The 56,849-nt window shown below is 59.9% G+C and carries 52 protein-coding genes (1 of these 52 running past the window's edge); 34 read left to right on the top strand and 18 right to left on the bottom strand.

What is annotated here, in order from left to right; genetic code table 11:
* Nucleotides 1-860 carry the 3' end of a cation-translocating P-type ATPase gene (locus IG616_RS20455; RefSeq protein WP_192150368.1) on the top strand. It extends 1,357 nt beyond the left edge of the window, so 860 of the gene's 2,217 nt are visible here — the last part of the coding sequence; its start codon lies off the left edge, out of view; the stop codon is at nt 858-860.
* Nucleotides 861-871: 11 nt separating this feature from the next.
* On the top strand, nt 872-1,048 hold the full coding sequence (ccoS, locus tag IG616_RS20450) for a cbb3-type cytochrome oxidase assembly protein CcoS (protein ID WP_192150366.1): 177 nt from the start codon (nt 872-874) through the stop codon (nt 1,046-1,048).
* Nucleotides 1,049-1,098: 50 nt separating this feature from the next.
* Here the strand turns inward: ccoS and IG616_RS20445 are convergent, their stop codons facing one another.
* Nucleotides 1,099-1,269 (bottom strand): hypothetical protein, encoded by a 171-nt coding sequence (locus IG616_RS20445; protein ID WP_192150364.1) that lies wholly within the window; start codon nt 1,267-1,269, stop codon nt 1,099-1,101.
* 433 nt (nt 1,270-1,702) lie between these two features.
* Nucleotides 1,703-2,989 carry a 5-aminolevulinate synthase gene (gene hemA, locus IG616_RS20440; RefSeq protein ID WP_192150362.1) on the bottom strand — a complete coding sequence of 429 codons (1,287 nt, stop codon included), beginning with the start codon at nt 2,987-2,989 and terminating at the stop codon, nt 1,703-1,705.
* A 416-nt stretch (nt 2,990-3,405) separates the two neighbouring features.
* Between hemA and IG616_RS20435 the strand changes: the two genes are divergently transcribed.
* Complete coding sequence (locus IG616_RS20435) at nt 3,406-3,942, top strand: response regulator (RefSeq protein ID WP_192150360.1); 537 nt, start codon at nt 3,406-3,408, stop codon at nt 3,940-3,942.
* Nucleotides 3,943-4,105: 163 nt separating this feature from the next.
* Here the strand turns inward: IG616_RS20435 and IG616_RS20430 are convergent, their stop codons facing one another.
* The 3 genes from IG616_RS20430 to IG616_RS20420 form a co-directional block, all read right to left on the bottom strand.
* Nucleotides 4,106-4,291 (bottom strand): hypothetical protein, encoded by a 186-nt coding sequence (locus tag IG616_RS20430; RefSeq protein WP_192150359.1) that lies wholly within the window; start codon nt 4,289-4,291, stop codon nt 4,106-4,108.
* A 93-nt stretch (nt 4,292-4,384) separates the two neighbouring features.
* Complete coding sequence (locus tag IG616_RS20425) at nt 4,385-5,074, bottom strand: GntR family transcriptional regulator (protein ID WP_192150357.1); 690 nt, start codon at nt 5,072-5,074, stop codon at nt 4,385-4,387.
* A gap of 74 nt (nt 5,075-5,148) precedes the next feature.
* Nucleotides 5,149-5,331, bottom strand: coding sequence for a hypothetical protein (locus tag IG616_RS20420; RefSeq protein WP_192150355.1), 183 nt, complete (start codon nt 5,329-5,331; stop codon nt 5,149-5,151).
* A gap of 25 nt (nt 5,332-5,356) precedes the next feature.
* Between IG616_RS20420 and aroQ the strand changes: the two genes are divergently transcribed.
* The 5 genes from aroQ to IG616_RS20395 all read left to right on the top strand — a co-directional run bounded on the left by aroQ (nt 5,357) and on the right by IG616_RS20395 (nt 9,576).
* Entirely contained in the window at nt 5,357-5,806 is a 450-nt protein-coding gene (aroQ, locus tag IG616_RS20415; protein ID WP_192150426.1) for a type II 3-dehydroquinate dehydratase, read from the top strand.
* Nucleotides 5,807-5,975: 169 nt separating this feature from the next.
* Nucleotides 5,976-6,896, top strand: coding sequence for a metal ABC transporter substrate-binding protein (locus tag IG616_RS20410; protein WP_192150424.1), 921 nt, complete (start codon nt 5,976-5,978; stop codon nt 6,894-6,896).
* Between the two features lie 72 nt (nt 6,897-6,968).
* The gene (locus IG616_RS20405) at nt 6,969-7,874 is read left to right on the top strand and encodes a manganese/iron ABC transporter ATP-binding protein (protein WP_425504202.1); all 906 of its coding nucleotides are present in this window, start codon (nt 6,969-6,971) and stop codon (nt 7,872-7,874) included.
* Nucleotides 7,871-8,731, top strand: a complete 861-nt coding sequence (locus tag IG616_RS20400; protein WP_192150353.1) for a metal ABC transporter permease — start codon at nt 7,871-7,873, stop codon at nt 8,729-8,731. Before IG616_RS20405 ends, IG616_RS20400 begins: the two co-directional genes overlap by 4 nt.
* A complete protein-coding gene (locus tag IG616_RS20395) occupies nt 8,731-9,576 on the top strand; it encodes a metal ABC transporter permease (protein ID WP_192150351.1) in 846 nt (281 codons plus the stop codon). The genes IG616_RS20400 and IG616_RS20395 overlap by 1 nt, the downstream gene beginning before the upstream one ends.
* Before the next feature lie 200 nt (nt 9,577-9,776).
* On the opposite strand, the gene IG616_RS20390 is transcribed toward IG616_RS20395, so the two are convergent.
* Nucleotides 9,777-10,661 carry a DeoR/GlpR family DNA-binding transcription regulator gene (locus IG616_RS20390; protein WP_246476344.1) on the bottom strand — a complete coding sequence of 295 codons (885 nt, stop codon included), beginning with the start codon at nt 10,659-10,661 and terminating at the stop codon, nt 9,777-9,779.
* A gap of 175 nt (nt 10,662-10,836) precedes the next feature.
* Between IG616_RS20390 and IG616_RS20385 the strand changes: the two genes are divergently transcribed.
* From IG616_RS20385 to IG616_RS20365, 5 genes are all read left to right on the top strand, one after another.
* Nucleotides 10,837-12,327, top strand: coding sequence for an alkaline phosphatase (locus IG616_RS20385; RefSeq protein ID WP_192150349.1), 1,491 nt, complete (start codon nt 10,837-10,839; stop codon nt 12,325-12,327).
* A gap of 327 nt (nt 12,328-12,654) precedes the next feature.
* Entirely contained in the window at nt 12,655-13,092 is a 438-nt protein-coding gene (locus IG616_RS20380) for a hypothetical protein (protein WP_192150346.1), read from the top strand.
* Between the two features lie 3 nt (nt 13,093-13,095).
* Nucleotides 13,096-13,776 carry an ABC transporter ATP-binding protein gene (locus IG616_RS20375; RefSeq protein ID WP_192150344.1) on the top strand — a complete coding sequence of 227 codons (681 nt, stop codon included), beginning with the start codon at nt 13,096-13,098 and terminating at the stop codon, nt 13,774-13,776.
* On the top strand, nt 13,769-15,091 hold the full coding sequence (locus IG616_RS20370; protein ID WP_192150342.1) for an FtsX-like permease family protein: 1,323 nt from the start codon (nt 13,769-13,771) through the stop codon (nt 15,089-15,091). Before IG616_RS20375 ends, IG616_RS20370 begins: the two co-directional genes overlap by 8 nt.
* A 14-nt stretch (nt 15,092-15,105) precedes the next feature.
* Nucleotides 15,106-15,609, top strand: coding sequence for a copper chaperone PCu(A)C (locus IG616_RS20365; protein ID WP_192150340.1), 504 nt, complete (start codon nt 15,106-15,108; stop codon nt 15,607-15,609).
* Nucleotides 15,610-15,619: 10 nt separating this feature from the next.
* On the opposite strand, the gene IG616_RS20360 is transcribed toward IG616_RS20365, so the two are convergent.
* A complete protein-coding gene (locus tag IG616_RS20360) occupies nt 15,620-16,153 on the bottom strand; it encodes a TlpA family protein disulfide reductase (protein ID WP_192150338.1) in 534 nt (177 codons plus the stop codon).
* Between IG616_RS20360 and IG616_RS20355 the strand changes: the two genes are divergently transcribed.
* Nucleotides 16,152-16,589, top strand: coding sequence for a TfoX/Sxy family protein (locus tag IG616_RS20355; RefSeq protein ID WP_246476343.1), 438 nt, complete (start codon nt 16,152-16,154; stop codon nt 16,587-16,589). The genes IG616_RS20360 and IG616_RS20355 overlap by 2 nt on opposite strands.
* A gap of 33 nt (nt 16,590-16,622) precedes the next feature.
* Here the strand turns inward: IG616_RS20355 and kdgR are convergent, their stop codons facing one another.
* Nucleotides 16,623-17,417, bottom strand: coding sequence for a DNA-binding transcriptional regulator KdgR (gene kdgR, locus IG616_RS20350; RefSeq protein WP_192150336.1), 795 nt, complete (start codon nt 17,415-17,417; stop codon nt 16,623-16,625).
* A gap of 215 nt (nt 17,418-17,632) precedes the next feature.
* On the opposite strand from kdgR, the gene bglB reads away from it, so the two are divergent.
* From bglB to IG616_RS20310, 8 genes are all read left to right on the top strand, one after another.
* The gene (gene bglB / locus IG616_RS20345; RefSeq protein ID WP_192150334.1) at nt 17,633-18,754 is read left to right on the top strand and encodes a beta-galactosidase BglB; all 1,122 of its coding nucleotides are present in this window, start codon (nt 17,633-17,635) and stop codon (nt 18,752-18,754) included.
* Between the two features lie 83 nt (nt 18,755-18,837).
* Nucleotides 18,838-20,121: an ABC transporter substrate-binding protein gene (locus IG616_RS20340; protein ID WP_192150332.1), complete on the top strand. Its 1,284-nt coding sequence runs from the start codon at nt 18,838-18,840 to the stop codon at nt 20,119-20,121.
* 84 nt (nt 20,122-20,205) lie between these two features.
* Entirely contained in the window at nt 20,206-21,099 is an 894-nt protein-coding gene (locus IG616_RS20335) for a carbohydrate ABC transporter permease (protein ID WP_192150330.1), read from the top strand.
* 13 nt (nt 21,100-21,112) lie between these two features.
* On the top strand, nt 21,113-21,997 hold the full coding sequence (locus tag IG616_RS20330; protein WP_425504203.1) for a carbohydrate ABC transporter permease: 885 nt from the start codon (nt 21,113-21,115) through the stop codon (nt 21,995-21,997).
* A gap of 13 nt (nt 21,998-22,010) precedes the next feature.
* Nucleotides 22,011-23,081, top strand: a complete 1,071-nt coding sequence (locus tag IG616_RS20325; protein WP_192150326.1) for an ABC transporter ATP-binding protein — start codon at nt 22,011-22,013, stop codon at nt 23,079-23,081.
* A gap of 20 nt (nt 23,082-23,101) precedes the next feature.
* On the top strand, nt 23,102-24,397 hold the full coding sequence (locus tag IG616_RS20320) for a Gfo/Idh/MocA family oxidoreductase (protein ID WP_192150324.1): 1,296 nt from the start codon (nt 23,102-23,104) through the stop codon (nt 24,395-24,397).
* A 41-nt stretch (nt 24,398-24,438) separates the two neighbouring features.
* Complete coding sequence (locus tag IG616_RS20315; protein ID WP_192150322.1) at nt 24,439-25,461, top strand: Gfo/Idh/MocA family protein; 1,023 nt, start codon at nt 24,439-24,441, stop codon at nt 25,459-25,461.
* Complete coding sequence (locus IG616_RS20310) at nt 25,458-26,531, top strand: Gfo/Idh/MocA family protein (RefSeq protein ID WP_192150320.1); 1,074 nt, start codon at nt 25,458-25,460, stop codon at nt 26,529-26,531. Before IG616_RS20315 ends, IG616_RS20310 begins: the two co-directional genes overlap by 4 nt.
* Before the next feature lie 38 nt (nt 26,532-26,569).
* On the opposite strand, the gene IG616_RS20305 is transcribed toward IG616_RS20310, so the two are convergent.
* Nucleotides 26,570-27,181: a TetR/AcrR family transcriptional regulator gene (locus tag IG616_RS20305; RefSeq protein WP_192150318.1), complete on the bottom strand. Its 612-nt coding sequence runs from the start codon at nt 27,179-27,181 to the stop codon at nt 26,570-26,572.
* A 199-nt stretch (nt 27,182-27,380) separates the two neighbouring features.
* Between IG616_RS20305 and IG616_RS20300 the strand changes: the two genes are divergently transcribed.
* Genes IG616_RS20300 through IG616_RS20290 form a run of 3 tightly spaced genes read left to right on the top strand, consistent with a single transcriptional unit; the run spans nt 27,381 to nt 32,619 of the window.
* Nucleotides 27,381-28,460, top strand: coding sequence for an efflux RND transporter periplasmic adaptor subunit (locus tag IG616_RS20300; RefSeq protein ID WP_192150316.1), 1,080 nt, complete (start codon nt 27,381-27,383; stop codon nt 28,458-28,460).
* Entirely contained in the window at nt 28,460-29,533 is a 1,074-nt protein-coding gene (locus IG616_RS20295; RefSeq protein WP_192150314.1) for an efflux RND transporter periplasmic adaptor subunit, read from the top strand. The genes IG616_RS20300 and IG616_RS20295 overlap by 1 nt, the downstream gene beginning before the upstream one ends.
* Entirely contained in the window at nt 29,530-32,619 is a 3,090-nt protein-coding gene (locus IG616_RS20290) for an efflux RND transporter permease subunit (protein ID WP_192150312.1), read from the top strand. The genes IG616_RS20295 and IG616_RS20290 overlap by 4 nt, the downstream gene beginning before the upstream one ends.
* Nucleotides 32,620-32,746: 127 nt before the next feature.
* On the opposite strand, the gene IG616_RS20285 is transcribed toward IG616_RS20290, so the two are convergent.
* The 4 genes from IG616_RS20285 to IG616_RS20270 all read right to left on the bottom strand — a co-directional run bounded on the left by IG616_RS20285 (nt 32,747) and on the right by IG616_RS20270 (nt 38,132).
* Nucleotides 32,747-33,859 carry an ABC transporter substrate-binding protein gene (locus IG616_RS20285; protein ID WP_192150310.1) on the bottom strand — a complete coding sequence of 371 codons (1,113 nt, stop codon included), beginning with the start codon at nt 33,857-33,859 and terminating at the stop codon, nt 32,747-32,749.
* Nucleotides 33,860-33,904: 45 nt separating this feature from the next.
* Nucleotides 33,905-34,213: a DUF2218 domain-containing protein gene (locus tag IG616_RS20280; protein ID WP_192150308.1), complete on the bottom strand. Its 309-nt coding sequence runs from the start codon at nt 34,211-34,213 to the stop codon at nt 33,905-33,907.
* A 44-nt stretch (nt 34,214-34,257) separates the two neighbouring features.
* Nucleotides 34,258-35,817, bottom strand: a complete 1,560-nt coding sequence (locus IG616_RS20275) for an alpha/beta hydrolase-fold protein (protein WP_192150306.1) — start codon at nt 35,815-35,817, stop codon at nt 34,258-34,260.
* 176 nt (nt 35,818-35,993) lie between these two features.
* On the bottom strand, nt 35,994-38,132 hold the full coding sequence (locus IG616_RS20270; RefSeq protein WP_192150304.1) for a TonB-dependent siderophore receptor: 2,139 nt from the start codon (nt 38,130-38,132) through the stop codon (nt 35,994-35,996).
* Nucleotides 38,133-38,329: 197 nt separating this feature from the next.
* Between IG616_RS20270 and IG616_RS20265 the strand changes: the two genes are divergently transcribed.
* Complete coding sequence (locus tag IG616_RS20265) at nt 38,330-39,226, top strand: helix-turn-helix domain-containing protein (RefSeq protein WP_192150303.1); 897 nt, start codon at nt 38,330-38,332, stop codon at nt 39,224-39,226.
* A gap of 20 nt (nt 39,227-39,246) precedes the next feature.
* Here IG616_RS20265 and IG616_RS20260 read toward each other — a convergent pair whose 3' ends face one another.
* Both IG616_RS20260 and IG616_RS20255 read right to left on the bottom strand, forming a co-directional pair.
* Entirely contained in the window at nt 39,247-40,188 is a 942-nt protein-coding gene (locus IG616_RS20260) for a response regulator transcription factor (RefSeq protein ID WP_192150417.1), read from the bottom strand.
* Complete coding sequence (locus IG616_RS20255; RefSeq protein ID WP_192150301.1) at nt 40,172-43,573, bottom strand: hybrid sensor histidine kinase/response regulator; 3,402 nt, start codon at nt 43,571-43,573, stop codon at nt 40,172-40,174. Before IG616_RS20255 ends, IG616_RS20260 begins: the two co-directional genes overlap by 17 nt.
* A 434-nt stretch (nt 43,574-44,007) precedes the next feature.
* On the opposite strand from IG616_RS20255, the gene urtA reads away from it, so the two are divergent.
* From urtA to IG616_RS20220, 7 genes are all read left to right on the top strand, one after another.
* Nucleotides 44,008-45,267 (top strand): urea ABC transporter substrate-binding protein, encoded by a 1,260-nt coding sequence (gene urtA, locus IG616_RS20250; RefSeq protein ID WP_192150299.1) that lies wholly within the window; start codon nt 44,008-44,010, stop codon nt 45,265-45,267.
* A 137-nt stretch (nt 45,268-45,404) separates the two neighbouring features.
* Nucleotides 45,405-46,331, top strand: coding sequence for an urea ABC transporter permease subunit UrtB (urtB, locus tag IG616_RS20245; protein WP_192150298.1), 927 nt, complete (start codon nt 45,405-45,407; stop codon nt 46,329-46,331).
* 11 nt (nt 46,332-46,342) lie between these two features.
* On the top strand, nt 46,343-47,476 hold the full coding sequence (urtC, locus tag IG616_RS20240) for an urea ABC transporter permease subunit UrtC (protein ID WP_192150297.1): 1,134 nt from the start codon (nt 46,343-46,345) through the stop codon (nt 47,474-47,476).
* A gap of 23 nt (nt 47,477-47,499) precedes the next feature.
* Nucleotides 47,500-48,255 (top strand): urea ABC transporter ATP-binding protein UrtD, encoded by a 756-nt coding sequence (gene urtD / locus IG616_RS20235; RefSeq protein ID WP_192150296.1) that lies wholly within the window; start codon nt 47,500-47,502, stop codon nt 48,253-48,255.
* Nucleotides 48,256-48,264: 9 nt separating this feature from the next.
* Nucleotides 48,265-48,954, top strand: coding sequence for an urea ABC transporter ATP-binding subunit UrtE (gene urtE, locus IG616_RS20230; protein ID WP_192150295.1), 690 nt, complete (start codon nt 48,265-48,267; stop codon nt 48,952-48,954).
* Nucleotides 48,955-49,006: 52 nt separating this feature from the next.
* Entirely contained in the window at nt 49,007-50,236 is a 1,230-nt protein-coding gene (gene fmdA, locus IG616_RS20225) for a formamidase (protein ID WP_192150294.1), read from the top strand.
* A gap of 10 nt (nt 50,237-50,246) precedes the next feature.
* Nucleotides 50,247-50,618 (top strand): zinc ribbon domain-containing protein, encoded by a 372-nt coding sequence (locus IG616_RS20220; protein WP_073009469.1) that lies wholly within the window; start codon nt 50,247-50,249, stop codon nt 50,616-50,618.
* A gap of 240 nt (nt 50,619-50,858) precedes the next feature.
* Here the strand turns inward: IG616_RS20220 and IG616_RS20215 are convergent, their stop codons facing one another.
* From IG616_RS20215 to IG616_RS20205, 3 genes are all read right to left on the bottom strand, one after another.
* Nucleotides 50,859-51,497, bottom strand: a complete 639-nt coding sequence (locus IG616_RS20215) for an outer-membrane lipoprotein carrier protein LolA (protein ID WP_192150293.1) — start codon at nt 51,495-51,497, stop codon at nt 50,859-50,861.
* Between the two features lie 100 nt (nt 51,498-51,597).
* Complete coding sequence (locus IG616_RS20210) at nt 51,598-54,336, bottom strand: FtsK/SpoIIIE family DNA translocase (RefSeq protein ID WP_192150292.1); 2,739 nt, start codon at nt 54,334-54,336, stop codon at nt 51,598-51,600.
* Complete coding sequence (locus tag IG616_RS20205; protein ID WP_192150290.1) at nt 54,333-55,568, bottom strand: aminotransferase class I/II-fold pyridoxal phosphate-dependent enzyme; 1,236 nt, start codon at nt 55,566-55,568, stop codon at nt 54,333-54,335. The genes IG616_RS20210 and IG616_RS20205 overlap by 4 nt, the downstream gene beginning before the upstream one ends.
* Before the next feature lie 177 nt (nt 55,569-55,745).
* On the opposite strand from IG616_RS20205, the gene IG616_RS20200 reads away from it, so the two are divergent.
* The gene (locus IG616_RS20200) at nt 55,746-56,402 is read left to right on the top strand and encodes a GDSL-type esterase/lipase family protein (protein ID WP_192150288.1); all 657 of its coding nucleotides are present in this window, start codon (nt 55,746-55,748) and stop codon (nt 56,400-56,402) included.
* Nucleotides 56,403-56,849 lie beyond the last annotated feature (447 nt).

The following is a 56,849-nucleotide window of genomic DNA, read 5'->3' as shown; positions in this document are numbered from 1 at the left end:
CCGATCTGATCGAAAGCGAAGGTGTTTCTGCCGAGCTGCTTGCGATGGCATGCCGGCTGGCGTTGTCGAGCCGCCACCCGTTGTCGCGCGCTCTTGCGGAAAGGGCTGGCAGCGCGATTCCCTTCGCTGATGTCCGGGAAGTCACCGGAGCTGGTGTTGAAACCGTGGCGCAGGGAAAGACCCTGCGTCTGGGCAGTCCGGTGTTCTGCGGCGTCAATGAGCCGGAACTGGCAGCAATGTCTGCCCGGCATGCGGGGGCTTCTCTGATCGCTGTCCGCTATGGCGAGGCGCCTGCAGCTCTTCTGCCGCTTGGCCAGAGCCTGAAGTCCGATGCAATCCAGGTGATCCGGCAGCTTCAGGACAGAGGCTACGAGATCGAGATTCTGTCCGGCGACAGAGAAGGGGCGGTTCGCATGGCCGCAGAGGACCTTGGTATTGCCAATTGGCAGGCGGGCCTGAAACCCGCCGACAAGATTGCCCGGTTGGAAGAGCTGAAGGAAAGCGGCCGCAAGGTCTTGATGGTCGGGGATGGACTAAACGACGCTCCGGCTCTGGCCGGTGCCTATGTCTCCATGTCGCCGGTCTCGGCCGTTCATCTTTCCCAGGCGGCTGCGGATGCGGTTTTCCTGAGTGACAAGCTGCAGCCGGTCGCCGATGCCTTGGTTCTGTCCCGCAAGGCGCGGCAGGCGATCGAGCAAAATCTCTGGATCTCCGCTGTCTACAATGTCATAGCCGTACCGGTCGCCGTTGCAGGTTTCGTGACACCGCTGCTCGCAGCAGTCGCCATGTCGCTGTCTTCTCTGGCGGTGACGGCGAACGCCCTGCGGCTTCGCTGGGCCAACGTCAGCGAGAGCCGCTAGGAGCCCGTGCCGTGTCTGTTCTGATCTACTTGATCCCTGTTGCGCTCTTCCTGGGAGGTCTGGGGCTTGCCGCCTTCCTCTGGAGCCTGAAGTCAGGGCAATATGATGATCTGGAAGGCGCAAAGTGGCGCATTCTGAATGATGATGATCTGCCAGATGATCAGCGTCAGGACGGTTCCAGACGCTGAGCGCGATACGGCGGCCAAGGACAGCGGGTTCCCCGGTTCCGCCGGATCTGTCAGCCGGAAATGATTGTGCTCAGGACCATGGTTGCGGCGACCGCAAGCAGGCCGAGTCCGGAGAGAAGCAACAGGTTTTCGCGCAAACGAGGCGTCGTTTTGCCAGCCCTCGGGCTGGCGGCGACGAACGGCTCCGGAGCGGTCTTCTGTTGTAAGATCGTACGGGTCACCGTCACTCACCCTTCTAAATAGCCCAAATGCTCCGCACGATCGTTTCGGCGGATTGCGAGCATCCTGTGCTCAAGCCCTGAAGAGGAGGTTAAAATCCCTTGTCAGAAGTTGTTAATGGCTCGCAACTTTACCAAGGCGTGAAATCTGGAGGGCATTTTTCCTAAAAGTTTCATTTTTACCACTCGCCAGAAATGCCATGTTTCATTTAAGTTTCTGACTTATATGGAGAATTATCGCTTTCATGTGTGTGGCCCGATTGCGGTGCCGATCGGAAGCCAGGTTTCCCTGAACGAAACAGCCTGCCCGCGGTTTCCATCGCTTGTGGGAAAACGGCATGCAGCTTTTGTGGATCCATAACAAAACGGGCCGACAGTCGCCTGCCGGCCCGCAAATGTTAACAATTTTCAAGCGCCGCCGCTTGCGTTCGATCTGTCAGCCGCCAGCAGCCGGATAGATCGCCTGGGCGACATTGCCATTGGCGTCAACGATGTTGCAATTGTCATCGACGGTGCCTTTCGGCAGGCCCAGAACTTCCCACACATCCACCAAGGCATCGCGCAGGTGCTCGACCAGAGCATCGTCGTGAAGCGGCGTTGGCGTGATGCGCAGGCGTTCCGTGCCGCGCGGCACGGTGGGATAATTGATCGGCTGGATATAGATGCCGTGCTTGTCGAGCAGCATGTCGCTGGCCTTCTTGCACAGATCCGGGTTGCCCACCAGAACCGGAACGATATGGGTATCTGACTGCATCACCGGCAGGCCGGCCTCCCGCAGCACTTCCTTTGTACGCTGTGCCTGGCGCTGCTGGCCTTCTCGCTCGCTCTTTGATGCCTTCAGATGGCGAATCGAGGTGCAGGCGGCAGCAGCAAGTGCAGGCGGAATGGCCGTGGTGAAGATGAAGCCCGGTGCGTAGGAGCGCACTGCGTCAACCAGAGCCTGGCTGGAGGCGATGTATCCGCCCATCACGCCGAAGGCCTTGGCCAGTGTGCCCTCGATAACGTCGATCCGGTCCATGACGCCATCGCGCTCGCAAATGCCTGCTCCACGCTCGCCATACATGCCGACTGCATGGACCTCATCAATGTAGGTCATGGCGTTGTACTTGTCGGCGAGATCGGCAATGCGCTCGATCGGCGCGACGTCCCCGTCCATGGAATAAACGGATTCGAACACGATCAGTTTTGCCCGGTCCTTGCCGGCAGCCTTCAGCAGATCTTCCAGATGCTCAAGGTCATTGTGCCGCCAGACCTGTTTGCTGGCTCCTGAACCGCGGACACCCGCGATCATTGAGGCATGGTTCAGCTGATCGGAAAGGATGAGGCAGTCCGGCAGAAGCTTGGCAATGGTCGAAATGCCAGCCTCGTTGGAAACGAAGCCCGAGGTGAAGACCAGGGCAGCTTCCTTGCCATGAAGGTCTGCAAGCTCAACTTCGAGCTGGACCAGGGGATGGGTTGTCCCGGAAATGTTCCGCGTGCCGCCTGCGCCCGCACCCATTTTCTGCGCGGTCGCGGTCATGGCTTCGATTACGTCGGGATGTTGTCCCATGCCGAGATAGTCGTTGGAGCACCAGACCGTAATTTTGCGCTCCAGACCATTTTCAGCACGCCAAATCGCCTTGGGAAACTCCCCCGCGATTCGTTCGAGATCTGCAAAAAACCGGTAACGCTTTTCCTGCCGCAAGGCATCGATGGCGCGTTCAAAGGTTTCCTCATAGTTCATTGTATGAACCTTGTATTTTCTGGCGTTGTCGGCGGACCGTATATCTCCGGCCCGTTGAAGTCTAACGGCAGATTGACGCGCCAGGCATTCCGTCCCGCCTTACCGCGCTTTTGCCCCTGCCTATGAAGCGCACCTTATAGGCTATACCGGTTCCGGAAATTGATTGATCTCAAACTCATCAATTTACCGGGCACCCGTATGACACACTTAGCGTTTTTTGAATGCTTTTGCCAGATTGCCAAACCGATACTTAGGGTCAGGGTTCACAAAGATGGCCGGTGCGGGCCGCTCCCGAGGCTTTTCCGGCCGTATCCGGCCGGGTGAATGCGGCTGGGATCCTGTTGGCTGGTCCATACCCTAATAACCGGTTCTTCAGACTTTCATGTCATGGCTGGATCTGGACACGGAGGTATCTGGTGAGTCTCGATCTAGCCTCGCTGACATTCCTGCTGGTGGAAGACAGCGCCTATATGCGGACAATTCTGCGCACAATGCTGCAGGGGTTCGGTGCGCGGCGCATCGTTGAAGCCGAAGACGGGGCGTCCGGGCTGGAAGCCATGGACCGAGCAAATCCGGATATTCTGATCCTGGATTGGGTGATGCCGATTCTGGATGGCGCCGACATGGTGCGTATGATCCGGACCCCGAACAATCCCTTCGCTTACATCCCGATCATCATGGTGACTGCGCATACCGAGCGCAGCCGGATCGTTGAAGCGCGCCGCCTGGGTGTTCACGAACTTTTGTCCAAGCCGATTTCGGCAAAGGCGCTGTACCAGCGCGTGTCCAGTGTGATCCTGCATCCGCGGGACTTCATCAAGACCTCAACCTATTTCGGTCCCGCTCCACGCGAAATCCGCAACCGCCAGAAGATCTGGCAGGGGCCGGGACAGAACCCCGACGGCGATGGGGGACAGGGGAATGAGGGAAGTGCTGCAGCCACGATTGGCTGAATAGCTTCTGCTCGTCTCAGGCGTCTTGCGCGCGCCAGCCTCAGCAATCAGCAAACAACCTTCCGGAAGATCTGGCCTCCCGCGTGCGGGAGACAGGAGAACGCGTTTCAGCAGGAGCTGTTGAGAGGCAGGGGCATGTATGACGCTCCTGCCGGAGGTAATGTCAGGCTGCGATCCTGTGCGGCTCGTCCGTGGCGGAAAGCCCGTCCAGATAGTCAACGAGAAGATCGAGATCGACCGTGTAGTGATCGATCAGGTACTGCACGAGAACGTTCGCCGGAACGTGCTGATAGCCATCAATTGCGGTGTGTATGGATTCCATGCTTTCCAGTCTGGGCCGATAGGTCATCTGTACTTTGTCTCCTCTCGGTCGGCTGTTTCACCGATACCTTAAGGTTAACAATCAAGGTTAATATTCCATTGCCTTGAACAGATTATCGGTTCATCGGGCTGTTTGCGTTCCACCTGGCGGGGTGAGATGGGCGGCGCTGCCGTGGATGTGCCGGTTCAGAACCTCCAGAGCCCACTCCGTGTCGCGGGCCTTCGCGGCTTCAAGGAGGTGCCTGTGCTCTTCCACTGCAGTTTCTCCCCGGATGCTTTGAACCTGAAGCTGGTAGCGCAGGAATTTACCAAAAATAACCGCGTGCATGGAGAGGAGGTTCCGGGACGGGCACGCTTGGATCAGGGCACGGTGAAATTCCCAGTCGAAGCGCTTCCAGTTTTCTTTAAGGTCCGCCGGGATTTCGTCTCTTTGGGCCAGCACCTTGGCTTCAACAGATGCAAGCTTGTAATGCGCAGCGACGACACTGGCCTCCCAGTTCAGGTCCCCATGGTTGAGGGAGTCTTGGAGTGCCTTGGTTTCAAGCAGGCTTCTCAACTCTGCGATCTCTTTAAGGTCACTGCAGGAGGCAGGGGCGACCGAAAAGCCCTTCTGTCCCTCTGCCGTCACCAGGCCGACCGCAGTCAACCGGTTTAGGATCTCGCGCAGCGTGGCGACGCTGATCCCATATGCCTGGCGCATGGGTTCCAGGCGCAGTTTTTGGCCGGGTAAAAGTCGGCCGAAAATAATGTCGTTCCGGATCTGCCGGTGAATATTGTCACCGACCGATCCGTCTGGGTCTTTGTCGAGCATGGAGCGTTCCCAATTCAGAATTTAGATCCTACTGAAACTTGACATGGAACTCAAATCATCTGATAAAATTGATTTCATAGGATAAAAGCAAAAATAGCATGTGCCCCATCGCTTCCGGAGGACTTCAGCGGCAAAGCGGGATAAGCCACAAAAGCATTAGCCCCGCTGAAGTTTCCGGTTCTTTTTTGCTCTCCGATTTCCGTCGCGCCTTTCTTCCTTTCCTGCATCTGATATTGATCGCGAGGCTTGGCAGTCATCTGCCGGGCGTTCCAGCCTTTGGAAATGTGGGAGAGCAGGGTGAAGACCGTCTATGTCCTGAATGGGCCGAACTTGAACCTTCTGGGAAAGCGCCAGCCGGAAATTTATGGCCGGGAAACCTTGGTGGATGTCGAGGCGGCCTGCCGCAAGCTGACGGATGCAGCAGGGATGGAGCTGCGGTTTCATCAGTCCAATGCCGAATCTCAGCTGATCGACTGGATTCATGAGGCCCGTGAAACGGCTTGCGGCATCGTCATCAACCCGGCTGCCTTCACCCATACGTCCGTTGCCATTCTGGATGCGCTGAATGCTTTCGATGGGCTGGTGTTCGAGGTGCATATCTCCAATGTGCACAAGCGTGAGAGCTTCCGGCATCACTCTTATGTCTCGCTGCGTGCCGATGGCGTGATCGCCGGCTTCGGTGTTCAGGGTTATGAACTGGCGCTTCAGCGGCTCATCCGCCTCTCCGCGTGATCTTTCAACGGGCGGGTTGCCTGAACAGTGGGGCGACCCGCTGCAAAACGGGTGCGGCATTGCTTGCATTTAGTTTTTGCAAATCATTCTCATTTGCATTGACATGGATGGTTCAGCTCCCATATCGTCCAGACGACAGACATTGCGGAGAGTGAGAATGGCAGCGCGAATGCAACGGAAGCCGGGCGTGAAGGGCAGGGGACTTTCCATCGGTCTGGCTCTGGCGGTTTCGCTATGGGCATCGGCGGCGCAGCCGGCCTTCGCAAAGCTGAAGGTTGTGACCACTTTCACTGTTTTGGCCGATATGGCCCGCAACGTCGCCGGAGATGCGGCCGATGTAGAGTCCATCACCCGCCCGGGTGCGGAAATTCACGGCTACCAGCCGACCCCACGGGACTTGATCCGGGCGCAGGGCGCTGGTCTTATTCTCTGGAACGGCATGAACCTGGAACTCTGGTTCGAGCAGTTTCTCGCCAACATGCGCGGTGTTCCCTCGGCAGTCCTTTCGGAAGGTGTTACGCCGATGCCGATCCGGGAAGGACATTATGAGGGCAAGCCCAATCCGCATGCCTGGATGTCGGCGGAAAACGCGATGATCTACATCGACAACATCCGGGATGCCCTGAGCAAGCAGGACCCTGACAATGCAGCGGTTTATGCCGCCAATGCCGAGGCTTACAAAGCGAAGGTGGAAGCGGTGATGGCGCCGGTAAAAGCGGAGCTTGCCGCTGTTCCTGAGGATCAGCGCTGGCTAGCCTCCTGCGAAGGCGCATTCTCCTATCTCGCCCGCGATCTCAAACTGAACGAGGTCTATCTCTGGCCTATCAACGCGGATCAGACAGGAACACCCCAGCAGGTCCGCCACATGATCGATACGGTGCGGAAGAATAAGATCCCCGCCGTGTTTTGCGAAAGCACGGTGAACAACGATCCGGCCAAACAAGTCGCCCGGGAAACCGGAGCGAGGTTCGGCGGGATGCTCTACGTGGACAGCCTCTCGGAGGCGGGTGGGCCGGTGCCGACCTATCTGGATCTCCTGAAAGTCACCAGCGGCACCATCGCCAAAGGCCTGACCGACGGCTCCCGGTAAGGGGCGCGGAGCAGGCAGTTTTCTTTTGGAGGGAGCTGCTGCTCCTTCGTCTCCTGAAACGGGAAATGAACCGTGAGTTTGGAAGAGACGCGAAATCTAGAATCCGCCGGTTTGTGGGGAAGGCAGGTCAGCGTGACCTACCGTAACGGCGTTGCCGCCCTGCGCAATGCCACCTTTGCCGTTCCCGAAGGCTCCATCGCCGCTCTTGTCGGGGTCAATGGCGCGGGCAAATCCACCCTGTTCAAGGCCATCATGGGTTTTCTGCCGCTAAGTGCAGGAGAAATCGGCATTCTGGGCCGTCCGGTGCGCAAGGCGCTGGCCGAGGGGCTGGTGGCTTATGTGCCCCAGGCCGAGGAGGTCGACTGGTCCTTCCCGGTTCTCGTCGAGGACGTGGTGATGATGGGCCGCTATGGCCGGATGGGGTTTCTCCGCATTCCTTCTGCCGAAGACAAGAGGGCCGTCGCGACGGCGCTGGAGCGTGTCGGTATGTCGGATTTCCGCAAGCGGCAGATCGGCGAATTGTCCGGCGGCCAGCGCAAGCGCGTGTTTCTGGCTCGGGCCCTGGCACAGGACGGAAGGGTCATCCTGCTGGATGAGCCTTTCACCGGTGTCGATGTGCAGACGGAAGAGGCAATCATCACGCTTCTGCGCGAATTGAAGGACGAGGGCAGGGTGATGCTGGTCTCCACCCACAATCTTGGTTCGGTACCGGAGTTCTGCGATCAGACCGTGCTGGTCAAGGGAACGGTGCTGCACTATGGCCCGACCGCAACGACCTTCACCCGCGAAAACCTGATGGAAGCCTTTGGCGGTGTTTTGCGTCACTTTGTGCTGGGCGGCTCCGATCTTCACGATGACGATGATGCCCGTGCCGTCACCATCCTGACCGACGACGAGCGGCCTTTCGTTCTCTATGCGGATGAGACCCGGACCTTGAAGGGCGGCACTGAAGATGCTCAAGCCGGAGGAGACAAATGATCTCCTATCTGCTGGAGCCCTTCAGCTACGGCTACATGACCAATGCCATGTGGGTCAGCGCGCTCGTCGGCGGAGTTTGTGCCTTTCTCTCCGCATACCTGATGCTGAAAGGCTGGTCTCTGATCGGCGATGCGCTCAGCCATTCCATCGTTCCGGGCGTCGCCGGGGCTTATATGCTGGGGCTGCCCTTCGCGCTCGGCGCCTTTCTGTCGGGCGGGTTGGCGGCGGGCGCCATGTTGTTTCTCAATCAGCGCACTGGCCTCAAGGAAGACACGGTCATCGGCCTGATTTTCACGAGCTTTCTGGGGCTGGGCCTTTTTATGGTGTCGGTCTCGCCGGTGCCGGTGGATGTGAACACCATCATCATGGGCAACATTCTGGCCATCACGCCGGAAGACACGCTGCAGCTTGCCATCATCGGCTTCGTTTCTCTGGCGGTGCTTCTGATGAAGTGGAAGGACCTGATGGTGTCCTTCTTCGATGAAAACCACGCCAGGTCCATCGGTCTCAAGCCCGGCCGCATGCGGTTCATCTTCTTCGTCCTACTGTCGGCCTCCTGTGTCGCTGCACTTCAGACCGTGGGTGCGTTTCTGGTCATCGCCATGGTGGTCACACCGGGGGCAACGGCCTATCTGCTGTGCGACCGGTTCCCCCGGCTTTTGACGCTGAGCGTTGCCATCGGTGCGCTGACGAGCTTCACCGGCGCCTATCTGTCCTATTTCGTCGACGGGGCCACAGGCGGGCTGATCATCACCTTGCAGACGCTGATCTTCCTTGTGGTCTTCGTTCTGGCGCCGAAACACGGCTTGCTGGCGGCACGCCGCCGGGCCGCAGAGGCCTTGAGGGAGCAGGCGTGATGGACATGCTTTTGATGCCGTTCCAGTTCCCGTTCATGCAGAATGCTTTCTGGGTGGCGCTGCTGCTGGCCCCGCCAACGGCAATTCTGTCTTGCTTTCTCGTGCTGAAGGGCTGGTCGCTGATGGGGGACGCCATCAGCCACGCAGTGCTGCCGGGCGTGGTGATCGCCTATATCATCAACATCCCGCTGGTGATCGGTGCCTTTTGCGCCGGAATGGTCTGCGCGCTGGCAACTGGTTACCTGAAGGACAACAGCCGGGTGAAGCAGGACACGGTGATGGGTGTCGTCTTCTCCGGCATGTTCGGCTTTGGCATGGTGCTCTACACCAAGGTCGACACCAATGTGCACCTCGACCACATTCTCTTCGGCAACATGCTGGGCATAGGGCCGGAAGATCTGTGGACTGCCGGGACGGTCGGCATTCTCGTGACCTTGCTGCTGCTTTTGAAATGGAAGGATCTGCTGCTGCACGCCTTTGATCCGGCTCAGGCCCAGGCGATTGGTCTACCGGTGCGGTTGCTGCACTACGGTCTTCTAGCGGTTCTTTCCGTCACCATCGTCGCCACCCTGACCTCTGTGGGCCTGATCCTGGCGGTCGGACTGCTGATCTCGCCGGGCGCTATTGCGTTTCTGATCACGCGCCGTTTTTCCGCGATGATGGCCGCTGCGGTTGTCGTGACGATGGTGGCCATGACAGGCGGCGTTTACGCCAGCTTCTGGCTCGACAGCGCTCCGGCTCCGACGATCATTCTGGTGCTGACCGGCCTGTTTTTGCTCGCCTTCTCCTGGCGCCAGATCCGGAACCGGCAGATTGCCAGGCGTCCGGAACCGGTGAAGGCCTGATTTCTATGGTCGGAGAGGGGTGACAAGCCCGAGACTTCTCCGCGCCGTCCCGGCCTTGAGCCGGGACCTGCTTCAGAAACATGTTACTTCAACATAATAAACCGATCGGAGATCCCGGATCTCCGCTTCGCTTCGTCCGGGAAGGCTCCGCGGAGAGGCTTGTCGCCAACCTTGAGCCTGACCGCTCAAGCCCCTGCCTCTCAGCCTTCTCCAACGATGGTTTGCACCTTGGTGCCTGACAGCAGCCTCTGGATATGGGCAGGCAGCGCCCGGTCGGTCACAATGTGGCTGACATCGCCCAGGTGTCCCCCGCGTACATGGGCCGGGCGGGTGAACTTGCTGTGGTCCAGCACAAGGAAAGACTGGCGGCAGTTGGCGAGGATCGCCTGGCGGGAGGCTACTTCTTCCTCATGGAAGTCGAGAAGAGTGCCATCATCATCCACGCCGGCGACGCCAAAGATGCCGATATCCACCTTGTACTGGGAGAAGAACTCCTGTGCGCTCTGGCCGACAACATCCCGGTCGCCGCTGCGCAGCCGTCCGCCGGCAATCGTCACCTCGAAGCTGAGATTGGCAGCCGCGGTGAAGGCGACGTTCAGGTTGTTGGTGAAGATCTTGAGCTTCTCATGCCCTGACAGGGCCTGCATGACGATTTCAGGTGTGGTGCCAATGGAAAAGGCCAGCGATTGCCCGTTCTCGACAAGTCCCGCCACTGTTGTCGCGATGACCCTTTTGGGAGCCAGGTTGAGGATCTGCCGGGTGCTGTAGTGAATGTTTCCTGCGGAAACAGGCGGCTCAACGCCTCCGTGGGTCCGGCGCAGGATGCCCATTTCGCAAAGACCATTGACGTCGCGGCGGATCGTCTGGGTGGTCACCTCGAACCGTTCGGCCAGTGCCTCAACGGACATGAAGCCCGAAGACTGGACAAGGTCGGCGATCTCGGCCTGGCGGCTGCTAAGAATGGCTTGCACGGGCGCTGTCACCCCTGATATCTCCTGGCTGGATCCGATGGTGCCAGCGCTCTTCTTTGACGTGTCTGCGGCAAGCGTTGTTTCCTCCCGCATGTCAAAGTCTAGATCGCTCATATGAATGTTCGTAGACGTTCATATGAAAATAATATGACGCCTTTCGAGCTGCTGTCATCTTGTAATTGGCGTTTGTCAGTTCCCGTTCGATAACATCCGGGACCGTCAACCAGCTGTCACATAACGTCCCTAATGAGGCCTTGTTTTTCCTCTCCGCCTACATTGGGAGACTTTCATGAAGACCGCACTCGCCGCTGTGATGGCTCTGGCCATCAGCAGCAACGCCGTTATGGCACAGTCGGCCCTGCCGCAGCAGAACAGCAAATGGTTCTCTGACGCAGAAGCCAAGATCCAGGAAATGGTCGCCCGTCAGCCGATCACCAAGCGCGCCAAGAACGTGATCCTGTTCACCGCAGACGGCAATGGCGTTGGCACCAACTACGCGATCCGCCTGTTCTCCGGTCAGCAGGCAGGCATGCTCGGTTCCGAGTATGTTCAGCCGCAGGAAGCTTTCCCGAACTCTGCTCTGGTGAAGACCTACACCACCAACGGCCAGACCCCGGACAGCGCGCCGACCGCTTCTGCCATGAACACCGGCGTGAAGTCCAAGAACGGCATGATCAACGTCGACGAAACCGTTGCTGAAGGCGATTGCGCCGCCGGTCTCGATCACACGATGAAGACCTTCGCCGAGATCGTTTCGGAAGCTGGCAAGTCCGTCGGCGTTGTCTCCACCGCGCGCATCACCCATGCGACCCCGGCAGCCGTCTACTCCAAGACCGCAAGCCGCGATTGGGAAAACAACTCCGAGCTGCCGGAAGGCTGCCAGCAGAAAGACATCGCTGACCAGCTCATCGAACAGATGAAGGCCGGCGTGATCGATATCGCCATGGGCGGTGGCCGTGGCCAGTTCCTGCCCAAGGACGTGAAGGATGAGGAAGGCAAGGGCGGTAAGCGCATCGATGGCCGCAACCTCATTGAGGAAGCCAAGGCACTCGGCGCCCAGTACGCCTGGGACGAAGATACCTTCAAGGCGCTCAGCGATGCGGGCAACGCCCCGGTTCTGGGTCTCTTTGAATCTTCTCACATGAAGTACGAAGCCGACCGCACCGGCGAGCCGTCCCTGGCTGAAATGACCGCTGCGACCATCAAGGGCCTGTCGAAGAACGAAAACGGCTTCTACCTGATGGTGGAAGGTGGCCGTGTCGACCACGCCAACCACGACGGCAACCTGTTCCGCACCCTGACCGACGGCAAGGCATTCGCCGACGCTGTTGCCATGGCTGATGAACTGACCAACGATGAAGATACGCTCATCATCGTGACCGCCGACCACGAGCATGCAATTGCCTTCAACGGCTACTGCGGCCGCGGCTCGCCGATCACCGGCCTGTGCTACGATGTGGATCCGGCTGGCGTGAAGCATCTGGACAAGCCGCTTCTGGGCGATGACGGCAAGCCGTTCACCGTCGCAGGTTACCTGAACGGTGCAGGGTCCATCCTCAAGAAGGATGACAACTGGGCCGGTTCCCGCCCGGACCTGACCAACGAGCAGGCCATGGACCCGGATTACCTGCAGCAGGCACTGATCCCGATGTCTTCCGAAACCCACTCGGGTGAAGACGTTGCCGTGTTCGCCAAGGGCCCGTGGGCACATCTGTTCGATGGCATCGTGGAACAGAACTACATCTTCCACGTCATGAACTACGCCGTGAACGCGAAGTAATTTGCGGATGTAACAAAGAGGCAAAGGCCCGCGCCTGCGGGCCTTTCCCGGACATTGATGACAAAGCAATCAGGTTGGCCGGTCATCCCGGTTTGGTGTCCTGCACCAAGACCGGGATCCAGTATCCCGCAGGGTGGGGGCTTAAAAAAGACAGTTACCTCAGGTCGTTACTGGATCCTAGCCTTCGCAGGGATGACATCCAACTCTGCGCAATCTGATGCCTTCAAGGGTGACTGGGTGTTTGTCAGCTATCTGAGGGAAGGGGCCGCTCCTGCGGGCCTTTCCCGAACTGTTTCGGGTTGGGGGAATTGAAGAAGGAACATGCAGATGAACCGTAGGCAATTCATCATCGGCGCCTTGGGGTGTCCGGCAGTCTCCGTTGCGGTCCCGTCTCTTCCAGTCCTCGCTGACGACACAGTGAAGCTGCGCGATCTCTACAACAAGGATCTCAGCTTTTCCGATTATGCAAAGGAGCGGGAAGGCCAACGCGTTTCGATCAGCGGTTTCATGGCGCCGCCCCTGAAAGCCGAAACCAACTTCTTCGTTCTCACAAACCGCCCGCTTGCGACCTGCCCCTTTTGCGAGACAGAGGCGCAGTGGCCCGATGACATTCTGGCGATCTATGCCAAGAGGGTGATCGAGGTGATTTCCTTCAACACGCGCATTGTCACGCGCGGCCGTCTGGAACTCGGCACTTTCACCGACCCCGAAACCAAATTCGTCAGCCGCGTGCGTCTGGTCGACGCCGTTTACGACAGGGCGTGAACCATGGCCGGTCTGTCCCTTGATGTGTCCGGCCTGAGCGTGACCGGTTCCGGCGGGCGGGTGCTGCTGCAGCCCGCCAGCTTTCAGGTGAGGGCAGGCGAGGCCGTCGGCATTCTCGGGCCATCCGGGGCCGGGAAATCCACGCTTCTCTATGCCCTGGCCGGGTTGCAGCCGAAGGTGACCGGCGTGATCAATTGGGGCGGACAGGACATCGCCTGCCTCAGCGATGCAGAGCGGGCCCGGTTCCGGCGCAATCATGTCGGCATGGTGTTTCAGGACTTCCTGCTGTTCGAAGAGCTGACAGCCCTTGGTAACGCAGCGCTGACAACGGCCTTTTCGCCCCGCAAGGACCTCGCCCCCATCCGCAGCCGAGCTGCGGCTTTGCTGGAGCGGCTCGGTCTTCCCCATTCAAAGCGGAACGTCGACAGCTTCTCCGGTGGCGAGCGCCAGCGGGTGGCGATTGCCCGCGCGCTTGCCAACGACCCCGATATCATTCTGGCCGATGAGCCGACGGCCAGCCTGGATCGTGCGGCTGCCGACAGGCTGATCGGGGATCTGATCACCTTGGCCCGCAGTGAAGGCAAGACGCTGATCGCGGTCAGCCACGACCGGCATCTTTTGGACCGGATGGACCGGAGCCTTCAGGTCGCCGATGGCCAGCTCGTGGAGCCGTCCCATGCCTGATATCTTTCTCGATCTCTGGCAGGATCTCGCTCCCGGCACACAGGATGCCCTGATTCTGGTGCTGCTCTTGCTTCCGGCTATTCTGATTGGCCTTTTCGTGACCGCGGGCTACAGGCCGCTTGCACTGGTCCGCTCGCTTCTTTGGCGGTACCGCTGGACGAACCTGATGTTCGTGGCGCTGATTGCCGTATCCGTCGGATTGGGGGTTGGTCTGACCGCGCAGGAGCGGGGACTTCGCCAAGGCACAGCGCGGGCGGCTGAAAAGTTCGACCTGATCGTCTCTGCGTCCGGCAGCGAAATCACCATGCTCTTTGCTGCCGTCTATCTTCAGCCCAGCGATGTGCCGCTGCTGGATGGCGCGGCCTACGACAGGATCGCCAAGGCGGACAATGTGCAGCTCGCAGCTCCCATTGCGTTCGGTGACAGCTATGAGGGGGCCCCTGTCGTTGGAACGACCCCTCAGTTTGTCGAGCATCTTTCAGGTGCTCTGACGGAAGGTCGGATGTTTGCCCGCAGCGGTGAGGCTGTGGCCGGGGCAAGCGTGGACCTGCCGGTGGGGGCCGAATTCGTACCAGCTCACGGAAGCGGTGAGGGGGCAGACCACGAGGCTCACGCGGGCGCGAAGACCAGGATCACCGGCAAGATGGCCGCCACGGGAAGCCCTTGGGACAAGGCCATTCTGGTTCCCGTCGAAGCTGTCTGGGAAGTGCATGGGCTGTCAAACGGCCATGCGCCGGAACGGGCAGAGCAGATCGGCCCGCCCTTTGATCCGGAGTATTTCCCCGGAACGCCTGCCGTTCTGGTCCGGGCCGAGGCGCTTTGGGCCAATTATGCCCTGAAGTCCGAATTCACCACGGACAAGACCATGGCGTTCTTTCCTGGTGCCGTTCTCGCCCGCCTGCACAGCCTGATGGGGGATATCCGTCAGGTCATGTCCCTGATGGCCGTGGTCACTCAGGTTCTGGTCACCGCAGGCGTTCTGACCGGACTGGTGGTTCTGGTGCGGCTCTTTTCCCGCCGTCTGGCGCTGCTCAGGGCCCTGGGGGCTCCGCGCCGCTTTGTCTTTGCCGTGGTCTGGTCTTATGCAGCCGTGCTGATTGCTGCCGGGGCGCTGCTCGGTCTTGCTGCCGGATTTGCAGCAAGCGGCATCATCTCGGCCGAAATCAGCCGCCGGACCGACATTCTCGTTCAGGCGAGCCTGTCCTGGCCGGAGTTCCACCTGATTGCCGGGTTTGTCAGCCTCACGGTGTTTCTGGCCCTGCTTCCGGCGCTCCTGTCTCTCAACCGCCCGGTTATTCCGGATCTCAGAAGCTGAAGGTGTTTTGTTCGATGCTCGTTAAATTCGCAGCCTCCTTTGCCCTGCTTGCAAGCCTTTCTGTCCCTGCGCTGAGTGAAGACGCAGCTGGCCACCATCATCACGAAGCCGAACATGTCAGCGAATTGGGCGGTGTGCGGATCGTTCACGCCTGGACCCGGGCGACGGACGGGAAGGACGCCCTTGTGTTCTTCGAGCTGGAAAACGGGTCGGACAAGACCGTGACCCTGCTGGGCGGGGAAAGCGAAGCAGCGGGTGCGGTGGCCCTGGTCGGGATCGACTTCAAGGGCGGGGAGGCCAAGCTGGTGCCACTGCCGCAGATCCCGGTCAAGCCCGGGTCGGAACTTCACCTCGATCCCGAGAGCGTCGGCCTGCAACTGTCCGGTCTGACGGCTCCACTCCATCAGGGTGATGTGATCGAAGTGGAAGTTGAACTCGATCTTGGCCACCTTGATGTTGACGTGGAAGTGGAAGCCGCTGGCGCTAAGGGCCATTCCCACGCTGGCCATTCGCACTAAGCTTTAGCACTCACTCAGTCAGATGCCGGATGACGTCTGACTGGAATGCGCTATCGCCCCAGGGTGCCGAACCGTCGATCCGGCGGACGATCTTGCCGTCTGCATTCAGGAACACGGTCGAGGGGTAGCCCTTGATCCTGAAGGTCCGGCCAGCCTCGGCAGGAGCAGTCTGCAGTGTGTCTAGTCCGGGAAGATCCAGATCCTCGCTCAGGAAGGATTGGACGGCAGTCAGCGGCTTGGTGTCGACCGAAACGACCAGAAAACGTTTCTGCAGGTCCTCGGGCAGAGCCGCTTTGAAGGCGGCAAGTTCCGGCAGTTCTTCGCGGCAGGGCGCGCACCAGCTTGCCCAAAGATGAACGAGCACGGGCTTGTCCTTGGTCAGTTCCTTCAAGGACAGTGTCTGGCCGGTTTCATTGGTGAGACGCAAGCCCCTCTCTTCCGCCCGCGCCACACTGGAGACCCCAAGCAGAATTGCCGCAAGGGCGCAAAGAAGCTGCCGTTTGGAGAGGTCCTGTCTTCGGCTGGTGAAAGCGGGAGCGGGCATGGGGACCTTTCTGCAATGGATGCGCGACGGTTTTGTCCTGACATGGCAAAATGACTGTGCCGTGACACCTATTGCGAGGACGAGAGCCCTGATGGCGGTGGATGAGGAACTGGACCAGATTTTCCGGGAAGCGCTGGGCGGGCTGCCGGGCGTCAGCGAAAAACGGATGATGGGCGCGACCTGCTTTCTGGTCAACGGCCACATGGTGGGTGGTGCCATGCGGGAAAAGAACGGGCTGCGCCGGTTTCTCTTCCGGGTCGGCAAGGCGAACCGGGCCGAGGCGGAAGCCATCGGCCATGGTCAGATCATGGAAATGGGGGGGCGGAAGATGTCCGGTCTCTATTTCGTCGACGCCGATGATTGCCCGCCCGAGGTCTTTACCGCCTGGAAGTCCCTTGCCCTTTTCAACGCTTTCTCCCTGCCACCGAAGGAGTAAGGAGAAGGCAGAGTTCTCCCGGCGGCTGGCGGCTCATTGGCCGGATGGCCGGTAGCCCAGCGCCACGGATGCTTCTCTGGCTGCCGACGTCAAAAGGTTAGCGTACTCACTCTTGCGGGCTTCATCGAAGCGGAAGAGCGGAAAGGCGACCGAAATCGCGGCAATCGTGTTTCCTAGATGATTGAAGACCGGGGCAGCCATGCAGCGCACTCCGGCTTCGCTCTCTTCCACCTCTTCCGAATAGCCACGCTGGCGGGTCAATCGAAGCTGATCGAGAAGCTCATCCGTGTTGGTGATGGTGCGGGGGGCCAGCTTGACCAAGGACATCTGCCGGACACGGTCCCGGACCTCCTCATCGCTTCGGAAGGCCAGCAAAGCCTTGCCGAGCGAGGTGCTGTGCAGCGGATTGCGCAAGCCGAGGGTCGATTTCATGGACAGATTGTAGAAGGAATCGTATTTGTGGATGTAGACGACCTTGCCGTCGCGCTCGTCCAGAATGCCGAGATTGATGGATTCGCCAGTTGCCCGGGACAGCTTGGCCATGGCCTTGTCCGCCACCCGCAGAAGATCCGACTGTTCGGTCAGGGACCTTGCGCCAAGGCTGAACAGCTTCAGCGTCAGTCCATATTTTTCCGTCTCCGGGTCCTGTTCTACATAGCCCAGTTCCACCATCGTTTGCAGCAAACGGTGGGCGGTGGTCTTTGAGGTCATCGCCTTCTGTGCCAGATCGGCAAGGCTGGCGCGCTTCTCCTCTACGAGGGTTTCAAGCACGGCAAAGACCTTGAGAACGGCGGCGACGTTTTCGGCTTTGGGCTGTGGATTTGCCATTTTCTTATTCTGTATTTTTTGGAACCTCATTCTGAATTTTGATTTTCCGCCTGTCAAGCTGTCCCGTTAAATCCGGAAACATTCACGTATCTGCATTGTGCGGCGCGGAATTAATGCGCCAAAAACAACGTTGAAATTTGCCGCTGAGTATGGTTGCCTAATTTTCGAAATAGCGTTCCGAAAATTATTTCATAGACTTGGGAGGGTCTGTCATCATGCATCCGCTGCTCCGGCAGAAAGACCATTTTATCTCGCGTAGCGGCGTGTGTGAGCTGATTGACCGCCTGACCAGCAATCTCATCAACATCGAGGACAAGACGGGTGAATTCCTGCTGCGGCTGGAAGATGGCCGTGTCATCGACACCAAGGGCTGGGCCGGATGGGAATGGACCCACGGCATCGGTCTCTACGGGCTGTTCAAATATTGGCAGCAGACCGGTAATGCGAGGGCCATGGCCATCATCAAGGACTGGTTCGAGGCGCGGCTGGCCGAGGGGACGCCGACCAAGAACATCAACACGGTCGCACCCTTCCTCACCCTTGCCCATCTTCACGAGCTGGAAAGCGATCCACGGTTTGTCCCCTATCTGGAGACCTGGGCCGAGTGGGTCATGCATGAGATGCCAAGAACCCGGGAAGGCGGCCTCCAGCACATCGTCTACAACAGCGTCAACGACCAGCAGATGTGGGACGACACGCTGATGATGAGCGTGCTGCCGCTGGCCAAGATTGGTCTGGTGCTGAACCGTCCGGACTATGTGGAGGAGGCCAAGTACCAGTTCCTCGTCCACGCCCAGTATCTCTGCGACACGCACTCCGGCCTCTGGTTCCATGGCTGGACGTTTGACGGCAACCACAACTTCGCAAAGGCGCTCTGGGCTCGTGGCAACAGCTGGATCACCATCGCGATCCCCGAGTTCATCGAGCTTCTCGATCTGAAGGAAGGGGATGCCCTGCGACGGCATCTTGTGTCCCTGCTGAACCGTCAGGCGGCAACGCTGAAGGTGCATCAGGACCTGAAGACGGGTCTTTGGCACACCTTGATCGATGATCCGGAAAGCTATCTGGAAGCATCGGCAACAGCGGGCTTTGCCTATGGCCTGATGAAGGCTGTCCGCAAGCGCTATCTCGGCCGGGAGTATCTGGAAACCGCGGAGCGGGCCATGAAGGGTGTCGTCGATCACATCAGTGCGGACGGGGAACTGCAGCAGGTCTCTTTCGGGACTGCGATGGGCAGCGACCTCGATTTTTACCGGCAGATCAAGCTGACCTCGATGCCCTATGGGCAGGCGATGGCGATTCTGTGCCTGACGGAGCTTTTGCGCAGCCATATCTGAGGCGGCTGCGCGGGAAAAGCGGGATGACCCGTGAGAACAAGTCCGGGCCGGGGAGGGCTGCGGGCAAAGTGGAGGAAAAAACGATGACCAAACTGACGAGACGTACCCTTCTGGGCACCATGGGTGTGGCGGCTGCCGCAACCGCTCTGCCGCGCTTGCCTGCCATGGCGGCGGACCGTTCCATCCGGCATTTCTGGTGGGGCAACCCGAACCGTGACAAGCGCACCTTTGAGGTCGTTGCCGCTTTCCAGAAGAAGCATCCGGAGATTGAAGTGTCCGGCGAAACCATCGGCTGGGGGGACTACTGGACCAAGATGGCGACCCAGACCGCGGGCCGGAACATGGCCGATCTGGTGCAGATGGACTACCGCTATCTGTTTGAATATGTCCGCCGTGGTGCTCTGAAGCCGCTGGATGAATACATCGGCAAGGCGCTGATGATCGAGGATTTCGATCAGGGCCCGATCTCCGGCGGCAAGGTCGATGGTCAGCTCTATGCGCTCAATATCGGTTCGAACAGCCAGGTTGTTTCTTACAACATGCGTCTATTTCAGGAAGCCGGCATCGAGTTTGATCCGATTAACTGGACCCACGAGGATTTCGTCAAGGCTTGTCATGCCATCACCAAGATGAGTGGCGGAAACATCAAAGGCTGTGATGATTTCTCTGTTTACATTGAGGATCTGGAGGCCTGGATCCGGCAGCGCGGCAGCGAGTTCTATGATGCCGACGGCAATGTGGCTGCAACTGTCGATGATCTGTCGTCCTACTGGCAGCATTGGGCGGATTTGCGTGCCGCAGACGTCGTTCTTGGCAAGGAGCGGACGCTCACTCTGGACGAGGCTCTTGCAGAGCGTGGCGTGATCAAGGGGGACACGGCCATGTCTGCAATCTGGTCCAACCAAGTGGTTGGAGTGCAGGCGCTGATGAAAGATGAAGTGGGCGCCGCGATGTTGCCTCACCTGCCTGGCGGCAAGCCCGGCCAGTTCATCAAGCCGTCCATGTTCATGTCCCTGTCACGCGATGCCAAGGATGTGGATGCGGCCATCGCCTACATGAACGACTGGGTGAATGATCCCGAGATCACCGAAATTCTCGGACTGGAGCGCGGCATTCCGTGTTCCGCCAAGGTCCGTGAAACGCTCTCTCCGAACCTCAGTCCAGTCGAGCAGCGTATTATGACATTCTTCGATGCCATTCAGGACAAGGTTGGCCCGCTTCCGCTTCCTGCGCCCAAAGGGGCGGGTGAGGTTCGCGATAGCTTCCGCCGCACCGCCTCCGAGATCATTCTGGGCAACATGTCGGTCGCTGATGCTTCGGCGATATTTGTCGAGGATGCCCAGTCCATCGTGGAACGCGCCCGCTAGAGGTATGCCTTACAAACCCTCTCCCTGCGATGCGGGGGGAGGGTCGTGCGCCCCATCGCACTTGAGAATAACAAGGTACTGCCAATGAAACGCTTCCTCGCGCGAAACGCGCCCGGCTACCTCTTCCTGTCGCCCTGGCTGCTCGGCTTTTTCCTGCTGGCGCTGGGGCCTATTCTCGCGTCCCTGTATCTGTCCTTCACCCGCTATGACATGGTCAGCGATCCGCGCTGGATCGGGTTGGGCAACTACGAGTACATGTTCACCCGGGACAGGCGTTTCTGGAAGGCGCTGGAGGTAACCTTCACCTATGTCGCTTTCGCCGTGCCGCTGCGCCTTGCTTTTGCTCTGGCTGTTGCCATGCTCTTGGACAAGGGGCTTAGAACCATCGGCCTGTATCGTGCGATCTTCTATCTTCCTTCTCTGCTGGGGGCGTCCATCGCGATTGCAATTCTCTGGCGCGAACTCTTCTCGGCGACAGGTGTCGTCAATCAGATGCTGGCCTTGATCGGTATCGAGGGTACGGACTGGATCACCAACCCCAAGACATCACTCTACACGCTGGTGATGCTGGCCGTCTGGCAGTTCGGCTCGCCGATGCTGATTTTCCTCGCCGGCCTTCGCGGCATTCCGAAAGACCTCTACGAGGCGGCGGAAATTGACGGCACGCCGCGCTGGCGCAGGTTTACCCGCATCACGCTGCCGCTGCTGGCGCCTGTGATCTTCTTCAATCTGGTCCTGCAGACGATCGAGTCATTCAAGACCTTCTCCAGCGCCTTCATCATTTCCAATGGCACGGGCGCCCCGGCGGACAGCCTGCTGTTCTTCACGGTCTATCTCTTCAACGAGGCCTTCAAGTTCTTCCGCATGGGCTACGCCTCGGCGCTGGCCTGGGTGCTTCTGATCATCATCGGTGTCTTCACCGCGCTGGCCTTCCTGTCTTCCAAATACTGGGTGCATTATGACAACGACCGCGACTGATCTCGAAAAGGCCATGGCCTTTGACGAGGCCGCCCGGGTTGCCCATGAGCTTCGGGTAAAACAGGACCAGCGGAACCGCAGGGCGCGCTATCTCAAGCACCTGTTCCTGATCCTGGTTTCCGTGGTGATGCTCTATCCGCTGTTCTGGCTGCTGGCGTCTTCCTTGAAGGCGGAAACCCAGATCTTCGGCAGCTTGTCCCTGTGGCCGGAGGAGTTCCACTTCGACAATTACACGAAGGGCTGGAACGCGCTGCCGATCTCCTTTTCCGTGTTCTACATGAACTCGGCCATCGTCACGCTGCTATCGGTGGCGGGCAACCTTATCTCCTGCTCCTTTGCAGCCTATGCCTTCGCGCGGTTGCAATTTACCGGCCGGACGATCTGGTTCGCGCTGATGATGATGACGCTGATGATCCCCTATCACGTCGTGCTCATCCCGCAGTATGTGCAGTTCCTGAAGCTTGGCTGGGTCGATACCTATCTGCCGCTCGTCGTGCCGAAGTTCCTGGCCTCCGATGCCTTCTTCATCTTCCTGATGGTGCAGTTTTTCCGCCAGCTGCCGCGGGAGCTGGACGAGGCGGCGATGATCGACGGCTGCTCCCCCTTCAAGATCTATTGGGCGATCATTCTGCCCCTGTCGCTGCCTGCCATGGGCACGGCGGCCATCTTCTCCCTGATCTGGGTGTGGGAGGACTTCCTGGCGCCGCTGATCTACCTGAATGACATCAAGAGCTACACCGTGCCGCTGGCACTCCGCCTGTTTCTCGATCAGGACGGCGAGTCCGCCTATGGCCAGATGTTCGCCATGTCCGTGCTGTCGCTTGTGCCGGTGGTGATCTTCTTCGTGGCTTTCCAGAAACTCATCGTGCGCGGCATTGCCACCTCGGGAATGAAATAAGGACTTGGAACGAATGGCTGGTTTGGAGCTCCGCAACGTCGGTAAGAGCTATGGCTCACTTTCCATCATCAAGGGTTTGAACCTGGATGTGGTGGACGGTGAATTCCTCGTCCTGGTCGGTCCCTCAGGCTGCGGGAAGTCGACCCTTCTGCGCATGATCGCGGGTCTGGAGGACATCAGCGACGGCACAATTTCCATTGGCGGCAAGATCGTCAATGATCTGCCCGCGTCCAAGCGCGAGCTGTCGATGGTGTTCCAGAGCTATGCGCTCTACCCGCATATGACTGTCGCCAAGAACCTTGCCTTTGGTCTGCAGAATTTCAATGTGCCGAAGGCGGAAGTTCAGCGCCGGGTGGAGGAAGCTGCACGCATCCTGCAGGTCGGCCAGTTGATGGACCGCAAGCCGCGCCAGCTCTCCGGCGGGCAGAAGCAGCGCGTTGCCATCGGTCGGGCCATCGTGCGTGAACCGCAGCTGTTTCTCTTCGACGAACCTCTGTCGAACCTGGACGCCGAGCTGCGGGTGCAGATGCGTGCCGAGCTTGCCTCACTCTATAATCGTCTCGGCACCACGATGATCTACGTGACCCACGACCAGGTGGAGGCCATGACCATGGCCAGCCGGATCGTGGTTCTGCGCGGCGGCAAGATTGAGCAGGTCGGCACGCCGCAGGAGCTCTACACAAGGCCGCAGAATCTCTTCGTTGCCGGTTTCATCGGCTCTCCCAAGATCAACATGCTGGCCGCAAAGGTCTCCCGCAGTGGAAGCGCTGTAGCCATCGCAATAGATGGTATGCCGGAGTTCCAGTTGCAGGAGCTGCCGACCGGCGACGAGGCGCTAACCCTGTGCGTACGTCCGGGCAGCATGCATCTGGGCGGCGGGGATGTTCAGACAAAGGGCAAGATCATCCTGGTGGAATATCTGGGCAATGAGACCCTGCTGCATGTCTCATTGTCTTCCGGTCAGACACTGCTGGTCAGCGGCAGCGGCCGGTCCCAATATCGCAGTGACGAGGAGGTGACCATAGGGTTCGACCTTGCCGACCTCCATATCTTCGACAGCGCCGGTCAGCGCGTCGAGAGCTAACATAACGAGAGCTAAGTCAAGTGAAGATCGCCATCGTTGGATGCGGGTCGCGGCACAAGATGTTTCGTGATTCCGTGGTTGAGGACTACCCGGACAAGCATGAAATCGTCGCCCTGTGCGACAGCAACGCCCACCGGCTGAATGAGGCGGCAAAGGCCGTTTCCCAGCCGGGCACGAACGGGGTTGCGACCTATCTGGCGGCAGACTTTGACCGCCTGATTGCCGAACAGAAGCCCGATACGGTTGTGGTCGCCACGCCCGACTTCCTGCATTCCGACTATATCATCCGAGCCTTCGAGGCGGGCTGTGATGTCATTTGCGAAAAGCCGCTGACTATCGATCTGTCCCGTCTGAAACAGATCGTGGACACCCAGCGCCGCACGGGCCGCAAGATCAAGGTCACGTTCAACTACCGCTATTCGCCTGCCCGCACCCAGATCAAGGAGCTGATCGCGTCGGGCACCATCGGCGAGGTGACGGCGGTTGATTTCCGCTGGCATCTGGACCGGGTGCATGGGGCGGACTATTTCCGCCGCTGGCACCGCCAAAAGGAAAACTCGGGCGGTCTTCTCGTTCACAAGTCCACACACCATTTCGATCTGCTCAACTGGTGGCTCGGCACGGCGCCGGTTGAGGTTCTGGCCTCTGGCCGCCGGGCCTTCTACCGGCCGGAAATGGCCAAGGAGCTGGGCCTGCAGGGCCGGGGAACGCGCTGCACTGGTTGCCCGGTCGCCCATAAATGCGACTTTGACCTGAAGATGGCAGAAGATGCAGCACTCAAGAGCCTTTATCTCGACGCGGAAGCCGACGACGGCTATTTTCGAGATCTCTGCGTCTTCGACGAGGAGATCGGCATCGAGGATACGATGCAGGCTCATATCCGTTATGCGTCCGGTGTCACGGCCAACTACACCCTGACTGCCTATTCCCCCTGGGAGGGGCTGGAGATCAAGTTCCAGGGCACCAAGGGCGAGATCACCCACAAGCATGTGGAAGTGCATGGAGTGTTCGGCGGCGAGCGGGCTCATGCGGATGAAGATGCCGTGACCACGGAACTGAACCTTGCGGGTCAGAAGCCAGTGATGCTGGAGGTACCCAAGGCGAAGGGCCATCACGGCGGCGCCGATCCGGTCATGCTCGGCTATATCTTCGATCCGGAAGGAATGGAGCCTGACCGCTATGGCCGCGCCTCCGATCATGTGGCCGGGGCCTGGTCGATCCTGACCGGAATTGCCGCAAACGCGTCCATTGAGACCGGTTCTCTCGTCAATATTCCATCCATGCTGCGGTCCCGCGGCATTCATATCGGGGCCTGAGCCCCACTCAACCAAACGTCTTTCAGACAGGCAGTCTTGTCATGGCAGGTTCTCTGCGAATGGGTGTGATCGGTATCGATCACGGGCATATCTACGGCATGGTGGACCACATGCGGGCGGCGGGAGTGGAGCTTGCCGCCTGGTGCACGGGCAGTGGCACACCGCAGGCCGACCGGAGGATGGCGGCTGAGAAATGGCCGGGTGTTCCCGAGCGGGAGCAGGCGGCGATCCTCGAAGACGAGAGTATCAGTCTTATCCTCAGTGCCTCGGTCTCCAGCGAGCGGGCAAATGCCGCAATTGCTGCTATGGAGCACGGCAAGGATGTGCTGGTCGACAAGCCGGGCTGCACCAGCCTTGAGCAGCTCGAGGCGCTAAAGGCCACAGCCGTCCGGACCGGGCGCCGCTGGATCGTTTCCTTTTCAGAGCGCGTCGGCGTGGAGAGCACGGCGCTGGCCGACCGGTTGATCGGGGAAGGGCGGATCGGCAAAGTGGTCCAGACGGTCGGTTTCGGCCCGCACCGGTTAAATGCCCATTTGCGTCCCGACTGGTTCTGGAGCCGGGAGCAGACCGGCGGCATCCTCACGGACATCTGCGCTCACCAGTTCGACCAGTTCCTGCATTTCACCGGCTCCACGGAGGCCCGCGTGGTCTCTGCTCATGTGGGAAATACCGCCAATCCGGACCGTCCGGAATTTCAGGACTTCGGCGAAGCCCTCCTGGAAGGCAATGGCGGACGGGGCTATGCGCGGGTTGACTGGCTCACCCCTCATGGCCTGCCGGTCTGGGGGGATGGCCGGATGATGATTCTCGGCACCGAAGGCACCATCGAGATGCGCAAATATATCGACATCGCCGGCCGTCCCGGCGGCAATCACGTATTCCTGGCGGACAGCACCGGCGTGGAGCATTTCGACGCCACCGGTTCCGGCAGGCCTTTTTATTCTGCCCTGGCACGGGATGTCGCGGAGCGGACGGAAACGGCGATGACCCAGGCCCATGCCTTTCTGGCAACCGGACTGGCGCTTCAGGCTCAGAGGATAGCCGAACTGGAGTGCGGCCGATGAGCAGCAAGGTCCGGGTTGCCGTCATTGGGGCAGGTATCGGCAAAGCTCACGTTTCGGCCTATGCCGAATTGCCCGAGTTGTTCGAGGTTCGTGCGGTGTGTGACCTCAACCCGGTCCGGGCTGCTGAAGCGGCCCAGCTTGCGCCAGGCGCCAAGGCGGTCACGAGCTTTGAGCAGGTTTGCGCAGATCCGGAGATTGATCTGGTCGACATCTGCCTGCCGCCCCAGCTTCATGCGCAAATGACACTGGCCGCGCAGGAGGCGGGCAAGCATGCGGTCTGTGAAAAGCCGCTCGCCGGCTCCATCGACGATGTGCAGAAGATGAAGGCGGTTGCGGCCCGGACGGGCAAGCGGGTCTTTCCGGTCTTCCAGTACCGCTATGGCGGGGGCTATCGCGCCATGCATGAGCTGAAAATGCGCGGGCTTCTCGGCAAACCCTATACACTTTCGCTCGAAACCCATTGGCAGCGCGGCGCGGACTATTATCTGGAGCGCTGGCGGGGAACCTGGGCGGGGGAAATGGGCGGCGCGATCGTGTCCCATGCCTGCCACGCGCATAATCTGATGACCCATCTGGCGGGCAATGTCGCCGAGGTTTCAGCCCTTGTCGACACGCGGGTCAATCCGATCGAGACGGAAGACTGTGCGGCCATCATCATGCGCACGGTGGCGGGGGCGCTGGTGACTTCATCGGTCACCTTGGGTTCTGCGGGCAGTTCGTCCAGGTTCCGCGCCTGCTTCGAACATGTCACCGCGACGTCGGGTGTGCATCCTTACCGGATCGGTGAAGGGCCCTGGACCTTTGAAGCAACAAATCCTGCGCGGCAAGCCGAGATCGATCAGGTGGTTGCGTCGGCCGCCGAGCCACCCGCACGATTCCTTGGATTTTTCACGGATATTCATGCGGTTCTGAACGGAAAAGAAGCCCTTTACCTGACAACGATGGAAGAGGGTGAGCATTCCATCGAGCTGATTACGGCTATTTATGTGTCCGCGCGGGAAAAAAGGGTTGTCAGTCTGCCTCTTGCGCCCGGTCATGCGTTCTATGACGGGTGGCTGCCCGGCGCCTGACGATATCAGGCAGGAGGAGAAACCGTGGGCGAACGGGATCAGGTCCGGGGCAGCAGCCCGTTGAGAAACAGATCGAGGGAAGCTTCCATGTGCTGATCCGTATTGATCTCTGATGTGAAGGGAAACAACAGGCGCCAGACGTTCAATGCTACCGCCGGGCCAGAAAAAAGCTCCGGCAATGCGAGAGCGGGCGCGCTCCGGATCAGCCCCTTCGCGGCGAGATCATTCAGGCAGTCCTGCAACTTTGCGAGCATCGGATTGACGAATTTTGTGTAATGCTCATGGGTCAAATGCGGAAACCGCTCGGTTTCCAGAAGCAGAAGCCGCATGAGCTCCCGGCACTGGCGGTCTGCCGCAACATTCGTGTAGATGAATTTCATGAACGCCCGGAGAACTTCCTCCGCATCGTTCGCTTGCATCGTCATCAGGTCATCGACTTCGGCAATGACCGGCGTCATCAATTCCCGGACCATTGTCTCGAACAGCACTTCTTTGTTGCTATAATAGACGTAGATCGTGCCCTTGGTGACGTTCGCCCGCGCGGCGATATCATCAAGCCGCGTCGCGGCAAATCCATTCCTGGAAAACTCCTCAAACGCCGCTTCCAGGATTTCTCCGGGGCGTTCTGCCTTGCGCCGCCTTGCGGTCATCTATGTCTCCAGTCCGGACAAGGTCTCCTGACGACACACGGTCATGTGGATCTGTCTTTGTATGATAGGGTCTAGCGCGAAGAGCTCTTGCCATCAAGTCTCTTATTGACTAACTAGTCAGTCACTAACATGGATCCCAGATCTGATGGGGCAGTATTTGCTTTCCTTCCCAGGCAGGTGGACGGGGGTTGCACAGGTAATGAAACTAAAGATTTTTCCCGCATTTCTTAAAGTGGCGGTGATCAGCTGCGGCGCCCTCCTGCCGTTTGCGGCAACTGCCGAGCCTCTCGCGGTCGTCAAGGTGCAGAAAGTCGAGCAGGTCGGCTACACCCCGGAGCTCGTTTTGACCGGCGAAGTGGACGCGCGCTACCACAATGACATTGCCTTCCGGGTCGCGGGCAGGATTAGCGAGCGTCTGGCCGGCGTGGGGGATCATGTCATCAAGGGGCAGATCCTTGCCAGGCTGGACCTCCAGCAGCAGAAGTCGGATCTGGATGCCGCCCGTGCGTCCGTGGCCTCTTCCTCGGCAATCCTGACCAACGCCTCTCTCTCTTTGGACCGCCAGAAGGCGCTGCTGTCCAAGGGGTTCACCACCCGCAGCGACTATGATTCCGCTGAACAGGACTATCGGGTTGCGCAAGGCAATCTGGAAGGTGCCAAAGCGCGGCTCGCAGATGCGGAAAAGACATTGGACGAGACAATCCTGAGGGCCGAGGAAGCCGGTGTCATCACAGAACGCTCTGCCGAGGCCGGACAAGTGGTTCAGCCGGGTGAGAAGGTTTTTTCCATTGCCCGCGATGGAGACCGGGACGCCGTGTTTCAGGTCTATGAGGGGCTGCTTTCGAATGATCTGGAAGGAAGTGACTTTTCGATCTGGCTGGTATCCGACCCGGGCGTGAAGGCGACCGGACATCTGCGGGAAATCTCGCCCACCATTGATCCGGCGACCGGGTCGGTGCGGGTGAAGCTGTCGATCCTGAATCCGCCCGAGGGCATGACGCTCGGGGCTCCCATTTCCGGTGCAGCCCGTTTCCGCGAGGAACGAACCGTCATCCTGCCCTGGAGCTCGCTGAGTTCGCAGGATGACGACCCTGCCGTTTGGGTCGTGGACCCGCAGACAAGCCGGGTCAGCCTGCGGAAGGTTATGGTCTCCCGTTATGACAACAACCGGATCCTGCTTGGAGATGGTCTGAGCGACGGAGAGATCGTTGTGACGGCTGGCGGGCAGTATCTCTATCCCGGTCTCAAGGTCGAGACCGTGCTGCAGGAGGCGGAATGATGTCCCGTGGTTTTCGCTGCGCAGCGCTGCTTTCGCTCGCGCTCCTGACGGCATGTGGTCAAGAGGAGCAGGCGGTACCCGATCCGGTACGGCCTGTCCTTTTCACAACGGCAGAAAAGAAATGGCCTGAAGAGGCACAATTCACCGGCACTGTAGAGCCGCGTTACACCACGGATCTGGGATTCCAGGTGCTGGGAAGAATGATCAGCCGTTCCGTCAATGTCGGTGACGAGGTCGAGGAAGGGCAGCAGATTGCTCTTCTTGATCCTGCAAGTCTGGAGTTTGCAGTGAGAGTGGCCGAAGCCAGCCTGTCTGCGGCCAAGGCACAGCTTGCCAATGCGGAAGGGTCCGAGAAACGCCTTCAGGCGCTGGCGAAGAACGGCGTTTCATCCAAGGCTTCTCTCGACACGGCTGAACAAAGCCGCAAAACCGCGGAAGCGAATGTCGATAGCGCCGAGGCAGATTTGCACAAGGCGCGCGAACAGCTTGGTTTCACCCGGCTGACTGCGACGTTCGATGGCATTGTGACGGCAACAGATGCCAGCGTCGGCCAGGTGGTCAGCGCCGGTCAGACTGTTGTCAGCATTGCGCGTCTTGATGCGCGCGATGCGGTTGTGGATGTGCCCGAAGCACTCGTCACCCAGCTGCGGGGCAAGAGCTTCGAGGCCTTCCTGCAAACTGTGAAAGGGCCAGGGGTTAAAGCGGAAATCCGGGAGGTTGCTCCCCAGGCAACCAGCGCGACCCGAACACAACGTGTCCGGATGACGCTGGAGAACCCGCCGGAAAACTTCCGTCTCGGAGCTCTGGTGACGTTGCGCTCAAACGATGCAAGTGACGAGGTTATCACCCTGCCAATGACATCGCTGCTGGAAGAGGATGGCAAGACCTACGTCTGGCGGATCGACGAGGCGTCGATGACGGTTGAGAAGGTTGCCGTGACCGTGGGGCGGAAGTCCGCCGGAGAGTTTGTTGCGGTGAATGGCGTGATGCCGGGGCAGAAGATCGTAACTGCCGGTGTTCACAGCCTGGAGTCCGGGCAAAAAGTTTATCTCGGCGGGGAGCCGGAACTATGAAAAAGTTCAATCTTTCGGACTGGGCGATCAATCACCGCTCGCTCATGTGGTACTTCATGATCGTCTCCGTGGCCGCAGGGCTTATGTCCTATGTGAACCTTGGCCGTGAGGAAGACCCGAACTTCGTCATCAAGACCATGCTCGTGACGGCCCAGTGGCCAGGGGCCTCGACAGAGGAAACCCTCAGCCAGATCACGGACCGGATTGAGAAGAAGCTGCAGGAGATCCCGTCTCTCGACTACACGAAGAGCCTGACCCGCCCGGGGTCTTCCATCGTGATGGTCAACCTGCTCGCCACGACCAAGGCCAAGGACGTGAAGCCTACCTGGCAGCTCGTCCGCAATATGATGGCTGACATTGCCACCGAGTTTCCCTCCGGAACACTCGGGCCGTTCTACAATGACGAGTTCGGCGATGTTTACGGCAATGTCTACGCCTTTACGGCGGATGGCATCAGCTTCCGCCAGCTGCGTGACTATGTGGAAGGCGTGCGCAGCCGGTTCTACACCGTGCCCAATACCGGCAAGATCGAGCTTCTCGGTGCCCAGGATGAGGTGATCTATCTGGAGTTCTCCACCCGCAAGCTTGCGGCCATGGGTATCACCAGCGACAGCGTTCTGGCGACCTTGCAGGAGCAGAATGCCGTTGTGCCTTCCGGCGTTGTCCAGGCCGGACCTGAGCGGATCAGCCTCCGGGTCGATGGCCAGTTCCGGAACGAAAAGGACTTCGAGAACGTCAATCTGCGTATTGATGGGCGTTTCTTCCGTCTGAGCGACATTGCCAAGGTGACCCGTGGCTACGAGGATCCACCGTCCGATCTTTTCCGGTACAATGGCAAGCCAGCCATCGGTTTGGCCGTCGGCATGCGCGTCGGAGCGAACCTGCTGGACTTCGGCGAAGCGCTGGATGAGGAGCTGCGCAAGGCCATAGCGGATCTGCCGGTCGGCGTCGGCGTCCATCAGGTCGCCGATCAGCCGAAGGTGGTGGAGGAGGCCGTGGGCGGCTTCACCAAGGCACTCTTCGAAGCTGTCGCCATCGTTCTTGCGATCAGCTTCATCAGCCTGGGTCTGCGTGCCGGTTTCGTGGTTTCCCTGTCCATCCCGCTGGTTCTGGCCATGACGTTCATCTTCATGGAATACCTGGGGATTTCGCTCCAACGGATTTCGCTGGGCGCGTTGATCATCGCCCTTGGACTTCTGGTGGATGACGCGATGATCGCGGTGGAAATGATGGTGGCGCGGCTGGAGCGGGGCGACCCGCTGAGCAAGGCGGCAACCCATGTGTACACATCCACGGCTTTTCCGATGCTGACCGGCACACTGGTGACCATCGCGGGCTTTATCCCCGTCGGCCTCAATAACAGTGCGGCTGGGGAGTTCACCTTCACCCTGTTCGTCGTGATTGCCATCTCGCTGATCCTGTCCTGGATCGTCGCCGTGCTTTTCGCGCCGCTGCTTGGGGTGACCTTCCTGCCAAAGACAATGAAGGCCCACCACGAGAAAAAGGGCCGGTTTGGCAGCGCGTTTGAAGGCCTGCTCCGGCTCGCCATGCGGTTCCGCTGGATCACGATCATCCTTACGATCGGTATCTTCGGCCTCTCGATTGCAGGCATGGCACTTGTGCAGCAGCAGTTCTTCCCGCCCTCCGACAGGCCGGAACTGATTGTGGACTTCACCTTGCCGCAGAATGCTTCCATCGCCGATACGCGGGACCAGATGGTGCGGTTCGAGGAGTATCTCAAGCAGGAAGAGGATATCGATCACTGGTCGACCTATGTCGGCCAGAGCGCGGTGCGCTTCCTGCTGTCCTATGATGTGAAAATGCCGCAGCCGAACTTCGGTCAGGTGGTCATTGTCACAAAGGGGCTTGAGGAGCGGAACCTTGTCCAGGACCATCTGAAGAAGATTCTCCGGGAGAATTTCGTCGGCATCGACGCTTATGTGAAGACCCTGGAACTCGGGCCTCCGGTGGGGCGTCCCGTCCAGTATCGCGTCAGCGGACCGGATGTGGCGAAGGTCCTCAATTATGCGCGTGAAGTTGCCGGGGCCGCTGGCCAGAACGAAAACGTGACAAGTGTGGTCTATGACTGGAACGAGCCGGGCCGGGTGCTGAAGATTGATGTTCTGCAGGACAAGGCGCGCCAGCTCGGCATCAGCTCCAGTGACATCGCCAACCAGCTGAACGGCATCGTTGGGGGCACCACGGTCACCAGCATCCCGGATTCGATCTATCTGGTGAACGTCGTGGCGCGTGCAGATAGTGACGAACGGCATTCGATCCAGACGATCCAGCAGCTGCAATTGCCAACTTCCGGCAATTCCTCGGTGCCGCTCGCAGCTATAGCGAACGTCCGTTACGAGATGGAGCAGCCTGTCATCTGGCGGCGCGACCGCCAGCCCACGGTGACGGTCATGGCCGGAATCACGGGCGACGTGCAGCCCGCAACGGTTGTCGCCAAGCTTGAGAAGGACATCGCGGCAATTCAGGCAAAGCTTCCACCGGACTACTCCATCGCGACCGGTGGTGCCGTGGAAGAAAGCGCCAAGTCCCAGGGGCCGATTGCCGCCGTTGCTCCCTTGATGGTCTTCGTCATGCTGACGATCCTGATGCTGCAGCTTCAGAGCTTCCAGCGCCTGTTCCTGGTGATCGCTGTAGCGCCGCTGGGGCTGATCGGGGTGGTGGCAGCTCTCGTGCCGAGCGGTGCGCCGCTCGGCTTCGTGGCGCTGCTCGGTGTTCTGGCGCTGATCGGCATCCTGATCCGGAACTCGGTCATTCTGGTCGTGCAGATCGAAGATCTGCGCAAGGAAGGCGTCGAGCCATGGCAGGCCGTGTTCGAGGCAACCGTGCACCGCATGCGACCCATCATGCTGACGGCGGCGGCGGCATCGCTGGCCATGATCCCGATCTCCCGGGAGATCTTCTGGGGCCCAATGGCCTATGCGATGATGGGCGGCATTCTGGCCGGTACCATGATCACGCTGCTGTTCCTTCCAGCTCTCTATATTGCCTGGTTCCGGATCCCGGGTCCCAAGAAGACCACCCCGATGGAAACACCTCCGGGGGATGCGGAGGCAGCCAGCGCCTGACAAAACAAAAGAGCCGGAAAGCTCACAGCTTTCCGGCTCTTTCACGTCCGGCCCTCCCGCAGTTGCCTGTAAGATCTGCGGGAATATCGGGTATTCCCGCACAGCGCTCGTCTGACGGCATTGGCGGTTATTCGGCGACCCTGACCGAGTAGAGGCCCTTGGTATCCATAGGCAGGAAGCGCCGGTGAACTTCGGCGAAGGTCGCTTCCGGGTCGATATCTGCGAAGAGATCCGGATGGAACCACTTGGCAAAAACTTCCAGCGCATAGATGTTGAACGGCGAATTGTAGAAGCCGTGCCAGATCGTATAGGCCCGTCCGTTCCGGACAGCGTCGAGAATGCCGATGCCTGCGCTGTCGATGGCGGTTCTGGCAGAGCGGCGGGCAAGATCTTCATCGACATGCATGCCGAGAACGGCAAACGGATGGCCTGCCTCATATTCCTGCTGTGTTCCAGAGGCGGTGCCTATCCAGATATCCGGGTTTGCACCGATCAGGAACTCAAGCATGTGCCGTCCAACCGGGCTGGAAACGGCCTCCGATGAAACGTTGCGGCCGCCAGCCACCTCGACAAAAGGTCCGAGCATGCCATGGGCCATGGCGACACAGCATTCGAACCGGCCGATATGCGCCTGCAGGAAAACCGTGGGCCGCTCCCCTGTATACCCGGCAAGGCGGTTGACGATCCTGTCCTTGCGCTCGTTGTAAAAGCGCGAGAACTCTTCGGCTTCCTGTTCCCGTCCGATCACCTTTCCCATCAGTTCTATGGACGCGGTCGTGTTGTTCAGCGGGTCCTGGCGGAAGTCGATAAAGAACACCTTGATCCCGGCAGCCTCGAGATGCTCGACGAACTCCGTGTCCGTGATGCTTGGCCCGTGGCCCGAAAGGCTGAGGATTGCTGCATCGGGTTTCAGCGCAATCACCGCCTCTGCGGAGGCGCCGGTCTCCACTCCCTTGATCATCGGAATAGCGGCTGTCTTGGGATAGTGCTCCTTCAAATAGGACAGGAGCACGGGATCGTTCTGCTGCAGATCGGACAGGATCGCCTCGACGCGCGCCACTGGATTGTCCCGGTCGAGAAGGGCAAGCGCGGTGACCACGCGGCCATCACCAAGAACGACGGTCTGCGCAGGTTTGTCGAGTTCGATCTTTCTGCCGGCAACATCTGTCAGCTCGATAGCAAAAGCCACTTGCCCGAGCGCGAGCAGCGCTGCGGCAGTGCCAAGGAGTGATTTGAGCATTTTGGAATTCCTTCGAGCGCTGGGGTGAACTTCTGGAAAGCAAGATCAGGTAGATAGCGGACAGGACGCCCTGGTTTCCTGCCAGACAAGCTGGAGCGTCTCGCGCCAGGCGAATTGCCGCAGATGGGAGCCGATGACGTCTTTCAGCAGCGCAACATTCTCCGCGTCATGTGTTTGACACTGGATGTGCAAGGCGTTGTCCCTGGCGTGCATGATGCAATCGCCATAGGGGAAGGTCACACTGCCTGCTTCCTGGGTCCAGGCCGCCGGCACCTTGTGCGTAAAGTGTTTGCACAGCTGCTGGAGGTATTTCGTAGCTGAGGCTGTCTGGACCGTTGTCTCAACGATATACATGGCCTTGGCTTTTCTCCTGATGGGATGTGAGCGGTGTGATGGCTTTAGTCGTGTGTACCGTGATCGGGAAACAGTGCTTCCAGCCCGTCAGACAACGCACCGCGCCAATAAAGGTAATCGTGGGAGGCTGCATATTCGCGTAAGCGCACGTCGTATCCCTTGGCTTTCATGACGGTGCGCAGATGCCTGTTTGTGCTCAGAATGTCTGGAGAGGACTTCTGGCCTGATTCAAACAGACCCGCAGTGAGGAAAACACGCACCGGCGCGCGCGGCGCATCTGCAACCTGGCGGGCGGTGTATTCCTGATCGGTCACGGGAGTACCCGCCGGGCTCCACCAATATGAGCCGGACAAGGAAATGACGTTCCCGAAAACCTCCGGATAGGCGAGGGCGGTCCGGGTGGACGCAATCCCGCCAAAGCTGGATCCGGCAAGGACGGTGCGCTCCGGTGAGGCGGTCAGCCCTAGCCTGCTCAAAGCTTCTGGAAGGATCTCCTGAGCAACTACCCTTGCGAACTCCGGATTTCCCGGCAGCTCTCTTGACCGGGTTTCCATGTCTGGGTTGGAAATCAGGATAGCGGCTGTCTGCGGCAGGGCGCGATCGGCCTGCATGTTGTCGAGGATGACCGGAACAGGAATGTCCGTTTGATAGGCCTTGCCGTCAAATGTTACCAGCAACAGGGTGAGGGGATCTGCAGGATCGAAATCCGCAGGCCGGTAGAGGGTAATCTTGCGGCTGTTCTCCAGCGTGAGGCTGGTGAAGGTGAACTCTTCGAGAGTTCCCTTCGCAACGTCTTGCCGCTCCGCCACATAGGGCTGTGCCGGGGCTTCTGGCAGTTCCAGCTTGGACTTCCGGGCATAGACGTCTATCCCGTCTTCCGGCCAGGGATGACGGTTCAGCGGATCCTCCTGTGCGGTGGCCAGAATGGCAACGCGCCGCTCCCAGAAGCTCCCGGGAACGGCAGGAACATCCGGGGCCAGTCTGTAGGACAGACGGGTGTCCGGCGGAACGCTGTAACTGCGGTACCAGACGTCCGACTGTCCTAGCCGCATCATGGGATCGTGGTCGGAAGACGGTGCACCCAGGATCCGCACACCATCCGCAGCGCCCCGGTAGAGGAATGTGATGACCGGTTCGCCGTCTTTCCCTTGCTCGACAAGCGGCGTTCCTGAGCGGGCTGCCTCTTCCCAGAATGTCGTCGTTGAGCCACCTTCCGCGAGGGTTTGCGAGAGAGCTGCCATGCGGGGACTGAGAAAAGAAGAGGAATTGCTCTCCTGCCGGGGCTGGTCAGGCACGAGATTCCGGCTGATCTCAATCGCCAGGCCGGAAGAGGGACCCATTGCAGCCAGATAGGCGGCACCTTCGGGAACAAGCAGATAAAAAGCCAATTGCCCTGTCTTTTCGCTGGCAAGCCGGCGCAGATGCCGTCCTTCAGCGTCAATCAGGTCCAGCGTCGCGCCAGCTGCGGGATCGATCAGTTTCCCGGCGAGATAGGTGCCTGCTTTGACATGCAAGGGAAGACGGGAGGCCTGCCCGCCGTCAGGGATCCGGGCATTCCAGACAACATTCTCCTGACCATCGGCCAGGCTTGTAATTTCGGGCATTTTTGAAAGGTCTTGTTCCATTCTCCCCGTACCAGGACGTTTGGCTGAGGAGGTCTGAGGGGCGGCACTGGCCTGCACCTGCCAGCAGGCCAGGGTAAGCGTGCCTGTAAGGCACGCTGCCGCCGCTCGTTTGAGGCCGGTCCTGAGGCGAACCGCTGCGGGCTGTTTCATGGCCGTTACCAGCTGTACTTGAGCTTCGCCATGACGGTTCGGCCTGCGCCGTACCAGCAGGCATATTTGGAGGCGCAGCTGGCGGTGTAGCGCTTGTCCATCAGGTTCGAGGCGTTGATCTGAAGCTTCACTCCGTCCAGCTTGTCCGTCCGGGCGCCGAAGTCGTAGCTGGCCATAGCATCGAACAGTGTTACAGCCGGAACCGTCAGCGCATTCGTGCGGTCCGTGCTTTCGCCAATGTAGCGGACGCCCGCACCGATGCCGAAACCGTTCAGCATGCCGTCATGGAACTCATACTTGCCCCAGAGATTGGCCTGATGTTCCGGTACGCGGTCCACTTTGAGACCAATCTTGCTGCTGTCTTCATCCTCGGTCACTTCTGCGTCCACAAACGTGTAGGAAGCGACCAGAGACAGGTTTTCGGTAATCTGAGCGTGGCCTTCGATCTCGACCCCGCGGCTGCGGATTTCGCCGGTCTGGAAGATCTCGTTCGTGACGGGATCTGTTGACGAGCGGTTCTGCTGATAGATCTGGAAGACAGACGCATAGACCTGGAACGGAAGGTTTTCTGGAGCATATTTGACCCCGGCCTCCAACTGCTGTGCGGTCACCGGATCAAGCGGCTGGTTGTTGTGATCGACATCCAGAGAGGGCTCGAAAGACGTTGAATAGCTGATATAGGGCGAAATTCCGTTGTCGAAGTTGTAGATCGCTCCCGCGCGCCCCGAGAATGCGCTGTCATAATAGGACGTGTCCGCAGCGAGAAGGTTGTCCGTTTCCGTGTCTGCCCAGTCGTAGCGGCCGCCGAGGCTGACGGTCAGCTTCCCGAATTCGATCTGATCCTGAACATAGAGGCCAGCCTGCGAGGCCGTGGTGACATAGTCGCTTTGGCGGTCGGTCAGAGCCAGATTGCCAACGCCGTAAGAGGGGGCCGTCCAGTCGATGCTCGGGGTGCTGAAGTTATAGCCCCATTGGTAGTTCTTGCTGGAATGCTTGAAGTCGAATCCGGTCAGAAGTGTGTGGTCAAAAGCGCCGGTCCGGAACTCGCTCTGCAGCTGGTTGTCGATCACGAACTGGTTCAGATCAGTTGAGCCGCCGCTGGCAGTGCGGGTGATGGTCTTTTCATCCGCCTGCAGGCTGCCCCAGGTCAGGGTCTGATGATAAGTGTCGATGATGTTATAAGCGGCATTCTGCCGGAAGGTGAAGATGTCGTTGAAGCGATGCTCAAACTCATACCCCACCTGGAATTGCGTGCTCCGGTACTCTTCGAAGTCCGGATCGCTGACAAGGAAGTCGTTCGGGATTAAGCCATAGGAGGTAGCGTAAAGGGTGCCTGCCGCCTCGCGGAAATTCCGGAAACCAGCTTTGGGCTGGTGGGTGAAAATCGTTGAAAGGGTGAGTGACGTGTCGCCGGTTGGTGCCCAGCGAAGGCTTGGTGAGATCGAGAACCCCTCTTCACTCAGCTTGTTCTCTTCAAGGTCAGACCGTTCCGCAGTTCCCACAAGCCGGTAACTCCAGACGCCGTCCGGGTCGAAGACACCTTGCAGGTCGAAGGCTGCCCCAACCTTGGCATCCGTTCCAACGAAAACTTCCGCTTCACGCTTGGTCTCGCCGGTCGGGCGCTTTGTCACCAGATTAACGATGCCGCCGGGACTCGCCTGGCCATAAAGAATCGATGAGGGGCCACGTAGAACTTCAACACGTTCAAGGAGATATGGGTCGATCTTACCCAGTGAACCAAGTCCGAACGACAGGCCATTCACATAGCGCGGGACGTAGCCGAAGCCACGAATATACATCTCATCCGAGAAATTGGACGACCCGCGATACTCGGTCGATACGCCTGATGAATAGCGCAGGGCTTCTGAAACCGACGTTGCAGCCTGATCCTCGATCTGCTGGCTCGGCACCACCGATACGGCCTGGGGGGTCTTTGATAGAGGCGTATCTGTCTTTGTGCCAGCCCGGCTGCGCGTGGCGACATATCCATCAACCGGACCGTCCCCCTGCTCGGAGAGGCCCTGAACGCTGATCGCGTCCAGTTTGGTAACGGTTTCGTCCTGCGCATGTGCTGCCGATACGGCGAGAAGACTGACGGTGGTGGCCATGTGAGCGGCAGTGAGGGCGGTCGTAAGGCGGGCCATTTCGATCCTGTCGGGTGCTGTCCGTCGTCTGTGACAGGGAGCCACAGCGCGCCGGTTTAAACTTGACTTAATAATTCATGTATTAGAAGGAGGGAGCAGGTGATGTCGATGGGGCTGCCGTGGCGTGAATGCCAAAAATTTCGCTGCGCGCGCCAAAATTCCGATGATGCTGCAGCTTCGTGCCCAGGAGTATCCCGATGAACAGGAAGGTAGCGCCGGCGCCCGGCCACCCCCGCAAGCTTGTACAGGCTGCATCTGCTTTCTGGCCGCAGACGAGCATTGAGACGGTCAAATGCTCCCGTGTCCGTCCGAAGCTGGAAACCTTTGTCTTTCTCGAGGGTCAGCAGAGTTTCTGGCTCGATGGCGCCTATTTCGACATTGACGCGGGCCATGGCGCGTCCTGCTGTCCCAAGGCGCTGACCTTTGTGCTCGACCGGGAAACGGAAATCCAGCTGCTGCGCGGAACGGCGAAGCCACTGAGCAAGGTCTCCATCGTCTCACCTGTCACCTGGCTGGAGGAAATGGAGGTGGAAAAGGGCGCGCGGAGCAGCGAACTTGCGGATTTCATGTCGGGTCATCTCAACCATCTGGTCTGGGAGCCGGGGCCGGATGTGCTCGCTCTGTGCAACCAGATCTCCCAGCCGCCTAAGTGGCTGACCGGGGAAATGCGTGAACTCTATCTCTCCGCGCGCGGGCTGGACATGATGCTTGCCGTTTGCCAGCGGATCGGTAAGGACAGCATGGCAGGCGCCTTGAAGCAATCGCGCAATGTGCGGGTTCAGATGGAAAAGGTCCGGAGCTTTCTGATCGCTCATTTGGACGAAGAGCTCCATATCGACCGCATTGCCCGCGAAACGGGAACGAGCGTCAGATCCCTTCAGCGGCAGTTCCGGGAGCAATTCGGGGAAACGGTTTTCGACTTCGTCAGAGGCTCCCGGCTCGACAAGGCGAGGGAGGCTCTGTTGCGGGACAGGATCAGTGTCAACGAGGCCGCCTTGCTTGCCGGATACAAGACCCAGGGCAGCTTTACCACAGCCTTCAAGACCCGCTATGGCGACGTTCCGACACGCTTAAGGGATGGACGCGGGAGGTAACCTCTGCGCAAAGGGCCGCCTCAGTCCAGCAGTTTCTTCAGGGACAGTATCGCCGCAGCTGTCCGGTTTTCGACGCCCAGCTTGGCGAAGATCCGGTCAAGATGCTTGTTCACCGTGCGCGGGCTCATGTCGAGAATGCTGGCGATTTCCTTGTTCGACTTGCCGCTGGCGATCCAGGTCAGCACCTCTGCCTCCCGCTCTGTCAGGCTGAACTCCTGGCGCAGGGCATCGCTGCCTGCCACCCGGGATCCCTTCGCGACCCGCAGCAGATATTCGTTTGAGGAGATCGCGCCGACATAGGTAAAGCGCAGGCCCGTGCCGTCCAGTTCGATGAAGTGATCCTCAATGTCGGCAGGCCGGGCCGCCGCGCTGGACGTAATGGAAGCACGGAGCCATTCGAGGGTTGCCTGGGGCAGAACGAAGGCGGACGCAAGGTCCTGTTCTTCCGCATGCCGGTCGAGACCCAGAAGGGTCCGGGCCTGCGGCGTGTGCCAGCAGACCTTTCCCGAGGAATTGACGGAGAGAAGAAACCGGCCCGACACGTCCAGCGCCAGATGGGCGCTGTTGGCATTGCGGGCATTGGCAATGTGGACACGCAGGCGGGCCAGAAGCTCTTCTGTGTTGACCGGCTTGGTCACGTAATCCACACCGCCTGCCTCCAGGCCGCGGACGATATTCTCCGTGTCGCTTAGTCCGGTCATGAAGATCACGGGAACGTTCTGGACGTCCTCCATGCGCTTCAACCGCTTGACGGTTTCAAACCCGTCGAGGTTCGGCATCACCGCATCCATCAGGATCGCGTTGGGCGTGATCCGCGAGGCAATGTCCAGCGCCCGCTGCCCATCGGGGGCAACCAGCACGGTGTAGCCGGCTTCTTCGAGCGAATGGGTGAGCATCCCGAGGGATGAGGGGGTGTCATCCACCACCAGCACTGTGTCGCTTGGACTAGAAACAATCATCATCATTCTCAACTGTCTCCAGAAGCTGTTCATAGCGTTTGATGTCGAACTCGCTGACGAGGCCGCGCAGATGCGCGACAAAGGCAGCGGATTGAGGCTGATGCCGCTCGATATCGTCGAGTTTCTCCCGGACGCCCCGGATGTGCCCCATCTGGCTCAGCTGTCTGAGCATTTTCAGGCTCTCCGCAGAGGGCAGGGTTTCGCGGTCAAACAGAGGCGCGGAGGGGGGCTGGGGGTGCTCTTCCTCACGCTCGCCCGTGCGCCAGACGATCTTCAGATGGTGTTGCAGCCGCTCCAGAAGCTCTTTTAGCTGGAAGGGTTTGACCAGGTAATCGTCGTGGAAGATCCGGTGGACCGGATCCCGCCCGCGCTCATCGGCGCTGGCGGAAATCATGATGATGACGGCCGCGCCATGGCCGGACTGACGGAGCCGGCGGGCCAGCTCCCAGCCGGACATGCCGGGCATGCTGATGTCCAGAAGGAAGACTTCCGGCAGTTCTTCGGCGGCCAGTTCAAGGCAGGCCCGTGCGTTGGGCACGGTGACGACCTTGAAGCCGAGGGGAACCAGAAGCTCTCTAAGCAGGTTGCGCTGGGCCGGATCATCGTCAGCGACCATGATGGTCTGGGTCGCTCCCTCATAGCCGTGGATCCGTTTTTCCACCGGCGCGGGCCGCTCAGGTGTCTGGGCTGCGGATAGAAGCAGGCGGACCTTGAAAGTGCTGCCGCTGCCCAGCCGGCTTTCCACGCCAATCTCTCCACCCATGACTTCCGTGAGCAGCTTGGTGATTGCAAGCCCAAGCCCGGTGCCGGGAATGGCGCTGCTCTCGGGTGTTTCGACCCGCTCGAAGGGAATGAAGATGCGCTCCAGATCCGGTTCCGCAATGCCGATCCCTGTGTCGATCACCGAGAATTCAGCGACCTGATTCTGATAGCCGACCTTCAGGGTGACGCTGCCGGAATGGGTCCACTTGATGGCGTTGGACAGGAGGTTGATCAGCACCTGGCGCAAGCGTTTTTCATCGCCATAGACGTGGATTGGCAGGTTGCCGGACGGCAGGAAGCGGAACTCGATGGACTTGGCATCCGCCTGAAGGCGGAACATGTCGACGATCTGGGTCAGGAAATCCTGAAGGTTGAACCTATCGCGGTAGATCGTCAGGTGACCGGCCTCGATCTTGGAAATGTCGAGAAGCCCTTCGATCAGTCCGGCCAGATGGTCCGAGGAATGGCGGATCACCTTGATCGCATCGCGCCTTCGGGCGGGAATATCTGGATCCCGCTGGATCAACTGGGCGTAGCCGGAGATCGCGTTCAAAGGAGAGCGCAGTTCGTGAGAGATACCGATCAGATACCGGCTCTTGGCCTGATTGGCCGCTTCTGCAGCTTCTTTGGCCTTTTGCAGCTTCTTGTCCGTGCGGCTATGGGCGCGGATTTCCCGCATAAGGAGGCTGGTCTGTCGCCGGGTTTCCTCATTGGCGACCTGGCGGCTCTCGTGAACCAGAACGAACAGCCATGCCATGACGCCGGAGATGATCAGGAGAATGAAGAAGACCTGAGTGAGCGCCTGGCCTATGCCGAGCCGGGATCCGGCTATGGTTCCAGGTTCGGTATGGAAATAGACAAAGGACAAAATGCCGCCGAGGGCAAGGGCGACGATCAGCATGATGCCGAGATAGAGGCCGAGCCGGGAGGCAAGCTTTGCAGCGATGGTTTCCGGCAGAATTGTCTTGAAGAAGACCTTCAACTGATCGGCAAGGCGGGCTTCCTTCTTGCAGTCGTCCTCGCAGCGGGCATCCAGCGAGCAGCACAGGGAACAGATCGGGCCAGTGTAGACAGGGCAATGGGCCATGTCCTCGGTCTCGAAACTGTGCTCGCAAATGCAGCACTTGAGCATGGCCGGAGCCGTGCCTTCCGGGGTCAGGAACGGCTCTTCTTTGCGGGCGAGATAATACCGGCCCTTGGTGGCGTAAGCGATCAGCGGCGCCAGAAGGATGGCGCTGGCAAGCGCGATATAGCTGGCGAAGGCGCGGGGAATATCACCCAGAACGCCGGAGTAAGCGATAAGCGCCAGAAGGCTGGCGATGGTCATGGAGCCGAGGCCGACCGGGTTGACGTCATAAAGATGCGCCCGCTTGAATTCGATATGGGGCGGGCTGAGCCCCAGCGGCTTGTTGATCACCAGATCAGCGAAGATCGCGCCGATCCAGGCAACGGCGACAATGGAATAGAGGCCCAGTGTCCGGTCCAGCGCCTTGTAGACGCCGAGCTCCATCAGAAGCAGCGCAATCACCACGTTGAAGACCAGCCAGACCACCCGGCCCGGATGGCTGTGGGTCAGGCGGGAGAAGAAATTCGACCAGGCAATGGACCCGGCATAGGAATTCGTGACGTTGATCTTTATCTGGCAGACGATGACGAAAACGCCGGTGAGCGCCATGGCCACCTCTGGAGAAGCCATCTGCTTGAAGGCGACCAGATACATGTGAGTCGGCTCGACCGCGAGATTGGGCGCGACACCATTCGATAGGGCGAGCACCACCAGAAACGAGCCCAGCAGCAGCTTCAAGGCACCTATCACGATCCAGCCGGGGCCTGCCGCAAGCAGGGCCAGCCACCATTTTACCCGCTTGCCGCGCCGTTCGCGCGGTAGAAAGCGCAGGAAGTCCACCTGCTCGCCGATCTGGGCGATCAGCGAAAAGACCACGGCGCTGGCAGAACCGAAGAGCAGCACGTTAAAGGAGCCGCTTTCCTCTCCGAACCGGCCGGTGAAGGACTGCCATTTCTCGAAAGGGGCGATGCCTTGCCAGGCGAGAAACAGGAACGGCAGGATCTGGAGAACCACCCAAAGCGGCTGGGTATAGACCTGCAGCCGGCTGATCAGGGTGATGCCGTAGATCACCAGCGGGATGATCACGAGGGAGCAGATCAGATAGCCGATATTGAGCGGAATGCCGAGGAAGAGTTCCAGCGCCGTCGCCATGATGGCGGCTTCCAGGGCGAAGAAGATGAAGGTGAAACTGGCATAGATCAGCGAGGTGACCGTGGAGCCGATATAGCCGAAGCCTGCTCCGCGGGTGAGGAGATCGATGTCGACCCCATACTTGACGGCATAGTAGGAAATCGGCAGGCCGGTGATGAAGATCAGCATGGCCACACACATGATGGCCGAGACTGCGTTGGTGTAGCCGTAGTTCAGAGTGATCGACGCGCCGATGGCTTCCAGGGCAAGGAACGAAATGGCTCCAAGCGCGGTGTTGGCCACGCGCACGGCGGACCAGCGCCGTCCGCTCTTTGCCGTGAAGCGGAGGGCGTAATCTTCCAGGGTCTGGTTTGCGACCCATTGATTGTATGTCCGGCGCAGGCGTACGACCCGCTGATGACCTGCCATATAACCCCAACCCCAAGTCAATTCCGGCGAAGACGTTGCCTTTTTGTGCGGTGCCGCAGATTAAGGACTGTTCCCGCCTAAATTCAGAGCAAATACGGTGTGATGTGCATCCTGTATTTGTTTTTAAGTGTTATAAGCAAATGTTGTGCCAGTAATTATTCTGAAGATAGATGAGTTGTCATGTACCTGTTTAGAAATATTCAAATGGAAATGGGCGGCTGAAATGATTTTCAGTCGCCTGCTTAGGTTGAATATTTATAAGTTGCTCCGTCAGGTTCGGTAGTTTTGAATACCGGTGGCGAAATTGAAATACGTCAATTAACCCACAGCAACTGACGCATTGCGGCACTGCACCATTTTCCGCGAGCCTCCTCTCATGCGGTGCGCCGATGCCGGCCCCGCACCTGCAGCTCACACAGGAGGTGGCGACATCCATGACTAACAACGGCAGAAAGACCGGCCTCGGTTCGACCAGGCGCGGCGTGATCCTCGGGGCGGCGACGGCTGCCGCTCTTACCGCTTTCTCTCAGTTCGGTGTCGGCAAGGCGCATGCGGACGATGCCAACACCACCGGTCTGGCGGTCACCGCCGACACGGTGAAGGTCGGTATTCTTCACTCGGTGACCGGCACGATGGCGATTTCCGAAACCGGTTCGGTTCAGGCTGAAAAGCTGGCTATCGAGCAGATCAACGCCATGGGCGGGGTTCTTGGCCGCAAGATTGAATTCGTCCAGGAAGACGGTGCGTCCGATTGGCCGACCTTCGCCGAAAAGGCCAAGAAGCTGCTCGTGCAGGACAAGGTGGCGGCCGTGTTCGGGTGCTGGACGTCCGCATCGCGCAAGGCCGTTCTGCCGGTGTTCGAGCAGTATAACGGCATGCTCTATTACCCGACCTTCTATGAGGGCCTGGAAGAGTCCCCGAACGTCATCTACACGGGCCAGGAAGCAACCCAGCAGATCCTTGCCGGTATCGATTGGGTGGTGAAGGAAAAGGGCGCCAAGAGCTTCTACCTGCTCGGCTCCGACTACATCTGGCCGCGCACCTCCAACAAGATTGCCCGCAAGCACATCGAAAAGCTTGGCCTTAAAGTGGTAGGCGAGGAGTATTATCCGCTCGGCCACACCCAGTTCAACTCGGTCATCAACAAGATCAAGCTGAAGAAGCCGGACGTGATCTATGCGATCGTCGTGGGCGGCTCCAACGTTGCCTTCTACAAGCAGCTCAAGGCTGCCGGCATCGACATGACCAAGGAAAAGCCGCTGCTTCTGACCATCTCCGTCACCGAGGATGAAATCCTGGGCATCGGCGGGGAAAACATCGCCGGCGCCTATGCCACGATGAAGTACTTCCAGTCCCTCGACAACGACAACAACAAGGCGTTCGTCGAAGCCTTCAAGGCCAAGTATGGCGACGACATCGTCATCGGCGACGTGACCCAGGCCGCCTATCTCGGCCCCTGGCTCTGGAAGGCCGCGGTTGAAAAGGCCGGCAGCTTCGACATCGACAAGATCAAGGCCGCGTCTCCTGGCATCGAGCTGACCACCGCGCCGGAAGGCTACGTCAAGATCCACGAGAACCATCACCTCTGGTCCAAGACCCGTGTCGGGCATGCCAAGGCCGATGGCCAGTATGAAGTGGTTTATGAAACCAAGGACCTGATGGAGCCGAACCCCTTCCCGGAAGGCTATCAGTAAGTCCTGCGCTCCCCTCCGGCGGCTCCGGCTGCCGGCCACCTCGGGTGCTGCGCGCCGCAGCCTGCGCGGCACCCGCCTTTCAAGACATTTCCTTTTGACTGGAGCATGGACCTGCTCCTCGGCATGGAGACGTGCGCATGTTCGCCGATTACACCTGGTCGGAACTTGGTTCCATCTTCGCCATGCAGGGCTTTGCCGGGCTCATCCTGTTCTCGGTCTTTGTCCTCATGGCGCTCGGTCTCGCCATCATCTTCGGCCAGATGGGGGTCATCAACATGGCCCATGGCGAGTTCATGATCCTCGGGGCCTATGTCACCTATCTGTGCTCGCATATTGTCGAGAATTACGTTCCCAGCCTCTTCGGCATCTATTTCTTCGGCGCAATGATCCTGGCCTTCTGCGCCTCGGCGGCATTGGGCGCGCTGGTCGAATGGGCCCTGATCCGGCATCTCTACAAGCGGCCGCTGGACACGCTGCTGGCCACCTGGGGCCTCAGCCTCATGCTGCAGCAGGCCTACCGCTCGATCTTCGGCGCCCGTGAAGTCGGGGTCACCTTGCCGGACTGGCTGCTTGGGTCCGTTTCCCTGACCGATACAATCGAAGTGCCGATCAATGGCCTGTTCGTCATGGCCCTGACCCTGGTCATCGCGGTCGCCGTTTATTTCCTGATGTTCCGCTCCAAAATGGGCATGCAGACCCGCGCCGTGGTTCAGAACCGCGTCATGGCGGGTGCCGTCGGCATCAACACCGAGCGGGTTGACCGCAAGACCTTTGCCCTTGGCTGCGGCATTGCCGGGATCGCCGGCAGCGCCTTCACCATGATCGGGTCCACCGGGCCGACCGCCGGGCAGCTCTACATCGTCGACACGTTCCTGATCGTCGTCTTCGGTGGCGCGGCCAGCCTGCTTGGCACCATCGCCTCGTCCTTCGCCATCAGCCAGGCCCAGTCGACCATGGAGTTCTTCCTCTCCGGGTCCATGGCCAAGGTGCTCACGCTGCTGACCGTGGTCGGCATCCTGATGCTGCGTCCCGAAGGCCTGTTCTCTCTGAAAATCCGCCGCTGAAGGAGGCCGACATGACCAACGGAAAAAGCTTTCTCTCCCGGCAGGACCTTCTCGCGCTCGCGGTTCTCGCTGCCCTGCTGTTCATCGTTCTGCCGGTCTCCGTCGACATCTTCCGGCTGAATCTGGTCGGCAAGTATCTGACCTATGCCTTCGTTGCCATCGGGCTGGTGCTGTGCTGGGGCATGGGCGGCATCCTGAGCCTCGGGCAGGGCGTGTTCTTCGGCCTTGGCGGCTATTGCATGGCCATGTTCCTCAAGCTGGAAGCCTCCACGCCGGAGGCTACCAAGATCCAGTCCACCCCGGGCATTCCGGACTTCATGGACTGGAACCAGATCACCGAACTGCCCTGGTTCTGGGAGCCGTTCAAGAGCTTCGGCTTCACGCTGCTGGCGATCTTCGTCCTTCCCGCCATCTTTGCCTTCATCGTCGGGGCGGCCATGTTCAAGCGCCGGGTAGGCGGGGTCTATTTCGCCATCATCACCCAGGCCATTGCCGCCATCCTGACCATCCTGATCATCGGTCAGCAAGGCTACACCGGCGGCGTCAATGGCATCACGGATCTGCGCACCCTAATGGGCTGGGACATCCGCACGGACAGCGCGAAATACGTCCTTTATTTCCTCAATGGCGGGTTGCTGATGGCTGTCCTCGTGCTGTGCCTCTTCGTGTTGAAGAGCAAGCTTGGACGCCTTCTGGTCGCCCTGCGCGACAAGGAGGACCGGGTCCGCTTCTCCGGCTATGACGTGGCAAATTTCAAGATCTTCGTCTTCTGCTTTGCCGCTGTCCTTTCCGCCATCGGCGGGGCCATGTTCACCCTGCAGGTCGGTTTCATGTCGCCGTCCTTCGTCGGCATCGTGCCGTCGATCGAGATGGTTATCTACTGCGCTGTCGGCGGACGCCTGTCCATCTTCGGCGCGGTCTACGGCACGCTGCTGGTCAACTGGGCCAAGACCACCTTTTCCGAAACCTTCCCGGAACTCTGGCTCTTCGGCCTTGGCGCTCTCTTTATCGCCGTCGTCCTGATCTTTCCCAACGGCCTTGCAGGTGTCTACCGCGCCCAGATCGCGCCCCGCGTCAACAAGTGGCTGCGCACCCGCAAGACCGGTCCGGATGCCCCGGTCCAGGATCCCCAGGCGGCCGAATGAGCCGGGCATAGGAGCAATCGTCCATGAATACGCTAGCCAACAACACGGACTTCCTCCTGTCGATCGAGAACCTCACGGTGTCCTTCGATGGCTTCAAGGCGGTCAACGACCTCAACCTCTATGTGGACGAGAACGAGATCCACGTGATCATCGGCCCGAACGGGGCCGGCAAGACCACGGTGCTCGATCTCATCTGCGGCCGGACAAAGGCCACCGACGGCTCGATCAAGTTCCGCAACCGCGAACTGACCTCCATGAAGGAGCACGAAATCGTCCGCGAAGGGGTGGGGCGCAAGTTCCAGAATCCCTCCATCTACGAGGATCTGACCGTCTTCGAGAATCTGGAGATTTCCTTCCCGCGCGGCCGCAACGTCTTCGGCGCGCTGACCTTCAAGCGGGATGAGGAGGTGATCTCTCGGGTGCGGGAAATCGCCGGGATGGTCTTCCTCGACACTCTGCTCGACATGCAGGCGGCCCTGCTCAGCCATGGCCAGAAGCAGTGGCTGGAAATCGGCATGCTGCTGATCCAGGACCCGGAACTGCTCATGCTCGACGAGCCGGTCGCCGGTATGAGCGTGTCGGAGCGCAAGCAGACCGCCAAGCTTCTCAACGAGATCACCAAGGGCCGCTCCGTGCTGGTGGTCGAACACGACATGAAATTCGTCGAGGACATCGCCCACCGGGTCACCGTCCTGCACCAGGGCAAGATCCTGTCCGAGGGCTCCATGGCCAAGGTTCAGGCTGATCCCAAGGTCATCGACGTCTATCTCGGGCACTAGGAGGCGAACATGCTGCAAGTCGATCAATATCACGTCGCCTATGGCCAGAGCGAGGTTCTCCACGGCCTGGACTTCACCGTCGCGCCGGGAGAAATCGTCGCGATCATGGGCCGCAACGGCATGGGCAAGACAACCCTGATGAAGTCGCTCATGGGGATCGTGCCGGCCAGCCACGGCAAGGCGCAGGTTGATGGCATCGACGTCACCGCCCTGAAGAGTTTCGACCGGGTCGCCAAGGGCATTGCCTATGTGCCGCAGGGCCGGATGATCTTCCCGAGCATGACCGTGCAGGAGAATATCGAGACCGGCCTGACTGTATCCGGCCGCTCCAAGGTGCCGGAAGGCATCTACGAGCTGTTTCCGGTTCTGCTCGATATGAAGAGCAGGCGGGGCGGCAACCTTTCTGGCGGGCAGCAGCAGCAGCTCGCCATTGCCCGGGCGCTCGCCACCAACCCCAAGGTTCTGCTGCTGGACGAGCCGACCGAAGGCATCCAGCCTTCGATCATCCGCGAAATGGCCCGTGTCCTGAGGCGTATCCGCGACGAGCGGGGCCTGTCCATTGTCGTGTCCGAGCAGGTGCTGTCCTTCGCGCTCGATGTCGCGGACCGCATCCTCGTGCTGGAGAACGGACGGCTGGTCCATGACGAGCCGCGCGCCAGCGTCAATGAAGAGAAGGTGGCCGCCTTCCTTTCCGTCTGATCCCGAACAGTCCCTCCGCGCCATGGGATGGCGCCAACCACAGGAGCAAACGATGGCCGATACTCTGATCTCGGTGGATCTCAAGGAGTCCCCGCATACCAATGAGAAGATCCACAACCGCTGGCATCCGGATATTCCGATGGCCGTGTGGGTCGAGCCGGGCGACGATTTCAAGATCGAGACCTATGACTGGACCGGCGGTCAGATCAAGAACGACGACGATGCAGCCGACGTGCGCGATGTGGAGCTGGAACAGGTCCACTATCTCTCCGGTCCCATCGGTGTGAAGGGGGCGGAACCGGGCGATCTTCTGGTGGTCGATATTCTCGATATCGGTGCCAAGGAAGAGATGCTTTGGGGCTTCAACGGTTTCTTTTCCAAGCAGAATGGCGGCGGCTTCCTGACCGAGCATTTCCCGGAAGCGCAGAAGTCGATCTGGGACTTCCACGGCATGTTCACAAAGTCCCGCCATGTGCCGGGCGTGTCCTATGCCGGGCTGATCCATCCGGGCCTGATTGGCTGTCTGCCGGACCGCAAGATGCTGGACATGTGGAACGACCGGGAAAAGGCTCTGTTCGACACGGATCCCCACCGCGTGCCGCAGCTTGCAGCTCTGCCGAACACCCAGTCTGCCCATATGGGCGCGATGAAGGGTGAGGCCCGGGACAAGGCGGCGGCGGAAGGCGCCCGCACGGTGCCCCCGCGCGAGCATGGCGGCAACTGCGACATCAAGGATCTGTCGCGCGGCTCCAAGATCTACTTCCCGGTCTATGTGGACGGGGCAGGGCTCTCCATGGGCGATCTGCACTTCAGCCAGGGCGATGGCGAAATCACCTTCTGCGGCGCTATCGAAATGGCCGGCTGGCTGCACATCAAGGTCAGCCTGATCAAGGACGGCATGTCCAAATACGGCATCAAGAACCCGATCTTCAGGCCGTCGCCGATCACGCCGAAATATGACGACTACCTGATCTTCGAGGGCATTTCCGTCGATGAAGCCGGCAAGCAGCACTATCTCGATGTGCATATCGCCTACCGTCAGGCCTGTCTGAACGCCATCGAATATCTGAAGAAGTTCGGCTACTCGGGCGCTCAGGCCTACGCGATCCTGGGGACAGCCCCGGTTCAGGGGCATATTTCCGGCGTGGTGGACATTCCCAATGCCTGTGCAACCTTGTGGCTGCCGACGGATATCTTCGAGTTCGATCTGATGCCGGGCGCGGCCGGGCCGACGAAGTATCTCGACGGGTCCATCGACATTCCGCTCGCACCGGATCTCTAAGGAGGCATTCATGCCGGTTTACGACTATCTGTGCGAGGACTGCGGCCCGATCCGGGCGCTCCGGCCCATGTCGGCGCATGCAGATCCGATCTCCTGTCCGGCCTGCAAGCAGGAGGCTCCAAGAGCCATCCTTCAGGCTCCGCATATGTCGGGTCTGTCGACAGAGCGCCGGACGGCTCTGGAGACCAATGAGCGGGCCCGGCATGAGCCCCGGCTCTCGACCAGGGACAGCCGGGCAGCTGCCGCGGAAGGCCGCAAGAAGCGGCATCCTTCGGGCTGTTCCTGCTGCTCCGGCATCAGCACGGGCAAGTCGGGCACGGTCTTCACCGCCGATGGCGGCAAGACCTTTCCCTCCAAACGCCCCTGGATGATCAGTCACTGAAAATGCATCAGGCCCGGCAAATGCCGGGCCTGAGATCGATGACAAGCCTCTCAACTCGTCATCCCGGACGCAGCGAAGCGGAGATCCGGGACCGGTGAGTCGAGGTATTTCGGTATGCAACTCTCTGAAACCGATAGTCTTTTGGCTCACCGGTCCCGGCTCGCGCTCCGCTTGGCCGGGATGACTATCTCAGAGTTTGTACCTTTGTCAGCAGTCTGAGGCCCGGCGCAATGCCGGGCCTTACTTCTGGTTCTGGCGGGTGTTGGCCAGATAGTCGATCTTGAACAGATCCTTGTTGGTCGGGCCGTTGGCGACAACGTTGTAAACGGCAACCGTCGTGTCATAGCCCTGGGCGTCTGTGACGGTCCACTGCTTCAGCTCATAGGTCTTCGCATCGAAGATCAGGGTCAGGATGCCGGAGTTGAAGGTAGTCTGGTCGGTCAGGGTAACGGTGATCAGGTCCGGTTCCACCAGAACGTTGGTGACATTGGCGTCCTTCTGAAGGTCGATGTTCTCGGCCAGAAGGAAACGCAGGGGCGTCTGGCTCAGGGGCCAGATGTCCTGGGTCGCCATCTTCCGGTCCTTCACCGAGACGGACTTGCCATCGGAGATGATGTCCAGCTTTGCGGGCGGATTGTAGTAGAACCGCACCTTTCCCGGCCGGGCGATGTAGAACTTGCCTTCCGACTGTCCGCCATCGGGGCCGAACTGGATGAAGTCCCCGTTCATCGTTTTCACGGAGTTGAAGTAGGTGTTCACCTGAGACAGCTTCTGCTGCTCATCCGACGTCAGGGCCGATGCCGCAGTCAGCGATCCGATCACGAGGCCTGCCGCCACGAGGGCGGATTTGAAGAACGTTTTTGCAGTGCTGTGGCGCATGTGAGACCTGTGTCTTCCGGTGATTGAACCACTGTGTAATTAGCGGGTCCTTGTGGCAAGGTTTTGGCGGTGGTAGGGCGGTGCAAAGGACCGCCCCCCGTCACATATCGTCCTCAACACCGTTCTGGACAAGGATCTCACGCTTGCCGGCGTGATTTGCCGAACTGATCAGGCCTTCGTTTTCCATCCGCTCGATCAGGGACGCTGCCCTGTTGTAGCCGATGGACAGGCGCCGCTGGACGTAGGAGGTGGAAGCCTTCTTGTCGCGCAGGACAATAGCGACGGCCCGGTCGTAGAGATCATTGCCTTCGTCGTCTCCACCACCACCGCCGCCGGACAGACCGTCATAGGGGCTTGCGACTTCGTCCTCGTCTTCCGTGACCGCTTCCAGATATTGCGGCGTGCCCTGAAGCTTCAGATGCGAGACGATTTCCTCGACCTCGCCATCGGAGACAAACGGGCCGTGGACGCGCTGGATGCGGCCGCCACCGGCCATGAACAGCATGTCGCCCATACCCAGCAGCTGCTCTGCGCCCATTTCGCCCAGGATCGTGCGGCTGTCGATCTTCGAGGTCACCTGGAAGGAGATACGGGTCGGGAAGTTTGCCTTGATCGTACCGGTGATGACGTCCACGGACGGGCGCTGGGTTGCCATGATCAGGTGAATACCGGCGGCACGGGCCATCTGGGCGAGACGCTGGATCGCGCCTTCGATGTCCTTGCCCGCCACCATCATCAGGTCGGCCATTTCGTCGACCACCACCACGATGAAGGGCAGGGTTTCGAGTGGCAGTTCCTCTTCTTCCCAGATCGGCTGGCCGGTCTCGCGGTCAAAGCCGGTCTGGACGGTGCGGGTGAAGCTTTCACCCTTTTCCATCGCCTGCTGGATGCGGGTGTTGTAGCCGTCGATGTTCCGGACGCCGACCTTCGACATCTTCTTGTAGCGCTCTTCCATCTCGCGGACGGTCCACTTGAGCGCGACGACAGCCTTCTTCGGGTCGGTCACAACCGGGGTCAGGAGATGGGGAATGCCGTCATAGATCGACAGTTCCAGCATCTTCGGGTCGATCATGATCATCTTGCACTCTGCCGGAGTGAGCCGGTAGAGCAGCGACAGGATCATGGTGTTGATGGCAACCGACTTACCGGAACCGGTGGTACCGGCAACCAGCAGGTGAGGCATGCGGGCAAGGTCTGCCACAACGCTTTCGCCATTGATGGTCTTGCCGAGGCCCAGTGCCAGCTTGGACTTGGATTTCTCGAAGTCCTGGGAGGCGAGAAGCTCGCGCAGATAAACCGTCTCGCGGCGGGCATTCGGAAGCTCGATACCGATGGCGTTCTTGCCGGGGATCACGGCCACGCGGGCGGAAATCGCACTCATGGAGCGGGCAATATCGTCCGCCAGACCAATGACGCGGGAGGACTTGATGCCGGGCGCCGGTTCCAGCTCGTAAAGGGTCACGACCGGGCCCGGGCGCACTTCGATGATCTCGCCGCGCACGCCGAAGTCTTCCAGAACCCCTTCGAGGATCCGGGCATTTTGTTCCAGCGCATCGGCGGAGAGGCCCGGCACCTTGCCGGTGACCTTCGGCTCGGCCAGCAGATGCAGCGGGGGATGCTCGTATTCTTCCGGTGCGCCAAGGAGTGAGGGCTGCGCTTCCGCGATGGCGCGCTTGCCGGGCTTCGGCCGCGCTGCAGGCGGGATAACGCGGCTCGGTGCTGCTGCCGGTGCGGGTGGGGCCATGGACTCCGGGCTGGCAATGCCAACGGGCCGGGGCACCGGCCCCTTGTTGGCCATCAGCTCATCCGGGTCGAAAGGCACGCCTTCTTCGTCCTCGAAATCGTCCTCGTAGCCGTCATCTGCCTGCGCAGACCGGGGTCGGTTGTCGTAGAATTCAGACAGGCCGTCATCCTCCTTCGGCATCAGGCGGCCTGCAAGGGCGCGCCGGAAGCTGCCGAGGGCACTGCGGCGCGGCGCTGGCTCGTCCTCCTCGTAGACTTCACCATGCTCGTCCCAGTCGTCCTCTTCGTCTTCGGGCCGGACCGCATTGCGGCCCGTCACACGGCGCAGGAAGGACGTTCCCTGAAGGCTCCAGTGGCTGAGACGGCCGATGGTGGCGGTCATCATCAGGCCAAGACGGGAGTCTGTTTCCTCATCTTCGTCATCGAATTCGAACTCATCGGGCTGCGAACGTCCATGCCCGCGGGGCGCGGCTGGTTTTGCAGCGGATTGAGGTGCGGAATTGGACCCGAAGAAGCCGGAAGCCGCCACAAGCAGGAACAGAGCGGGAAGCCCGAGCCCGAGCGTGCCGACAATCGTTGCTGCCCCATCTGTCAGGTTTCCGGTCAGGAGCCCGGGCACAACGTGAATGGTATCGCCAAGGAAACCGCCCAGACCGGTCGGCAGCGGCCAGCTTTCCGGCACGGGCAGGGCTGCCAGAGCGCCTGCCGCGAGCAGCGAGCCTGCGAACCAGAACCCCAGTTTGCGGCGGCCGATGCGGATGGCGTTGCCCGACAGAAGCCGCCAGCCCCAGAACACGATCGGCACCAGGAAAACGGCGGTCGCCAGTCCAATGGTTTGCATCAGCACGTCGGCGAAGATTGCGCCGGGTTTGCCGAGGGCATTGTGGGCCGGTTCGCTCGTGGCGTGGTTGAGGCTGGGGTCGTTGATTGACCAGGTTGCCAGAGCGGCCGCCATGGCGGCTGCAAGAGCGATCACGGCGAGACCGCAGAGACCGACCAGATTGCGCTTCATGAAGCGCCGGAGCGGGCTCTGGGTGTCGATCAGGTCGACAGAAGAGCGGCGGCCGTTGCCGCGGACGGCTGTTGCCCGTCTCATGCCTTTTCTCCCAGCCAGTCCGCCATGCGCTGCAGGGCGGTTCGAGTTTGAGCGAGCGGGGCGCAAAGGCCAACGCGAATGTAATCTCTTCCAGGATTGCTGCCGTCCGCCTGATCAGATGCGAGATAGGCTCCAGGCAGCACCTTCACACCGGTGTCTTTCCAAAGCCCCTTGGTCACCTCGACCGAACCGCCCCAGCGGGCCACGTTCAGCCACAGGAAGAACCCGGCTTCCGGCGTCACCGCACCCATGAGCGGCGACAGGATCTCTTCGGCAGCCTCGAATTTCTCATTGTAGAGGCGGCGGTTTTCTTCCACGTGGGCTTCATCACCATAGGCGGCAACGGCGACGGCCTGATGCGGGATCGGCACCTGCGGGGCCGCAAGGCCGCGGAATTTCACCCATCTGGACAGGAATTCCGGATCACCGGCGGCAAAGCCGCAGCGCAAGCCTGCCAGATTGGAGCGCTTGGACAGGGAATTCAGCACGATGACCTTGTCAAAGACATTGCCGTCCGGATTGCCGAGAGCCTTGGCCGCTTCCAGCATGCCGGTTGGGGGCGCGCCGCGGTAGATCTCCGAGTAACACTCGTCGGAGAAGATGTAGAACTTGTGCTTGCGGGCCAGTTGGATCAGCCGCTGCAGATAGGAAATATCCGCGCAATAGCCTTCCGGATTGGTGGGGGAGGCGATGTAGAATGCGACTGTCTCGTCCAGATCTGCCGGGTCTAGGCTGTCCAGATTGGGCAGGAAGTGGTTTCCGGGCCGGGCATCCATCAGCACCGCGCGCGAATCGGCAATATGAGCCGCTGCCGCATAGGTCTGGTAGAATGGGTTCGGCAGCATCACCACCGGATGATCAATGCCCTTTGCCAGCTGGTCACGGGCCGCAATTGCGCCGAAGGACAGGCCTTCGCGGGAACCATTGAGCGGCAGAACGCCGTTCTCGGCGTCGATCAGCCCTTCCAGATCGTAGCGCCGGTCCAGCCAGCCTGCGACGGCAGCGCGGAACTCCGGCGTTCCGTTGATCGGGGGATAGCGGCGGAAATCGCCCGCATTGTCCGCCAGAACCTTCGCCACAAAGCCGGGCATTTCGTGCTGAGGTTCGCCGATGGTCATGACGACGGGATCCATGCCGGGACGTTCGTCTACCAGCAGGGCCGCAAGGCGCTGAAACGGATTTGAGCTCGGCAGGGCGGCGCCCCGCCGGTAGGTGGGTTGTGTGGCGGTCATCGATGTCCCGGACATTCCATAGGCTTTGGGGGCAGGCTACCCGGCCTTGGTAAAGCCCTTATTAACCAAGGGTCTGCTTCCCACATCAGAACCGGATTGTCCGTCAGATGGCTTGAATGCCAGGTGGAGAAAGTTAAGCTGTTCTCAGTCAACGGCTTTCCAAGAAAGGCTCCCGCAATGTCACTCCCCACTGAGCCGGTTTCCGTCGTCTGTTTCGGAGATTCCCTGACCTGGGGATTTAAACCCGGCGAGCGGACCCGCTATGGCCATTCGGTCCGCTGGACGCGGCATCTCGCCAAGGTGCTGGGCGAGGGCTTTTATGTGGTCGAAGATGGTGTGAATGGCCGGACCACAGTTTTCGATGATCCGATGCGCGGCGACAAGAATGGCTTCGCCCATCTGGCCACCGCGCGCAAGGCGCATATGCCGGTCGGTATTCTGGTGATCATGCTCGGAACCAACGATTTGCAATCCCGCTTCAACATGACCGCAGGCGCCATCGGGTCGGCCATGTCCCGTCTGCTCTACTCGGTCAGCCTGCCGACTGACGATCCCGATGGCCAGCCTCCGAAGGTTCTGCTGATTTCACCGCCTCCTTTGGGGAACTTTGAGGGATCGCCGCTGGCCTTCGCCTTTTGCGAAAAGAGCATCGCGGAATCCCGTAAGCTCAAGGAGGTCTATGCAGCTGCCGCCGCCCAATATGGCGCGGCCTTCTTTGATGCGGGCTCGGTTGTGACCGTCAGCAAAGTGGATTCCGTTCACTGGGACGCTGACATGCAGGCGCCCTTCGCGGAAGCGGTGGCGGCAGAGGTTAGGAAACTGGCAGGGGGGTGAGCCGCTTCCAACCCTCACCCGCCGCTTCGCGCCGACCTCTCCCAAGCTTGGGAGAGGTGATTGGAGAGGCTGATCGTGGGAAACAGACTGGGTGATCCGGCTTTTTTGTTCGGTCGGCGCTAGCCGCGATCGCAGTCTGCTTTCTCTCCCTCTGGGTGAGGGCGAGCAAGCAAACGCGCGCCTCCTCAAGGTCATCCCCGGCTTGACCGGGGATCTAATCCACTTTGCCGCAATGCAGGATGTTTCTGCCCGGAAAATGTCTTCTCCTCAATGCCTTGAACCGCTTTCGCTCTGCGAATGAGTGGATCCCCGCCTTTGCGGGGATTGTTTGTTCTTGCCGATGTTATGATGGGGTGCTCTCCCGGCCCCTAAACTGCCGGGAGAGCAGTGGCAGGCGACCGTGCGGGGATTGGGTTTTCACCCGCAGTCATCATGGCTCCCTGCCGC

This window comes from Roseibium litorale (assembly GCF_014842915.1).
GTDB classification, from domain to species: Bacteria; Pseudomonadota; Alphaproteobacteria; order Rhizobiales; family Stappiaceae; genus Roseibium; species Roseibium litorale.
The sequence above is the reverse complement of the archived record's forward strand: the minus strand, read 5'-3'. Positions and strand labels throughout refer to the sequence as shown.

Excerpts from the sequence above, each read along its gene's own strand:
- hemA (WP_192150362.1), bottom strand. The coding sequence starts at position 2,989 with ATGAACTATGAGGAAACCTTTGAACGCGCCATCGATGCCTTGCGGCAG.
- IG616_RS20430 (WP_192150359.1), bottom strand. The coding sequence starts at position 4,291 with ATGACCTATCGGCCCAGACTGGAAAGCATGGAATCCATACACACCGCA.
- IG616_RS20425 (WP_192150357.1), bottom strand. The coding sequence starts at position 5,074 with ATGCTCGACAAAGACCCAGACGGATCGGTCGGTGACAATATTCACCGG.
- IG616_RS20420 (WP_192150355.1), bottom strand. The coding sequence starts at position 5,331 with ATGACTGCCAAGCCTCGCGATCAATATCAGATGCAGGAAAGGAAGAAA.
- aroQ (WP_192150426.1), top strand. The coding sequence starts at position 5,357 with ATGTGGGAGAGCAGGGTGAAGACCGTCTATGTCCTGAATGGGCCGAAC.
- IG616_RS20410 (WP_192150424.1), top strand. The coding sequence starts at position 5,976 with ATGCAACGGAAGCCGGGCGTGAAGGGCAGGGGACTTTCCATCGGTCTG.
- IG616_RS20400 (WP_192150353.1), top strand. The coding sequence starts at position 7,871 with ATGATCTCCTATCTGCTGGAGCCCTTCAGCTACGGCTACATGACCAAT.
- IG616_RS20395 (WP_192150351.1), top strand. The coding sequence starts at position 8,731 with ATGGACATGCTTTTGATGCCGTTCCAGTTCCCGTTCATGCAGAATGCT.
- IG616_RS20390 (WP_246476344.1), bottom strand. The coding sequence starts at position 10,661 with ATGAGCGATCTAGACTTTGACATGCGGGAGGAAACAACGCTTGCCGCA.
- IG616_RS20385 (WP_192150349.1), top strand. The coding sequence starts at position 10,837 with ATGAAGACCGCACTCGCCGCTGTGATGGCTCTGGCCATCAGCAGCAAC.
- IG616_RS20380 (WP_192150346.1), top strand. The coding sequence starts at position 12,655 with ATGAACCGTAGGCAATTCATCATCGGCGCCTTGGGGTGTCCGGCAGTC.
- IG616_RS20375 (WP_192150344.1), top strand. The coding sequence starts at position 13,096 with ATGGCCGGTCTGTCCCTTGATGTGTCCGGCCTGAGCGTGACCGGTTCC.
- IG616_RS20370 (WP_192150342.1), top strand. The coding sequence starts at position 13,769 with ATGCCTGATATCTTTCTCGATCTCTGGCAGGATCTCGCTCCCGGCACA.
- IG616_RS20365 (WP_192150340.1), top strand. The coding sequence starts at position 15,106 with ATGCTCGTTAAATTCGCAGCCTCCTTTGCCCTGCTTGCAAGCCTTTCT.
- IG616_RS20355 (WP_246476343.1), top strand. The coding sequence starts at position 16,152 with ATGGGGACCTTTCTGCAATGGATGCGCGACGGTTTTGTCCTGACATGG.
- IG616_RS20360 (WP_192150338.1), bottom strand. The coding sequence starts at position 16,153 with ATGCCCGCTCCCGCTTTCACCAGCCGAAGACAGGACCTCTCCAAACGG.
- kdgR (WP_192150336.1), bottom strand. The coding sequence starts at position 17,417 with ATGGCAAATCCACAGCCCAAAGCCGAAAACGTCGCCGCCGTTCTCAAG.
- bglB (WP_192150334.1), top strand. The coding sequence starts at position 17,633 with ATGCATCCGCTGCTCCGGCAGAAAGACCATTTTATCTCGCGTAGCGGC.
- IG616_RS20340 (WP_192150332.1), top strand. The coding sequence starts at position 18,838 with ATGACCAAACTGACGAGACGTACCCTTCTGGGCACCATGGGTGTGGCG.
- IG616_RS20335 (WP_192150330.1), top strand. The coding sequence starts at position 20,206 with ATGAAACGCTTCCTCGCGCGAAACGCGCCCGGCTACCTCTTCCTGTCG.
- IG616_RS20330 (WP_425504203.1), top strand. The coding sequence starts at position 21,113 with ATGGCCTTTGACGAGGCCGCCCGGGTTGCCCATGAGCTTCGGGTAAAA.
- IG616_RS20325 (WP_192150326.1), top strand. The coding sequence starts at position 22,011 with ATGGCTGGTTTGGAGCTCCGCAACGTCGGTAAGAGCTATGGCTCACTT.
- IG616_RS20315 (WP_192150322.1), top strand. The coding sequence starts at position 24,439 with ATGGCAGGTTCTCTGCGAATGGGTGTGATCGGTATCGATCACGGGCAT.
- IG616_RS20310 (WP_192150320.1), top strand. The coding sequence starts at position 25,458 with ATGAGCAGCAAGGTCCGGGTTGCCGTCATTGGGGCAGGTATCGGCAAA.
- IG616_RS20305 (WP_192150318.1), bottom strand. The coding sequence starts at position 27,181 with ATGACCGCAAGGCGGCGCAAGGCAGAACGCCCCGGAGAAATCCTGGAA.
- IG616_RS20300 (WP_192150316.1), top strand. The coding sequence starts at position 27,381 with ATGAAACTAAAGATTTTTCCCGCATTTCTTAAAGTGGCGGTGATCAGC.
- IG616_RS20295 (WP_192150314.1), top strand. The coding sequence starts at position 28,460 with ATGTCCCGTGGTTTTCGCTGCGCAGCGCTGCTTTCGCTCGCGCTCCTG.
- IG616_RS20290 (WP_192150312.1), top strand. The coding sequence starts at position 29,530 with ATGAAAAAGTTCAATCTTTCGGACTGGGCGATCAATCACCGCTCGCTC.
- IG616_RS20285 (WP_192150310.1), bottom strand. The coding sequence starts at position 33,859 with ATGCTCAAATCACTCCTTGGCACTGCCGCAGCGCTGCTCGCGCTCGGG.
- IG616_RS20280 (WP_192150308.1), bottom strand. The coding sequence starts at position 34,213 with ATGTATATCGTTGAGACAACGGTCCAGACAGCCTCAGCTACGAAATAC.
- IG616_RS20275 (WP_192150306.1), bottom strand. The coding sequence starts at position 35,817 with ATGCCCGAAATTACAAGCCTGGCCGATGGTCAGGAGAATGTTGTCTGG.
- IG616_RS20270 (WP_192150304.1), bottom strand. The coding sequence starts at position 38,132 with ATGGCCCGCCTTACGACCGCCCTCACTGCCGCTCACATGGCCACCACC.
- IG616_RS20265 (WP_192150303.1), top strand. The coding sequence starts at position 38,330 with ATGAACAGGAAGGTAGCGCCGGCGCCCGGCCACCCCCGCAAGCTTGTA.
- IG616_RS20260 (WP_192150417.1), bottom strand. The coding sequence starts at position 40,188 with ATGATGATTGTTTCTAGTCCAAGCGACACAGTGCTGGTGGTGGATGAC.
- IG616_RS20255 (WP_192150301.1), bottom strand. The coding sequence starts at position 43,573 with ATGGCAGGTCATCAGCGGGTCGTACGCCTGCGCCGGACATACAATCAA.
- urtA (WP_192150299.1), top strand. The coding sequence starts at position 44,008 with ATGACTAACAACGGCAGAAAGACCGGCCTCGGTTCGACCAGGCGCGGC.
- urtB (WP_192150298.1), top strand. The coding sequence starts at position 45,405 with ATGTTCGCCGATTACACCTGGTCGGAACTTGGTTCCATCTTCGCCATG.
- urtC (WP_192150297.1), top strand. The coding sequence starts at position 46,343 with ATGACCAACGGAAAAAGCTTTCTCTCCCGGCAGGACCTTCTCGCGCTC.
- urtD (WP_192150296.1), top strand. The coding sequence starts at position 47,500 with ATGAATACGCTAGCCAACAACACGGACTTCCTCCTGTCGATCGAGAAC.
- urtE (WP_192150295.1), top strand. The coding sequence starts at position 48,265 with ATGCTGCAAGTCGATCAATATCACGTCGCCTATGGCCAGAGCGAGGTT.
- fmdA (WP_192150294.1), top strand. The coding sequence starts at position 49,007 with ATGGCCGATACTCTGATCTCGGTGGATCTCAAGGAGTCCCCGCATACC.
- IG616_RS20220 (WP_073009469.1), top strand. The coding sequence starts at position 50,247 with ATGCCGGTTTACGACTATCTGTGCGAGGACTGCGGCCCGATCCGGGCG.
- IG616_RS20215 (WP_192150293.1), bottom strand. The coding sequence starts at position 51,497 with ATGCGCCACAGCACTGCAAAAACGTTCTTCAAATCCGCCCTCGTGGCG.
- IG616_RS20210 (WP_192150292.1), bottom strand. The coding sequence starts at position 54,336 with ATGAGACGGGCAACAGCCGTCCGCGGCAACGGCCGCCGCTCTTCTGTC.
- IG616_RS20205 (WP_192150290.1), bottom strand. The coding sequence starts at position 55,568 with ATGACCGCCACACAACCCACCTACCGGCGGGGCGCCGCCCTGCCGAGC.
- IG616_RS20200 (WP_192150288.1), top strand. The coding sequence starts at position 55,746 with ATGTCACTCCCCACTGAGCCGGTTTCCGTCGTCTGTTTCGGAGATTCC.